Annotated in this window: 54 protein-coding genes and 1 pseudogene (1 of these 55 running past the window's edge); 24 read left to right on the top strand and 31 right to left on the bottom strand. The window is 34.3% G+C overall.

What is annotated here, in order from left to right; translation table 11 throughout:
* Positions 1-253: 253 nt before the first annotated feature.
* The 3 genes from ES676_RS11740 to ES676_RS11750 all read right to left on the bottom strand — a co-directional run bounded on the left by ES676_RS11740 (position 254) and on the right by ES676_RS11750 (position 3,905).
* Positions 254-1,291 (bottom strand): endonuclease/exonuclease/phosphatase family protein, encoded by a 1,038-nt coding sequence (locus ES676_RS11740; protein ID WP_246130354.1) that lies wholly within the window; start codon positions 1,289-1,291, stop codon positions 254-256.
* A gap of 354 nt (positions 1,292-1,645) precedes the next feature.
* Complete coding sequence (locus ES676_RS11745) at positions 1,646-2,956, bottom strand: GIY-YIG nuclease family protein (protein ID WP_148370528.1); 1,311 nt, start codon at positions 2,954-2,956, stop codon at positions 1,646-1,648.
* Between the two features lie 220 nt (positions 2,957-3,176).
* Positions 3,177-3,905: a phosphatase PAP2 family protein gene (locus ES676_RS11750; RefSeq protein WP_148370529.1), complete on the bottom strand. Its 729-nt coding sequence runs from the start codon at positions 3,903-3,905 to the stop codon at positions 3,177-3,179.
* A gap of 574 nt (positions 3,906-4,479) precedes the next feature.
* Here ES676_RS11750 and ES676_RS11755 point away from each other — a divergent pair.
* From ES676_RS11755 to ES676_RS11785, 7 genes are all read left to right on the top strand, one after another.
* A complete protein-coding gene (locus ES676_RS11755) occupies positions 4,480-4,878 on the top strand; it encodes a VOC family protein (RefSeq protein ID WP_148370530.1) in 399 nt (132 codons plus the stop codon).
* 55 nt (positions 4,879-4,933) lie between these two features.
* Positions 4,934-5,560, top strand: coding sequence for a hypothetical protein (locus tag ES676_RS11760; RefSeq protein ID WP_148370531.1), 627 nt, complete (start codon positions 4,934-4,936; stop codon positions 5,558-5,560).
* Positions 5,561-5,564: 4 nt separating this feature from the next.
* Positions 5,565-6,074, top strand: a complete 510-nt coding sequence (locus ES676_RS11765) for a YlmC/YmxH family sporulation protein (RefSeq protein WP_148370532.1) — start codon at positions 5,565-5,567, stop codon at positions 6,072-6,074.
* Between the two features lie 460 nt (positions 6,075-6,534).
* Positions 6,535-7,563 carry a hypothetical protein gene (locus tag ES676_RS11770; protein ID WP_148370533.1) on the top strand — a complete coding sequence of 343 codons (1,029 nt, stop codon included), beginning with the start codon at positions 6,535-6,537 and terminating at the stop codon, positions 7,561-7,563.
* A gap of 45 nt (positions 7,564-7,608) precedes the next feature.
* Positions 7,609-7,761, top strand: coding sequence for a YqaE/Pmp3 family membrane protein (locus ES676_RS11775; RefSeq protein ID WP_148370534.1), 153 nt, complete (start codon positions 7,609-7,611; stop codon positions 7,759-7,761).
* A gap of 673 nt (positions 7,762-8,434) precedes the next feature.
* A complete protein-coding gene (locus ES676_RS11780; protein ID WP_170234454.1) occupies positions 8,435-8,965 on the top strand; it encodes a lipid-binding SYLF domain-containing protein in 531 nt (176 codons plus the stop codon).
* 455 nt (positions 8,966-9,420) lie between these two features.
* Positions 9,421-9,645 carry a hypothetical protein gene (locus ES676_RS11785; protein ID WP_148370535.1) on the top strand — a complete coding sequence of 75 codons (225 nt, stop codon included), beginning with the start codon at positions 9,421-9,423 and terminating at the stop codon, positions 9,643-9,645.
* Between the two features lie 261 nt (positions 9,646-9,906).
* Here the strand turns inward: ES676_RS11785 and ES676_RS11790 are convergent, their stop codons facing one another.
* Positions 9,907-12,453 (bottom strand): adenosylcobalamin-dependent ribonucleoside-diphosphate reductase, encoded by a 2,547-nt coding sequence (locus tag ES676_RS11790; RefSeq protein ID WP_148370536.1) that lies wholly within the window; start codon positions 12,451-12,453, stop codon positions 9,907-9,909.
* 498 nt (positions 12,454-12,951) lie between these two features.
* Between ES676_RS11790 and ES676_RS11795 the strand changes: the two genes are divergently transcribed.
* From ES676_RS11795 to ES676_RS11820, 5 genes are all read left to right on the top strand, one after another.
* Positions 12,952-14,409 carry an FAD-dependent oxidoreductase gene (locus tag ES676_RS11795; protein ID WP_148370537.1) on the top strand — a complete coding sequence of 486 codons (1,458 nt, stop codon included), beginning with the start codon at positions 12,952-12,954 and terminating at the stop codon, positions 14,407-14,409.
* 96 nt (positions 14,410-14,505) lie between these two features.
* The gene (locus ES676_RS11800) at positions 14,506-15,324 is read left to right on the top strand and encodes a hypothetical protein (RefSeq protein ID WP_148370538.1); all 819 of its coding nucleotides are present in this window, start codon (positions 14,506-14,508) and stop codon (positions 15,322-15,324) included.
* Between the two features lie 928 nt (positions 15,325-16,252).
* The gene (locus ES676_RS11810; protein ID WP_394348791.1) at positions 16,253-17,383 is read left to right on the top strand and encodes a hypothetical protein; all 1,131 of its coding nucleotides are present in this window, start codon (positions 16,253-16,255) and stop codon (positions 17,381-17,383) included.
* Positions 17,384-17,452: 69 nt separating this feature from the next.
* Positions 17,453-19,078: a BCCT family transporter gene (locus ES676_RS11815; protein ID WP_148370539.1), complete on the top strand. Its 1,626-nt coding sequence runs from the start codon at positions 17,453-17,455 to the stop codon at positions 19,076-19,078.
* Between the two features lie 8 nt (positions 19,079-19,086).
* Entirely contained in the window at positions 19,087-19,944 is an 858-nt protein-coding gene (locus ES676_RS11820) for a universal stress protein (protein WP_148370540.1), read from the top strand.
* Between the two features lie 259 nt (positions 19,945-20,203).
* Here ES676_RS11820 and ES676_RS11825 read toward each other — a convergent pair whose 3' ends face one another.
* Complete coding sequence (locus ES676_RS11825; protein ID WP_148370541.1) at positions 20,204-20,416, bottom strand: hypothetical protein; 213 nt, start codon at positions 20,414-20,416, stop codon at positions 20,204-20,206.
* Between the two features lie 924 nt (positions 20,417-21,340).
* Here ES676_RS11825 and ES676_RS11830 point away from each other — a divergent pair.
* The 8 genes from ES676_RS11830 (at position 21,341) to ES676_RS11865 (ending at position 31,849) form a co-directional block, all read left to right on the top strand.
* On the top strand, positions 21,341-22,645 hold the full coding sequence (locus tag ES676_RS11830; RefSeq protein WP_148370542.1) for an aspartate aminotransferase family protein: 1,305 nt from the start codon (positions 21,341-21,343) through the stop codon (positions 22,643-22,645).
* Complete coding sequence (locus ES676_RS11835) at positions 22,642-23,583, top strand: carbon-nitrogen hydrolase family protein (protein WP_148370543.1); 942 nt, start codon at positions 22,642-22,644, stop codon at positions 23,581-23,583. Before ES676_RS11830 ends, ES676_RS11835 begins: the two co-directional genes overlap by 4 nt.
* Before the next feature lie 15 nt (positions 23,584-23,598).
* Positions 23,599-24,009, top strand: a complete 411-nt coding sequence (locus ES676_RS11840) for a VOC family protein (protein ID WP_148370544.1) — start codon at positions 23,599-23,601, stop codon at positions 24,007-24,009.
* Between the two features lie 135 nt (positions 24,010-24,144).
* Positions 24,145-26,892, top strand: coding sequence for an aminotransferase class I/II-fold pyridoxal phosphate-dependent enzyme (locus ES676_RS11845; RefSeq protein WP_148370545.1), 2,748 nt, complete (start codon positions 24,145-24,147; stop codon positions 26,890-26,892).
* A 29-nt stretch (positions 26,893-26,921) separates the two neighbouring features.
* On the top strand, positions 26,922-28,454 hold the full coding sequence (locus ES676_RS11850; protein ID WP_148370546.1) for a biotin carboxylase: 1,533 nt from the start codon (positions 26,922-26,924) through the stop codon (positions 28,452-28,454).
* Positions 28,455-28,543: 89 nt separating this feature from the next.
* Positions 28,544-29,734 carry a C45 family autoproteolytic acyltransferase/hydolase gene (locus ES676_RS11855; protein ID WP_148370547.1) on the top strand — a complete coding sequence of 397 codons (1,191 nt, stop codon included), beginning with the start codon at positions 28,544-28,546 and terminating at the stop codon, positions 29,732-29,734.
* Between the two features lie 25 nt (positions 29,735-29,759).
* Positions 29,760-31,118, top strand: coding sequence for an NAD-dependent succinate-semialdehyde dehydrogenase (locus ES676_RS11860; protein WP_148370548.1), 1,359 nt, complete (start codon positions 29,760-29,762; stop codon positions 31,116-31,118).
* A 173-nt stretch (positions 31,119-31,291) separates the two neighbouring features.
* Positions 31,292-31,849, top strand: a complete 558-nt coding sequence (locus ES676_RS11865) for a GNAT family N-acetyltransferase (RefSeq protein WP_246130355.1) — start codon at positions 31,292-31,294, stop codon at positions 31,847-31,849.
* Positions 31,850-32,126: 277 nt separating this feature from the next.
* Here the strand turns inward: ES676_RS11865 and ES676_RS11870 are convergent, their stop codons facing one another.
* On the bottom strand, positions 32,127-33,335 hold the full coding sequence (locus tag ES676_RS11870; protein ID WP_148370550.1) for a M24 family metallopeptidase: 1,209 nt from the start codon (positions 33,333-33,335) through the stop codon (positions 32,127-32,129).
* A gap of 885 nt (positions 33,336-34,220) precedes the next feature.
* A complete protein-coding gene (locus ES676_RS11875; protein WP_148370551.1) occupies positions 34,221-35,684 on the bottom strand; it encodes a hypothetical protein in 1,464 nt (487 codons plus the stop codon).
* Between the two features lie 943 nt (positions 35,685-36,627).
* Between ES676_RS11875 and ES676_RS11880 the strand changes: the two genes are divergently transcribed.
* Both ES676_RS11880 and ES676_RS11885 read left to right on the top strand, forming a co-directional pair.
* Positions 36,628-37,050: a hypothetical protein gene (locus tag ES676_RS11880; protein WP_148370552.1), complete on the top strand. Its 423-nt coding sequence runs from the start codon at positions 36,628-36,630 to the stop codon at positions 37,048-37,050.
* Positions 37,051-38,065: 1,015 nt separating this feature from the next.
* Positions 38,066-38,323 carry a hypothetical protein gene (locus ES676_RS11885; protein WP_148370553.1) on the top strand — a complete coding sequence of 86 codons (258 nt, stop codon included), beginning with the start codon at positions 38,066-38,068 and terminating at the stop codon, positions 38,321-38,323.
* A 575-nt stretch (positions 38,324-38,898) separates the two neighbouring features.
* Here ES676_RS11885 and ES676_RS14745 read toward each other — a convergent pair.
* From ES676_RS14745 to ES676_RS12010, 24 genes and pseudogenes are all read right to left on the bottom strand, one after another.
* Positions 38,899-39,126: a hypothetical protein gene (locus ES676_RS14745; RefSeq protein ID WP_170234455.1), complete on the bottom strand. Its 228-nt coding sequence runs from the start codon at positions 39,124-39,126 to the stop codon at positions 38,899-38,901.
* Positions 39,127-39,357: 231 nt separating this feature from the next.
* A complete protein-coding gene (locus tag ES676_RS11895; RefSeq protein ID WP_148370554.1) occupies positions 39,358-41,460 on the bottom strand; it encodes a copper-translocating P-type ATPase in 2,103 nt (700 codons plus the stop codon).
* A gap of 18 nt (positions 41,461-41,478) precedes the next feature.
* A pseudogene (locus ES676_RS11900) lies at positions 41,479-41,773 on the bottom strand (phosphoribosylpyrophosphate synthetase).
* A 79-nt stretch (positions 41,774-41,852) separates the two neighbouring features.
* A complete protein-coding gene (locus tag ES676_RS11905; protein ID WP_317130826.1) occupies positions 41,853-42,566 on the bottom strand; it encodes a hypothetical protein in 714 nt (237 codons plus the stop codon).
* Positions 42,566-43,105, bottom strand: coding sequence for an AAA family ATPase (locus ES676_RS11910; RefSeq protein ID WP_148370555.1), 540 nt, complete (start codon positions 43,103-43,105; stop codon positions 42,566-42,568). Before ES676_RS11910 ends, ES676_RS11905 begins: the two co-directional genes overlap by 1 nt.
* 18 nt (positions 43,106-43,123) lie before the next feature.
* Entirely contained in the window at positions 43,124-44,497 is a 1,374-nt protein-coding gene (locus tag ES676_RS11915) for an MBL fold metallo-hydrolase RNA specificity domain-containing protein (protein ID WP_148370556.1), read from the bottom strand.
* A 55-nt stretch (positions 44,498-44,552) separates the two neighbouring features.
* The gene (locus ES676_RS11920) at positions 44,553-44,807 is read right to left on the bottom strand and encodes a hypothetical protein (RefSeq protein WP_148370557.1); all 255 of its coding nucleotides are present in this window, start codon (positions 44,805-44,807) and stop codon (positions 44,553-44,555) included.
* Positions 44,808-44,849: 42 nt separating this feature from the next.
* Positions 44,850-45,692, bottom strand: a complete 843-nt coding sequence (locus tag ES676_RS11925) for an ATP cone domain-containing protein (RefSeq protein WP_148370558.1) — start codon at positions 45,690-45,692, stop codon at positions 44,850-44,852.
* Complete coding sequence (locus ES676_RS11930; RefSeq protein ID WP_148370559.1) at positions 45,689-46,525, bottom strand: universal stress protein; 837 nt, start codon at positions 46,523-46,525, stop codon at positions 45,689-45,691. The genes ES676_RS11925 and ES676_RS11930 overlap by 4 nt, the downstream gene beginning before the upstream one ends.
* Positions 46,526-46,542: 17 nt before the next feature.
* On the bottom strand, positions 46,543-47,604 hold the full coding sequence (locus tag ES676_RS11935; protein WP_148370560.1) for a class I fructose-bisphosphate aldolase: 1,062 nt from the start codon (positions 47,602-47,604) through the stop codon (positions 46,543-46,545).
* A gap of 14 nt (positions 47,605-47,618) precedes the next feature.
* Positions 47,619-48,629 (bottom strand): type II glyceraldehyde-3-phosphate dehydrogenase, encoded by a 1,011-nt coding sequence (locus ES676_RS11940; protein WP_148370561.1) that lies wholly within the window; start codon positions 48,627-48,629, stop codon positions 47,619-47,621.
* A 120-nt stretch (positions 48,630-48,749) separates the two neighbouring features.
* Complete coding sequence (locus ES676_RS11945; RefSeq protein WP_148370562.1) at positions 48,750-49,004, bottom strand: heavy-metal-associated domain-containing protein; 255 nt, start codon at positions 49,002-49,004, stop codon at positions 48,750-48,752.
* Between the two features lie 131 nt (positions 49,005-49,135).
* Complete coding sequence (locus tag ES676_RS11950) at positions 49,136-50,482, bottom strand: APC family permease (RefSeq protein ID WP_148370563.1); 1,347 nt, start codon at positions 50,480-50,482, stop codon at positions 49,136-49,138.
* Positions 50,483-50,489: 7 nt separating this feature from the next.
* A complete protein-coding gene (locus ES676_RS11955) occupies positions 50,490-51,824 on the bottom strand; it encodes an NAD(P)/FAD-dependent oxidoreductase (RefSeq protein ID WP_148370564.1) in 1,335 nt (444 codons plus the stop codon).
* 173 nt (positions 51,825-51,997) lie between these two features.
* Positions 51,998-52,279, bottom strand: coding sequence for a DUF5676 family membrane protein (locus tag ES676_RS11960; protein WP_148370565.1), 282 nt, complete (start codon positions 52,277-52,279; stop codon positions 51,998-52,000).
* Positions 52,280-52,304: 25 nt separating this feature from the next.
* Positions 52,305-52,523 (bottom strand): SHOCT domain-containing protein, encoded by a 219-nt coding sequence (locus tag ES676_RS11965; RefSeq protein ID WP_148370566.1) that lies wholly within the window; start codon positions 52,521-52,523, stop codon positions 52,305-52,307.
* A gap of 201 nt (positions 52,524-52,724) precedes the next feature.
* Entirely contained in the window at positions 52,725-52,991 is a 267-nt protein-coding gene (locus ES676_RS11975; protein WP_148370567.1) for a hypothetical protein, read from the bottom strand.
* A gap of 4 nt (positions 52,992-52,995) precedes the next feature.
* Positions 52,996-53,187, bottom strand: a complete 192-nt coding sequence (locus ES676_RS11980) for an SHOCT domain-containing protein (protein WP_148370568.1) — start codon at positions 53,185-53,187, stop codon at positions 52,996-52,998.
* 71 nt (positions 53,188-53,258) lie between these two features.
* Positions 53,259-53,759 carry a hypothetical protein gene (locus ES676_RS11985; protein WP_246130356.1) on the bottom strand — a complete coding sequence of 167 codons (501 nt, stop codon included), beginning with the start codon at positions 53,757-53,759 and terminating at the stop codon, positions 53,259-53,261.
* A gap of 97 nt (positions 53,760-53,856) precedes the next feature.
* Entirely contained in the window at positions 53,857-54,027 is a 171-nt protein-coding gene (locus tag ES676_RS11990; protein ID WP_148370569.1) for a membrane or secreted protein, read from the bottom strand.
* A 100-nt stretch (positions 54,028-54,127) separates the two neighbouring features.
* Positions 54,128-54,556, bottom strand: coding sequence for a DUF4175 domain-containing protein (locus tag ES676_RS11995; protein ID WP_148370570.1), 429 nt, complete (start codon positions 54,554-54,556; stop codon positions 54,128-54,130).
* Between the two features lie 160 nt (positions 54,557-54,716).
* Positions 54,717-55,313, bottom strand: a complete 597-nt coding sequence (locus tag ES676_RS12000; protein WP_148370571.1) for a WG repeat-containing protein — start codon at positions 55,311-55,313, stop codon at positions 54,717-54,719.
* Positions 55,314-55,382: 69 nt separating this feature from the next.
* Positions 55,383-55,964: a helix-turn-helix domain-containing protein gene (locus ES676_RS12005; protein WP_148370572.1), complete on the bottom strand. Its 582-nt coding sequence runs from the start codon at positions 55,962-55,964 to the stop codon at positions 55,383-55,385.
* A gap of 173 nt (positions 55,965-56,137) precedes the next feature.
* Entirely contained in the window at positions 56,138-56,560 is a 423-nt protein-coding gene (locus ES676_RS12010; RefSeq protein ID WP_148370573.1) for an HYC_CC_PP family protein, read from the bottom strand.
* 296 nt (positions 56,561-56,856) lie between these two features.
* On the opposite strand from ES676_RS12010, the gene ES676_RS12015 reads away from it, so the two are divergent.
* The gene (locus ES676_RS12015; RefSeq protein WP_148370574.1) at positions 56,857-57,273 is read left to right on the top strand and encodes an HYC_CC_PP family protein; all 417 of its coding nucleotides are present in this window, start codon (positions 56,857-56,859) and stop codon (positions 57,271-57,273) included.
* Between the two features lie 141 nt (positions 57,274-57,414).
* Positions 57,415-57,671: the 5' end (the start) of an efflux RND transporter permease subunit gene (locus tag ES676_RS12020; protein ID WP_148370575.1), read on the top strand. Its footprint extends 3,481 nt past the window's final position; only the first 257 of its 3,738 coding nucleotides appear in the window; the start codon lies at positions 57,415-57,417; its stop codon lies beyond the right edge, outside the window.

Below are 57,671 nucleotides of genomic sequence, written 5' to 3' on the forward strand. Positions count from 1 at the left end.
TATGTCCAAACAGCTTAGCATATATTAAAAGCGCTTACTACAACGTGAGAGCTTTTTACATTAACTAATAAGACGCTTGTTTTAATGGGGTTAAATCGGTTTAGCAAGCCTATTTTTTTTTTATGAGCTTTAAAAATTTCGCACGTTATAAACGTAAATAAATGATGTGGCAATACTATAAATAAAGGTAATAGTGTTTTATATTGTTACGTTTATTTCTTCCGTATCATTCCATTATACCTCTATCGATGCTTTAAGATGATTTTTTACCTTTATCTATTTTTTTACTGGCCCATTGTTCTTCTTCTTGGCTGACTTCTAACTTCTCTTGATTTACTTTTTTCTCTGGTGAATAATTTAGTTTTATAGACATCGGAAAATGATCTGACCCAATATCCTTTTCTCTAGATATTGCTATTAATGTAAAATCATCACTATGAAAAACATGATCTAACGGCCAACGCAGAAAAAAGTGCTTAGTGCTGTACGTGTTATAAAAACCACGACCTCTTCGCGGGTCTAAAAGTCCGCTAACTTTCTGAAATACTTTGGTGGTTCGTGACCAAGCTACATCATTTAGGTCCCCAAAAACTAATGTTGAGCTTTGATTTTTTTCAATTTCTTTACCAATTAATAAGAGTTCTGCATCGCGATTCGTGGACGTTTTACTTTCTGTAGGGCTAGGAGGTCTAGGGTGTAAGCAGTGCACTTTAACTTTGAGACCATTTCTTAATTCAACATATCCGTGAATTGATGGAATACTTTCTTTAATTAAATACTTCACCTCCATTTGTTCTAAGGGGAGTTTCGAATAGAGATGCATACCGTATAAATTATCAAGGGGCACTTTTACCGAATGCGGATATTCGTCTTCGAAACTGTCTAATGCTTTCTCCCATTTATCATCAGATTCTAAGGTTAAAAAAAGATCAGGATTTTTATGTTTAATTAAATTTATGAGTTTGTTGTAATCACGATTGGTCATTAAAACATTACTCACCAGAATGCTAATACTCGCATCATCGGATTTTCCCTTATATTTCAAGGTTTGCTTTTTTGCAAGAATGGTATATGGAAAAATTAACCAACATTGGTATATTAAGCAACTAAGTAAAACTGTTACAATAATAAAATGCCAAGGCTCCTGAAAAGAATATAAGGATAAAGCTAAAATGAGATTAACCAAAATTAAAAATGAAATTTGAATTCTTGGAAAATCGAAATCACGAATCCACCAATAGTCGAATGTAGTTAGTGAGGCTAAAGTAGGAATGCAAATTAATACATTCAAAATAAGAATTATAATTTCTAAACTGTTCACTATTATTAAATTTAGTTTTGGGGTTCTTGATATTTTGGTTTAGTACAGAGTTAAAACTGTTTAACTTTATTTATAAATTAGTTTCAATAAACCAAATATTGAAGTAAGCTATAGTCGTACTTAGGTTTAATAGGCACAAGATATCAAAAAAATATCACGTATCCTTCAATAAAATTTTGGTTTTTTAAATAGGAATAGATAATTATTAACTGCTGATGTTAGTACTAATTCGCTTAAATTAAGAGGTGTAGAATAATAAAAATCAGGTTACTTAAAACGTGTCTTTTTACAAAAAAAAAACACTGTTTATCTGTTCGTTTTATTTTAACAATTTAAAATATTTTCCAACGTTACTGTTTTTGATAAATGTTCTAAAATGCGAGAGGTGTCGTAATTATTTTTTTGAGGAATGAGATGGCCGAGAATATCGTTTTCATTCGTAACAGTCTCATTTTTACCAATAAAACCATAGCCCTCGTAAATGTCATTCAATAAATACACAAAAGCATCTTCATTGATATGCCGTCCTTTTAGTTTGTAAATTCCCCCCGATTTTCTAGTACTAAACTCAAAGAGGGCAACTTCAAATCTCTCGTTATACTTCGCGATGGCTTCTGTATTTGCGCACACGCAGTTTTGGTGTCTTAACGTAACATTACTACACGGTCCTTTAATGCGCTCTAAGCCGCAATGTTTTTTACACAGGCCAAATTCTGTAGCCAATTGAAGTAGTACCTTTTTAACCGATCGCTTATTAAAATATATTTCGGGCCTATTATCGGCAATGTCTTTTCGTGTAATTTGAAGCTTATTGATCCCTTTTGCGGTCTTGCTTTTGTTGATTATGAATGGGGCCGCATCGTTAACTTGCTGTGTGTTATAGAGTGGTTTAAGTGTTTTTATTTGAGCAGATTCTAAAAGTTGGGCGATAATGTCACTGCCAGTATATTCTACAGTTACCGCTGTGATTTTTGAGTAATCTATAGTTTTTGAATTTGTAAAACCATTAAAATGACTTTGAAGACGTTTCCGTACGTTTTTGGCTTTACCAACATAAATGATGGTTCCAGAGGCATCAAAAAAATAATAAACTCCTGCGGCCGTGCTATACTCCGAGAAATCTAAATTTAACGACACATTTTTAACGACTTGTTGCGATAAATTTCTTGGTGTAGTGCTGAAGAAACTTTTATGCATTAATTGTAAAAAAGCTTCGGCATAGGTTTCACTATTGCCACTAAGGTTTGGAGAAGGAGGTAAGCATAGCTCCAATTCCTTCGAATTTTTATTATTTTTAGGGAGTGTGTGCCAGACGTACTTTGGCTGGGTATTAAAATTATAGCCAACCATCTTAAACTGTGATTGTAATAACATAAACTGATTAAAATCAGCAAAAACCAGTTGTTTGTGTTGTAAGAGTTCAATTAACTCATCAGCAATATCACAAAACAGAGGTGCGGAGCTGTGCACTTTCCAATCTAAATTGTTGTGTTCATAAACGCGTTTGCTAATCGTGATTTCTGGTCTAAAATTAAACGTGTAAAAAGAATCTAAATCACCATCTTGTATTGCCAAGCAATAGGGAACAGGTTTGTTTTTTCCAGATTTTATGGTCTGAATATATAAAAATGTCATTATAGCAAAAGTAAGAATAATTAATGCTACATAAAAGGCTCTGAATTTTATAAACTATTGTTGTTTACGTCAACTAAGCAAAATAAATTATGGCAGGCAATTAATAAAAAGAGCAACATTATAAGACCCACAATTAAACAACTGGCAAGTTAAAAGAGATTCCTTTTATGGATTATTTAGTAAATAGTAGTCATAAATGACACAATAAACACCTTATATATTAGGTGCTAGGATCTTTATTAAACACCTTAATTAAATTAAAAATAAGCGCACAAAGTACGACCCAAATGAAGCCGGCAATATATCCTCCAATAATATCGGAAGGAAAATGTACGCCTAGGTATATGCGACTTAAACCTATACTTATAATTAGAGTTGTTAATACTGTTATAATAACAAACTTTAAAAAGCCGTTAATTTTAAATTGATAAGTAAGGAAAATAATAAATCCATAAAAAGCCATCGCTGTCATTGCATGACCACTAGGGTAGCTCAAAGTTTTTACCATTACTAAATGTTCTAAATCCGGTCGAGATCTATTTACCATTTCTTTAATTATAACATTAGAGCTCAGCGCAAGTATCATTACTATACTTAACTGGAACACATAATGCCAATTTTTAAACGTTATAAAAAGCAGAAAAGTAGCTAATGAGAAAACAACTAAATAACCATAAATACCCCCTATATGGGTAACAAATATAAAATACTCTGTAAGTCCACTGGATCTCCATAATAAAATGGACTGAGTGATAGCGCTGTCGTATTGCCCTAATATTTCGGATTTTAAATTTTCGGTTAATTCAATAAAAACAGTCACTGCACCAATAACAATTATTAACGCTATTCCTGAGGTAATAATATAGGGCAAATGCTCATTATAGTTATTGAACCATTTTTTTAAGAGGGCTTTTAACTTATTAATTATTAATTTTATTTCCTTTCGCATACAGTTATTTAATAATGATTACCTAATTACGACCTGATTAAGAGTGCGGTAAAATTAAAAAGAATATATATATTCTTTCCATAAAGAATACATTATTTTTTTATAGATCAAATCTAAAGCTTTCCCTATTTTGAAATTAGCGCTGATGAGATATTAGCGAATAAATTTAATGTTAGTTATTTCTGAATCAAATTTCATACATACTCTTACAATTAGAATGTCCTACGTGAAACGATTCAATCCATAAAATGGTTTATAATTTAAAAGGTGTTTAAGTCACGGCAAACTTCAATTTAACGGCTGTTTTACTATGCGTGCGTTTAAGTAGGTTAGACGTTTATAATTATTAGGGATCTCTACTAATAGTATTTAAATGAATGCTCTTTTTGTAAAAAATCTATTTTATATAGCGCGATAAGTAACGCATAATTAGGGTGTAAAGAGTAATATTTTGAACTGTATTAATTCTTAGTAAACCCAATAGCGTTATAAATAACTCTAAATCAGTTAAAAATCAATTTAAGTTTGTAATAATTTAGTGGTGTTAAATTTCAACTTAAATTAAAAAGAAATTATGAAAGTACAGGCCTATTTATCATTCAAAGGAAATTGTCAAGAAGCGTTAAATTATTATAGTGATTTATTTGAAGCTGAAGTTATTAATCGTCAAACTTACGAAGATAAAAAGATAGATGTTCCATCCTCTTATAGAAATAACTTACAACACGCAGAGCTTAAAGGAAAAAACATATACTTCATGGCTTATGATGTGTCGCCCGATACGCCGCTTAATAGTGGGAATCAAATTCATATGAGTGTCGAATTTACTAGTGTCGACGAAGGTAGAGATCTTTTTGATAAGCTATCTAGTGGCGGACAAATACATCATAATTATAGAGAAAGAGAATGGGGCTATTTTGGAAGATGCACAGACAAATTTGGGATTGGTTGGATGGTTAATCACAATATATAATTTTCGTTACTAATTATTTTTAAAAAATGTATAAATCACTTTAAAACCACATATTATGGCAGAAATTAAAATTAAAAAAAGAAAACCAGTATGGCCTTGGATTTTATTAGTCTTGGGTTCATTAGTCCTCATTTATTACGTAATTATGATGAATAATGATGACGAAAATGATAACACCTATAATGAGACCGAAATTGTGGCAGACGATAGTTCAATGGAAAACGCCTCTAATGAAAATGTAATGTTACTCTCTGAAACAGCAAAAACAAAAATTAGAAATTTTCAGACTTATATATCAAATGATACAGATATGGGGCTTGATCATAACTATTCGCATAATGCACTGTTAAAACTTATCGATGCCACAGAAGCTACAGCAAATAGTTTAGAAGTAGATGTTGATGCTGATATAGAAACAGCGCGATTTAATGCTGAAGCTATTACCAACGACCCTGAGGATCTCTCGCATTCAAACAAAATTAAAAGCACTTCAAATATTATTGTTCAAGCCTTAAAGAAAATACAGGTGCAACACTATCCTGAATTGGACAACGCTATTACCGAATTGCAACAAGCAGCTATGGCAATTGCGCCCAGCACCCAAACGCTCGAACAGAAAACGGCTGTTAAGAATTTTTTCAACCAATCAGAGCAATTATTAACCAATATGATAAATAGATAAAAATATGAGCACAGATAAAGAAAAAAAACTATTCTATCTTGAAGAATTATCTAACTACAAGATCGCCGATAGCCATAAAGATGTACGTGGCTGGGAGGTGAAGGGCAAAGAGGGTCTCGTAATAGGTAAGGTAGATAATTTACTAGTAAATAAAACGAAAGAGCGCGTCGTTTATCTTGATGTCGAAGTCGATGCTTCCATTATAGAAGCCAATCATAAAACATATAATGCAAAAGCTCAAGATGGCGTACACGAATTTATTAATGCGGATGGAGAAAATCATTTAATTATTCCAATAGGATTAGCACATCTAAATTTGGAGAGTAAAATTGTTTTTGCCAAAAGTGTTAATCATAAAACATTTGCAGAAACTAAACGCATAAAGAAAGGCACGCTCGTAGACAGAAATTATGAAGTTGATGTTTTGTCTAATTATGATCGCAATAACACCGACACAAATTTCCCATTAGACGACACACTCTATGATAGACCAGAGTTTTATATTAATTCTTAATTAAAGCAAAAACCCGAATTTAATAATTCGGGTTTTTAATTTAAAAAAAATCTCTAAGATTTTTTATTTTTCAATGTATTGAAATATACATAGGTGTAAAATCCAATTTGTAGAACAGTCGTTATTTTAAAAAAATTGCTGATCGTTTTTATGGTTTGTCGTTTCATAATATTTGTTTTATTCAATATATGATATTTTTCAAATATAAATTGTTAAAAAATTCTTATAAAATCAGTATATTATTAGTTATTCATATTTATATATATGTAAAGTTGTAATATTATGAGAATTATTTCTTTAATATGGCTTTTATCCCTCAATTATTTCTTTATACTAGACTTTGTGGCAAATCAATTAATTTTTATTCTTAATGCGTTAATTGTTAAATAACAAATTATTTATTTTTGAAGCACTTAATTATGGATTATTTAAAGATTATAATCCTATAAAACCATCTATTATGAATATGATTTCTACACCGTTAAATAGTACTAAAAATAGATTTTCTAGAATATCTTGGGGCGGAGTTTTCGCTGGCGCCTTAGCAGCAATCGTCATCTCGTTTGTTCTTCATCTTTTGGGATTAGGGATAGGTATGACTTCTATTGACCCAATGACCGACTCAGAGCCTTTTAATGGAATTGGTACTGGCGCAATTATTTGGTGGATACTCTCTAATTTGTCTGCTTTGTTTGTAGGTGGTTTAATAGCTGCAAGATCTGCTGGTTTACCAAGTAATGCTGATGGGGGAATTCACGGGTTTTTGGCCTGGGGTGTTTACCTGGTAATCTCTGTTTTTTTAGTGATTTCATTTGTTAGTAATACTTTCTCTGGTATGGGGTCTCTAATATCTTCGGCGTTTAATAGTGACAATGCCAAGGAGGTTATGGTAAATTTAGACACTGCAAGAAAATCATCTAATGAGGACACCTATAAAACTTTCGACCGTGTTAAACAGGAAATGTTTCAATTAATTGATACTGCCGAAAAGTATAACATAGTACCTAATGATAGTAAAGAAAACGTTAAGGACGATTTGCAAACGCTTAACAATAAATCTTCTCAAGCATTAAAAAAATTAAATTTAAAAGATGCTATTACAGAATTTGTAAATGATATAGAAGTCAACCTTGATAACAATGGGGATTTGGATATTTCGGTACAAGGAAATAAAGACTACCTAAATGAAGCGGATTTAAAAGATTATTTAACAAACAACACCGATTTAACTGAAAAAGAAATTAACGGGGTTATTTCTAAATGGAAAACTAAATTAGATACAGCGGTTAAAAATCTAGAAGAAACTTATGCCACAGCTAAAAAGGAAGCGTTAGAAGCTAGCGAGAAAGTATCTGATGCGGCTGGAGAAACAAGTATTTATCTATTTGTATTACTTTTATTGGGAGCTTTCGCTGCGTTTTTTGGAGGAGCAACTGGGGCACCACCACTAAATGTTAACGAAGAACGCACTAGAGAAATAATTAAATAATTTCTATAATAATAAAGAACTTATAAATCTAAAAATTTTTAAAATATGTCATTACTTACTATAATACTCAGTATTTTACTTCCTCCAGTAGCCGTTTTTATGAAAAAAGGTTTTGGTGGGGCCTTCCTTCTAAATATTTTGTTAACTCTAATAGGATGGTTGCCTGGAGTAATTCATGCTCTTATAGTTAACGATTAGTTAACGATCTTGTATAATTGAGATTCTCATTCTTATAGACTATTATTCTAACTTTTAAGTAATAGAAGAGAAAGTGTTATACTCTTGCTTACAAACAATCGTATTTAATATAATGTATTAACAATATTAGGGGATTAGACATACTAATAATCCTCTAATATTTTATTTTCAATCTCTCCAACGTTGAATCTGGAATTAAGTTTTGCTACGCTAATTCCTCTTTTATTTAAGATGTGCTTTTTATTTTTTAAATAAGCGCTTTATAGTTGTTGCGAGATTAAAGCGATTCTCACATCGTAATTGAAACACTTAATTTAGCGTTACTTATTTTAAATTACGTCTCCGAAAGATTAATTCAGTTAATATTATTTCAGTACAAAAGTTGCGCGAAACCCTTCTTTAAAAAAATTTATAAAATTAAGGAATAATAGGCTATAGGTGCCTCCGAAAATTCAAATTTAGAATTTTTGTCAGGACGATTATTTCCATTAAAATTAATCACCATATTTTATTAAGTTGTCTCTTTTCTTTTAAAGCTAATGAATTAAAACTTGTTTGATTTGCATTAATGAGAGTTGATTTCATTACTTATTTTTACTATTATGAAGGATTCTAGTTTTTGATTTTTATATAATCTTTCTTAATATGAATGTTTAACTAATAAATAATAATTATGAAAATTAACAACTTAAAAATGGCTGCGGTACTAATGTTTGTAACGCTAATGTCTTTTGCACAGAACAAAGATGATAAGCGAATTATAGAAGACGCGGAAAAGGTAATGATGACTATAAGAAATACTGATAAAGCCGTAGAAAAATTTTTTGAGGATTCCTCTGGATACGTAGTCTTTCCAAACGTTGGTGAAGGTGCTTTGATAATTGGAGCGGCATCAGGTAACGGTGTTCTGTACGAAAATGGAATGGCTGTGGGTATGGCGAAGCTGAAAAAATTAGATATAGGATTACAAGCAGGGGGTGAGGCCTTCACACAAATAATCTTTTTTGAGAATGAGAAGAACCTTGAAGATTTTAAAAACGGTAATTTTGAATTTTCAGCAGAAGCGAAAGCCGTTATTGTAGATAAGGGTGCTTTCAAAAAAGTAAATTATAGTGATGGTGTGCTAGTAATTGCTAAACCTAAGGCAGGTGTTATTGCTGGAGTCTCAGTAGGTGGACAAAAATTTCAGTATGCACCGTTTTAGAAAATGTAATTAAGAATAATCAGGAAAGCCGATCTAACGATCGGCTTTTTTTATCAATTTTTTTAAACTGATTAGCTGTTTTATTATTTATCTATTTCAAAAATAACTTAAATAGATACTTAATCTTAAAACACTACAGTTGTTTTGTTGGGAGCACAAAAGTACAAATGGCCAAAAAATAATAGGCGGCTAGAACTCTGGGCAAAATTAATTTAAGAGGCATACTTTTAATAAGTGTTGGATTGCTAGAATAATTTGGTACCCGTTCTCCGTGCAGCTCCTTAAAACGCGCTTCTTAAAAGAGAAGTGGCAGCTCGTTTGTACTTTTAACGTTGCATTATGTATAAAGCTTCAGTTAATAGGAAAACGCGTTAGCACGATATAAAAACGAATAATGGTGTATTTTCACCTAAACTTATTACAACTCTCGTATATTGCATTTATAAACAATTATTATGAAATTAAACTTATTGTCATGTGATGCTCAGAGGCCAGATAAAAGAGCTATAGCTAAGTGTATTATAGAGATTTCATCTAGTATTGGTGAATCCTTGGCTCAAGAACTTACTGATATACTCTTAGAAGGAGATGCCGTAGATATTGAGATACAAGATAGGAATTCTGGTTCTGCTTTAAGGGCTTTGCGAAAATTAAGCATTGACTACGAAATTATAGAATGAACAAATAAGATTCCCGATTTCTCGGAAAATGGTTACGATAAAAATTTTTATAAAACTCATCGAAAATCACCGATAGAAACGAGACTTTAAAGCCAAAATTTAGACCTACAGCATAAACAGAATGGCTAAAACACTACTAAAACGAAAAAATCCCTGTTAGCGTTAAGATGCTAACAGGGATTTTTTTATTCTAATTGAAAGTAACGAAAGAATTTTTAAACGTTGTTTTCTAGTTCTAAATTTATCAAAGTTTACGTCGTACTATCCGCATTTAGAAGACCCACAATCTTTACAGGTTAAACATCCTTCTTGATAAATTAGATTTGTGGAGTTGCAGTTGGTGCATTTCTGTCCTTTTGCTTCAGTTCCATCGGCCACATAACGTTTTAAAGCGCGTGCAACTCCGTTTTTCCACGTATTGATAGATTCATTATCTAATTGCAAGCTATTTATAAGTTCTACAGCTTTATCTATACGCATTCCGTGTCTTAAAGTACCAGAAATTAATTTGGCATAATTCCAGAATTCAGGATTAAATTTATGAGATAATCCTTCTATAGTTGTATTGTAGCCTCTCTTATTTTTATATTGAAAATCATAGCGAGAGCTTCCGTCTTCATTTTTGTTTTTTATGATTAATCCCTTATTAACCCATCTCGGTATTAAAATTCCGTCTTCATCATCAACAAAACCAGTAAAAATCTCGTAGGGTTGGTCATCTAACAATCCAATAAAAGCGATCCATTTTTCTTTACTATTTTGAAAACGCACTACATCCGATTCTAAAACTTGGGGACGTTTAGCAGAAACAACAGTTCCTGTTTCATCTTCCTTTTTTTCTTCATTCGAAATCAATACACCAGAACGTGAACCATCTCTGTAAACGGTAACCCCTTTACAACCTGCTTCCCAAGCTTCCATATACAAGTTTCCAACAAGTTCTTCTGTAGCATCGTTTGGTAAATTGATAGTAACACTTATGGAGTGATCTACCCATTTCTGCACAGCACCCTGCATTTTAACCTTACTAAGCCAATCAATATCATTTGATGTTGATTTATAATAAGGTGATTTTTTAACCAAATTATCTAAATCTTTCTGACTGTAATCTTTGTCAATTTCATAACCGTTAACTTCCATCCACTGTTTGAATCTGTGGTGGAAAACGACATATTCTTCCCAAGAATCGCCAATTTCATCTACAAAATCAACTCTAACTTCCTTATCGTTGGGATTTACTTTTCTCCTTCTTTTGTAGACCGGTAAAAAAACAGGCTCAATTCCAGAAGTAGTTTGCGTCATTAAACTGGTTGTGCCGGTAGGAGCAATGGTCAATAAAGCAATATTTCTTCTTCCATGTTCTAGCATGTCGAAATAAAGTTTTTCATCGGCTTCTTTCAATCGGAGTATAAATGGATTATTTTTTTCTCTTTCTGAATCATAAAAAGCAAAGGCTCCTCTTTCTTTGGCCATTTCAACTGATGCTCTATAGGCTTCTATAGCAAGTGTTTTATGTACTTCTACAGACAGTTTTGTGCCTTCTTTACCGGCATAAGCAATATTCATAGCTGCAAGCATATCGCCTTCAGCTGTAATACCAATACCCGTTCTGCGGCCTTCATCTGCTTTAGTTTTAATTTTTAACCATAAGTTTCTCTCCACACTCTTAATTTCATCCTCTTCTGGATCGGCATCTATTTTTGCAAGGATATCATCTATTTTTTCCAATTCTAAATCAATGATATCATCCATAATACGCTGTGCCACGGGAATATGTTTTTTAAACAATTCGAAATTGAAACTGGCATTCTTGGTAAAAGGCTCATCGACATAAGAGAATAAGTTAATAGCCAATAATCTACAGGAATCATAAGGGCAAAGCGGGATTTCGCCGCAAGGATTTGTTGAAACAGTATTGTATCCTAAATCAGCATAGCTATCTGGAACCGATTCTCTTATAATAGTATCCCAAAATAAAATTCCTGGTTCTGCCGATTTCCATGCATTATGAACAATTTTATTCCACAATGTATTGGCTTCAATTTTCTTGCTGTATTTTGGGTTTTCGCTATGAATGGGGAATTTGTGCGTGTAACTTGTTTTATTTTTCACGGCTTTCATAAAAGCATCGTCCATTCTCACAGATATGTTTGCTCCAGTAACTTTTCCTTGCTCTAGTTTAGCATCGATAAAATCTTCTGCATCAGGATGATTTACGGAAACGGAAAGCATCAAGGCTCCTCTTCTTCCATCTTGGGCAACTTCTCTGGTAGAATTAGAATAGCGCTCCATAAATGGCGCCAAACCAGTTGAGGTTAAAGCTGAATTCTTAACAGGAGACCCTTTAGGTCGTATGTGTGATAAATCGTGACCAACACCCCCACGGCGTTTCATAAGCTGCACTTGCTCCTGATCTATTTTCATAATACTGCCATAAGAATCATTCAATCCTTTATTTCCAATTACAAAACAATTTGACAGAGAGGCAATTTGATATTTGTTTCCAATCCCAGCCATAGGGCTACCTTGTGGAACGATATATTTGAAATTTTCTAATAAACTTAAAATCTCATCTTCCGACAAAGGATTTGGATATTTAAGTTCAATTCTCGCAATTTCCCCAGCAATTCTGTGATGCATATCTTGCGGCGTTCGTTCATAAAGATTATCGAACGAATCTTTTAAGGCATATTTGTTAATCCACACGCGGGCAGCTAGTTCATCTCCCTTAAAATAGGCTTTCGACGCTTGAAAAGCTTCATCTTGGGAGTAAGTTTTTGCGGGTGGTAAGGTAGTAGGTGTTTTCATTTTTTAAACCTTGTTGGTAAATTGTAAGTTATTTTATGGTATAAATGTAAATAAAATTATGCAATATTAAACACCTCGCTTAATAAAAAGTTTACAAGCATTTTAATTTAAAATACTGATTATAAGCGTTTTAAATATTTTATAGTTGTTAAATGTTTCTGAAAATAAAAATTCGCGCGTGTTTCGACGACTTAAATTCGAAATTTAGGTCGTACTGTCTCGTTAGGTAACCACGACTGATTTTTATACTATTTACTTTTAGTACACAGCTGATTTTTTTATCAAAGCAAACATATGAGCTATCGCGTTTGTAATTGCTTTTTATTTGTTAAATTACGAGCTTTACATATGTAACAAGATATAAATAACAATTCCTTACGTAATAGAGTATAATTACAAAGAAAATTACACAAACTATTTACAAGTAACCCTAGAAATAACGGTATCGTTAAGTGCTGTTTTTAGAGTGGAATTGAGATTAGGTTTAATAAATAAGTAATGAAAAAGGAGGAAAATGAAGCGGCAAGCTGGACTATCTGTTTGGAATGTCGGGGGCGTGGTAAAAAAAGCAGAAGACTGCGCAAAAAAGTACGACTCCGTTACCAGATGGCGCTTGATCAATTTAAAAAAACGAAGCGCGAAGGAACGGCTCCAGTGCGACCTAACAAACACCAGTATTTGTGCTTGAACTGTAAGGGATCTGGATTGATTCATTCTGCCAGCCCTCCTATAGCAGATAAAGATAACTATCCACACGTTGCTATTATTGGTGGGGGTATTGGAGGCGTGGCTCTGGCCGTGGCTTGTTTGCACCGTGGCATTCCTTTTACCCTTTATGAGCGAGATGGTAGCTTCCACGAACGGTCTCAGGGCTATGGACTTACGTTGCAACAAGCGCGTAAAGCGATTAAAGGATTGGGTGTTTGCTCCTTAAAAAAAGGGGTGGTTTCAACACGACATATAGTTCATACTACAGACGGAAAAGTAATTGGTGAATGGGGAATGAGAAAGTGGATGCAGCAAGAGGCGAAAACGTCTTCCAAACGTACTAATGTGCATATCGCGCGGCAGTCTTTGCGTTTAGCGCTTATAGAACAACTCGGTGGACATACGGCGGTGCAGTGGGGGCACCAATTGGTAGATTTTAAAGACTGTAAAGGTGAAGGTGTGGAATTAAACTTTAAAGTAGGCGGAGAGATGAAGGCGGCTAAGGCCGGGCTAGTAGTTGGAGCTGATGGTATTCGCAGTACGGTACGAAGTTTACTAATTGGTGACGATATCACCCCATTACGTTACTTAGGTTGTATTGTTATCTTAGGAATTTGTCCTTTGGCCGCTCTCGAAGGACTTGATAGTGATTTACTGGACTCGGCCACGGTGTTTCAAACCGCTAATGGTAATGAGCGAATCTATATGATGCCTTATGCGTTAGACGCGGTGATGTGGCAACTTAGCTTTCCGATGCCAGAAAAAGAAGCTAAGGCGTTGAGCGCTCAAGGTGCTCGAGCACTCAAGGAAGAGGCGTGTCGTAGAACACAGTGGCACGATCCTATTCCTCAGGTTTTAGCAGCGACATTAGATACTCAGGTTTCTGGTTACCCTGTGTATGACCGCAAATTACTAGAGACAGAATGGTTAGAAAAAGGAGGGCAAGTGACTCTTATTGGAGATGCGGCCCACCCTATGAGTCCATTTAAAGGACAGGGAGCAAATCAAGCTCTGCTCGATGCGTTGGCATTGGCACGTGGAATTTCAAGTGAGTGTGGCGCTTTTTCTCGATGGAAAGCAGTTGGAATAAGGGATTGTGTATTAACTGAGTTTGAAAAAGAAATGTTTGCGCGCAGTGCTTCAAAGGTGAAAGATTCAGCAGAAGCGGCACAGTTTCTACATTCCGAAATTGTACTTTATGAAGGAGATGAGCCGAGAGGACGATGTTTAAAGAGTAAAAAAGCCTAAAAATTAATGCGCAATGGATAGGCGTAATTTTGTGCTTTTAATCCTCGTAGGTAATGTCACCAGAGTGTTAGATATAAAAAATATGAAACAATAAAAATGATGGAATTCCTTTTTTTAATTAAATTAATTGTTGCTATTGCATTTGTTCTTGGTTTATCCTTTCTTGCTGAAAATGTAAGTCCAAAGGTTGCAGGAATTTTATCAGGCTATCCTACGGGTTCTGCTATAACTTTATTTTTCTTTGGATTAGAGGTCAGTCCTGAATTTGCTGCAGAAAGCGCAGTTTATAATATGATGGGGTTAACTGCTGCTTTATCCTTTGTGTCTATTTATTACATAGCATCAAAGCACTTTAAAAAATTCAATATTCTCTTTTCTTCTTTATGTGCCATATTAGGGTATTTTACAGTTGTTTGGTTATTGCATCTTATTGAAATTAATAAATATATAGCTATATTAATACCCATTACATTTTCATTTCTGTGCCTCTATTTTTTCAAAGATATTCAGAATATTAATATACAAACTAAAGCAAAACTTAATTATAAGATTCTTTTTGTGAGAGCCTTTTTTGCAGCTTTAATTATTTTATTAATTACAAGTGTCCCAAAATTTGTTGGGTCGACCTGGGCAGGACTTTTTTCTGCCTTTCCAACCACCTTATTTCCATTAATGTTAATTATTCACTTTACATATTCGAAAGAACACGTGCATACCGTTATTAAAAATGTTCCCATAGGTATGTTTTCCTTGATAATTTATTCATTAGTTATATCGATTGTATATCCCTTGTTTGGCATATATTTAGGTACAATTATTTCATTTGGAGCGGCCTCACTGTATTTAATAGTGTATAAAAAAACAAAAAGCATAATAAATAACCGCCAATCGCGTCGACGGCTAGCGGGCAAGTGACCGCCATTACGTCTCTCATCACGGTGCGTAAGAGGTGTTCCGAGACACGTTCCATGCAAGCTATAGTAGTTCATCAATTATTGTATCTACTTCTTTTTTAGTAAGTTTTTAGCATCGAAACTCCTTCTAGATTTTCACGCGAAGACCCCCTTGGCAAACACGGTATTCTATAGCAGGCAATAGTTCTACTCTTTTTCTATTTAAAGATATGTGTTACACACTAAAGAAAGCCGTTGGGCCATCTTAAAACGAACACGACATTGAAAAAAAGACAGACTATTTAACGTCAAAATAACTTCAAATTAAGATTGAGAAAAACTAAATTCAATAATTTAATGCATTTAAGTATTCAATCGAGAAAACAAGTAGTAGTAGTAGTAGTAGTAGTAGTAGTAGTAGTAGTAGTAGTAGTAGTAGTAGTAGTAGTTAAAAAAATGGTGTACTCGAAATAAAGTGAACTGATAAAATAGTATAAAATCAATTAAACCGATGAAAAGCTAGCGGACAAGACCGTATTTTAAATAGTATCGCGTTTTACTGTACAGAATGGTTACTAGCTGTGTACTTGTAAGTTATAATAACCTAGTCATAGTCTTAAAAAGTGACCCCAAACTTGGGCTGTGAGCTATAGTATTCTGTTTTTACCGGTAAAAATTTATAAGATTTCTCTCTGGTCCGTTTTCTTTCACTAAATTTGCACCCGAAAACAAAACAACAGCTATTAGTAAAAAATAATGTAATCTACACTGTACCCATTTATAATCAAAAAAGCCTTTTCCTAAAAAAAATAGAAATCAGACTCTAAAGCTCACTTATTTTAAGTTCTGAAGACATATCATTTTTTAATCTTCCATTTTTCCCTTAAATCATAATTCATTACCGTTTTATTAAATCTTTAAAATAACTATACGTTATAAAAAATACTTATATGCAATTCTTGAAATTTTTATACCTTACAATATTCTGCTTAATGTTGGCATTTCCGGCAATGGCTCAGGAAAAACTAGAACTTAAAATAGGTGGAGCATTGCGTTTCAACTATAATTTATCGTCATGGAAGGATGGTCAGAAAAAACGCGGGGGAGATTTTGGATATGATATGTTTAGAATAAACGCCAAAGCGGCTTATAAAGGACTCTTTCTTAATGCCGAATACAGATTGTATTCTGAAGGTTTTGGAGGCGGATTCCTAAAGCAGGGTTGGGTAGGTTACAACTTCAACGAACTCGATCAGATTCATATCGGTTTAACACAGGTTCCTTTTGGTATTCAACAATACAACTCTCACAACTGGTTTTTTAATATGTCGTATTATGTAGGCTTGGAAGATGATCATGATATGGGCGTGAAATATATACATACAGGGGAGAAATTTGAATACCAAATGGCTTTTTTTAAAAATGCTGAAGAATTGAGGTTTGGTAATAATACAGAAAATTCTCCAAACCGATATTCATATGATATCACGGGTCGAAACAAAGAAGTCAATCAGTTTAACGGAAAATTTATTTACAAATTCGGGACAGAATCTTCAAGTAGATTGGGGGTTTCTTTAGAATACGGTGGCCTATATAATATAGATACCGAGGATATTGGAAATCACAAGGCTTTTGCCGCACATTATGAAATAACTAAAGGAAAATGGAATGGAAAAGCACAATTTATTACGGCTTCCCATAACCCTGAGAATGCCGAAGGCGAACCCACAGATGTCGTTATAATGGCAGCGTATGGCGCTCCTTATGAGGTAGCTGCCGATTTTAATATGTATTCTTTAGCGATTTCCAGAAATGTTCCAGTAACGTGGGGGCCTGTTACAAATTTGCAATTTTATAATGATTTTGCATTTATGCAGAAAAAAGCACCCGGATTTACGGATTCTTATATGAATGTAACCGGAGTTTTAGTCTCTGCTGGGAGTGTGTACACGTATATTGATTATGCGGCGGGATATAATCACTCTTGGTTAGGCGGTAATTTTGTAGACGATTTTTCTAAAGGAAATCCGGAGGCCAAATGGGAAGCAAGATTCAATATTAATATTGGTTACTATTTTTAGAATTTGTAAATAATACAGAGGGCTGCAAACGCTCTAAGAAATTAAATTATATCAAAAACAATACGCTTTATGGCTAAGAAGATTATAAGAAGTGATGAGAGAAAATCCGTTTTTGGATTGGAAGTAAATGGTCCCGTATTTTTTACGTCGGCTATTACCATTATCATAATAATAACATTAACCCTGATGTTTAAAGACGGGGCAGAACAGTATTTTACTGAAATACAAGATTTTATAGCAAATAAGGCAGGGTGGTTTTTTATATTAAGTATAAATGTTTTCTTAATATTTATGCTTTATCTGGCCTTTAGTAAATTTGGGCAGTTAAGAATTGGGGGACAAAGTGCAAAACCCGAATTTAAAACTATTTCCTGGTTCGCGATGCTATTTAGTGCTGGAATGGGAATTGGATTATTATTTTGGAGTATTTCAGAACCCATTTATCATTTTTTAAGTCCACCGATGGCAGAAGGCGGAACAGCCGAAGCAGCCAAGGAAGCTATGAAATTCACCTTTTTACATTGGGGTTTTCACGCTTGGGCAGTATATGCATTGGTAGGTTTATCTTTGGCGTATTTTACGTACTCCCGAGGGCTTCCACTTACTATCAGATCTGTTTTTTATCCTTTCTTAGGAGATAAAATTTACGGAAAAATTGGAGACGCCATAGACATTTTCGCTGTACTCGCTACCTTATTTGGTCTTGCGACTTCTTTAGGAATGGGCGTTCAACAAATTGCAGCCGGTTTAAATCACCTTTTCGGAATAGATAGCGGTGTACAAACCCAAATTATTCTAATTGCCGGAATAACCTTAGTTGCAACCATTTCAGTTGTTTTGGGAGTTGATAAGGGAGTGAGAGTTTTGAGTGAATGGAATATGAGAATAGCCGTGCTATTTCTTTTGGTAGTGTTGGTTTTAGGACCAACAATCTTTATTTTTAAATCTTTCGTGCAAAATACAGGGAATTATTTTTCCGATTTTCTTGAAATATCCACTTGGACAGAAAGTTATACCGGTACCGATTGGCAAAATGCTTGGACTATTTTTTACTGGGGATGGTGGATTGCTTGGTCTCCTTTTGTAGGAATGTTTATTGCGCGTATTTCAAAAGGGCGTACGGTGCGTGAGTTTATTTTGGGTGTTTTAATAGTGCCTTCTATAGTTACTTTTTTCTGGATCTCAGCTTTTGGAAGCACAGCGATACATCAGGCACTTCTTGGAAACGATACTATTGTAAATGCCGTGAATGAAAACGTTGCGACCGCCTTGTTTGTATTTATGGAAGATTATCCTTTCGCATTTATTCTTAATATTATAGCTATAATTTTAATTGCAGGATTTTTTGTAACGTCTTCAGATTCTGGATCTTTGGTGGTAGACAGTTTAACCTCTGGAGGTAAAATTGATGCGCCTGTGGGACAGAGAATATTTTGGGCCATTGCCGAAGGAGGTATTGCTGCGGTTCTTTTAATAGGCGGGGGGTTACAAGCTCTTCAGTCGGCCACCGTTGTAACCGGCTTGCCCTTTACAGTGATTTTAATAATTATGTGCTTTTCACTTTACAAAGGTTTAAGCGAAGATCTCCGGAAACTGAAAAAACGGGAGTCTCAAAAAGAACTTGAAAATTACGAGGAAATAGTTTCTGGTATCGTTAAAAAAAGAAATGCAAATCAGCAAAATAATACTAAATAATTCGAATAATGACTGAAATAAAAAACGTACTGGTTGCCTTAGACCTTTCAGATATTGATAGCACTTTAATAGAGTATGCATCCTTTATTGCCGAAACCCTTAAGGTTGAAAAAGTGTACTTTGTACATAATATTAAAAAATATGAGATCTCAGAATTATTCGAAGAACAATTAAAAGATCTTAACCTCGACGAAATAATAGGGGATGAGTTAAATGAAAAGGTAGAAGAGAAATTTACATCTTCAGCAGAATGGGAAGTACTTATCTCTGAAGATCCTTATTCTGAATCTCTCATCAATTATATTGTCGATAAATATGTAATTCAGCTCGCTCTAATCGGAAATAAAAATAAATCTAAAGGTACTGGAGTGGTGAGCGGAAAATTACTACGTCTGCTTAAATGTGATATTCTGTCTATTCCTAAAGATACAAAACCAGTAATTAGTAATATTTGGGCGGGAACAGATTTTTCTAGTGCCTCAAATAAGGTTTTTCAAGTGGCCGAAAACTTACAGAGAACCACAGCGGCAAAAGTAAAAGCAGTGCACGTATACAATGTACCGGTACAATTTTCGCCTTATATTCCAAAAGAACACCTCGACTTAAAGATAGAAAATCATCTAAAGGAGAAATATGAAAAATTTATTAAAAAGATTGGATTCCAAGGGGAGTTAACATCTGAGATTATTCAGGGAAGAGATAACGGAGTTGCAGAAAAGTTGCGTATCAAAGCATTAACGTCAGAGGTAGATCTCATTATTGTTGGAGACAAAGGCAGAAACACTTTCTCTTCCTTACTTGTAGGAAGTGTTACCGAGGAACTGTTTAATCAAGACTTAGATGTGCCGTTATGGATTGTAAAGTAGCGCTTTAAAAAGGGCAGTAAGCGGCCATAAAATATTGAAATTAATACGGTTCGGACTTTAATTTTAGCACGTTTTTCATTTTAAAAATAGCCGATTTGGATAGGTGAATACGCTCTGCTTTTAAAAGAAACCTTTATCGCAGGTTTTAATTAATAGGAAAAACTATTGTAAAAGAAACCAGAATTTAAGTCCGCCTGTAGAAAAAAATAGCTCACGGTTTTAATCGTGAGTTATCTATTTTACGTTTCTAATAAAATAGTTACAACCATTTCCACACCAGATTGTTTATCTGTTTAACTACACTATCAATACCTTCGCTACTTCTATAGGGTTTTACAGGAACCCTGTCTTTAGACAAGTGTTTAAGGCCTATAGGCTTTTTAGACATTAAAAAAGCAGTTACTTTTTGTTTCATTACCGTTACAATACACCAAGGAAGTGCCAGAAAAAGAACACGCTTAACTCCTCTCATTAGTATTAAAGTGGTTAGAAGACCCACTTCATAAGGAACTTCTCGCGGATTTGTCCTTAGTGTTAGATGACAAAGAGCCCCTCGAAGACGCTGTGATAACTACAGTTCCATAATTTTACCAGTAGTAGATAATAAATATATAGAGCGCTATTCCTTTTGGTTAGACGATCATAATATTTCTATTATAGTTAGATATGAAGGACTTTTAGGTACTTTAACTTACAGAACCACAACGAAAAATACATATGCATCTAGTGCGTCTACAACCATTGAAATACCTAGAAGTTGTGACGTTTTGGCTGGAATATAGCGTATTTATCTAACAAGATTATAACACTGCGAAGGTTAATAAAAAAATAAATATTAAAAATCTGAAAATATTTTTATCAATCGCTCAGTAAAAACACGTCTCTTAATTTGCTTTTTAACAAGCTATTACCTATATTGAGAGCAGTAGTTTAAAAACTAAACGCCAAGTGTAACTAGGTAGCAGTTCTTAAATTATTAAATATGTATCTTTATATACATTGTAATATTATTGGCTATATCCTAAAAAGATTAGTCAAACCACTATATCCGTTTATTAGGGGTGAGTCTACCCTTAAATCATTGTAAAAACTTAAACAATGCATCGGAATAGTGCTGTTGGAAACAGTCGTTTAATTTCCAAACGATAAAATTCTGAAACAGTTACCTCCTACATTTTAAGAAAACAGAATAGTGATAAATTTTAACAAATATATCATTTTTAAAATCTAGATAGAAGTCTGTAATAGACTGATCGAATCTAGTGTATAAACTTTTAAATTACTTTTTATCTCTCAATTAAAACTGTAGAGATAAGGTATTATAGCTCTTATACTTTAAAATATATAAAACATCATATTTATATAAAAATAATTTCAGATAAACGTAATTTTTAAAATGAATAAATCTCAGGAACTCTTCGATAGAAGAAAAAAGGTCGTCGCAAACGGCGTAGGAGTTTTTAATACAGCGACTGTAAAAGAAGCGAAAGGAGCGATTATTATAGATGTTGATGGACGCGAACTTATTGATTTTGCTGGAGGTATCGGTGTTGTTAATGCTGGACATTGCCCTGAACCAGTAGTAGAAGCAATACGTGAGCAAGCTGGTAAATATCTCCATACGAGTTTTAATGTGGTCACTTATGAACCTTATATTGCCTTGTGTGAAGAACTTGCAGAGATTTTACCTCATGGAGAAAAAACAAAGGTCATGTTGGTGAGTACAGGTGCAGAAGCTGTAGAGAATGCCATAAAAATTGCACGTCAAGCTACTAAAAGACCAGCGATACTTTGCTTTACCGGCGCTTATCATGGCCGTACTATGATGGCTATGACTTTAACTAGTAAAATTAGCTATAAGTATGATTGTGGTCCATTCGCGCCTGAAGTATATCGCCTTCCTTTTCCAAATTTTTACAGGTACCACGGAAAACGAGATATGGACACATTTGTAGAGGATGAACTCAAACGACTTTATGAAAGTGCGCTTAACCTTGTGGATGTAAAGAGTGTTGCGGCTGTAATTTTAGAACCAATACAAGGTGAAGGTGGTTTTAATGCCATTCCTCAGAAATATTTAGAAGGATTAAGAGCTTTCTGCGATAGGCACGGTATTATGCTAATTATGGACGAAGTGCAAAGCGGATTCTGTCGTACTGGACACTGGGCGAGTTGGCAATATTACGGAGTTCAACCCGATATTAGCACCTACGCGAAATCTATGGGTTCTGGTTTACCTATTGCAGCAATAATTGGTAAGGCTGAGGTTATGGATGCTGCAGCAATTGGTTCCATTGGTGGTACTTACATTGGAAGCCCTATCTGTTGTGTGGCAGCATCTGCCACTATTAAATATATGAAAGATATAAACTTGAATGAAAAAGCAGTTAAAGTAGGTCTTGTCATAAAGACTAGATTGCAAAATTTAATGAGCCAACATTCAGAAATTGGAGATGTTAGAGGTATAGGTGCAATGATAGCTATTGAATTTGTTAAAAACAGAGATCCAAGACAGCCTAATTCCGAAATATGCCCACAAATTATTAAAGGGTGTGCAGATAATGGGTTGGTAGTTTTAAGTGCAGGTACTTATAAAAACGTTCTGCGCATTTTATCACCTTTAGTAATTACAGACAAACAATTAGAAAAAGGGTTATCCATTTTGGAAGCCGAAATTAAAAAAGCAATACATAATATATGAAACCATTCGCAATTGCAGGAATACAAATGAAGGTATCAGCTGTCGTTTCAAACGTTGAAATGATGAAGCTAAAAATTGATATTACTATGAACCTTTATCCTTGGATAGAGATGATTATGTTTAGTGAGTTGTGTGCCTTTGGGCCACTAACCCATACTGCACAAGTAATACCTAATAACTTTGAAGCCGAGATGCAGGCTATGGCAAAAAAATACGGCATTTGGTTACTACCAGGCTCTATATTTGAGAAAAGTGAAGGAAAAATTTATAATACCGCAACTGTTATTAACCCGAAAGGAAAAATAGTAACGCGTTACCGAAAAATGTTTCCGTTTTATCCTTATGAAACTGGCGTAACACCCGGACAAGATTATTGTGTTTTTGACGTGCCTAATGTTGCAAGATTTGGGGTTTCAATTTGTTATGATATGTGGTTTCCTGAAACCATTCGCACCCTAACCACTATGGGAGCAGAAGTTATAATGCACCCTACCATGTCTGGGACTATTGATCGCGAAATAGAATTATCTATTGTAAGAGCAATGGCTTCGGTGAATCAGTGTTATTTCTTTGATGTCAATGGATTGGATACTGGAGGTTGCGGACGGTCTATTGTCTGTGGGCCAGATGGTAGAATACTCCACCAATCCGAAGGTACAGAAGAAATTATACCTCTTGAGTTAAATATTGACAGAGTAAAAAGAAGTCGCGAATTGGGTATTTTACGTTTAGGACAACCTCTTAAAAGCTTTCGTGATCATATTAAAACTAGTCAATTTGGAATTTACCAACCTAATATACCGACACCTTATTTGGATTCATTAGGTCCTTTAATAAAACCCACTCGATTAGATACATTGACAGAATTAAAAATAAGAGAAACTACTTTAAGAAAGCAAAGCACTCCAACACATTATAAAGGAGATTCAATCATATAAAAAAAATAGAAATAAATGGGTGATGTAAGATCAGGAAAAAAAATTAAGAAAGCAGAAATAAGAAAAGATTATGTGAGTTGGTTTGAAATACCCGCAATCGATTTTCAACAGGCAGTAGAGTTTTATCAATATATTTTTGACATAACTATGCAACAGAATATAACAGAATCTAATGAGATGGCTTTTTTTTCAACAACTACCGGTATTGGTGGCGCGGTTGTTTCTGGCTCTGGTTACGTGCCAAGTGATTCCGGTTCACTAATTTATCTTAATGGTGGTGATAACTTGAGTTTGGTTCTTGATAAAGTAGAGCAAGCTGGAGGTCGTATCATTATGCCAAAAACTTTAATATCTGAAGAATCTGGATACTTCGCTGTTTTTATTGATTCTCAAGGGAATAAATTAGCACTACATTCTAAAAATTAACGATTATCTTAATCACAAAATGCAGAAGTTTTTAATTAGTTTCCTACCTTTTTTTACTACCCTTCGTACATTACTAGGCGCAATAATTATTTCTACTCATCTTTTTTTTAATAAAAATAACTTATAAAATCTTCAATGACTGATATTCATAAAAAAGCAAATAGCAAACCAAAGAGTTCTCCATATTATAACATTGGTCAGTTGCGAGTAGACTATTGGAATAAATTAAAAATTGAAAGCTCAGAGTTAGCGCGTTGCAACAACGGTTCAGTAAATGAAAGAAAACATAGGGAGGTAGTAAAAAATTTAATTAAGGATTTAAAAGGAGTTGAATGTTATTTTGCTTCACCAGGAAAAGGGAGAATGCAAAAATTAGAACATATACTTTCTAATCATGAGCACGAGTCTTTATCAAATTTAATAGCTGAAACCACTAAAGATTTAGTGGGAGATAGTTATAGAAGCAACCCTGATTATATAGATTTTGATGAACATAGCATAGCGTCTGTTGAGGAACATGAGCAGCATAACAGTGTTCGGAAAAACCATTTTGAGGTGTTATTTATAGACGCGATTTCAGAAAAGGAAGAGAGTACTTTAAAACATAGCTTGATGTCATTACGTATCTCAAATGACAAATTTACCTATGGGGTTGTGGTGCAGAGATCTTTTCAAGATGCCTTGATTGCTTTGCACTTCAATCACAATATACAGGCAGTGGTTGTGAGATACGCGCCACCTTATTATTCTAAAGAAATCTCACCTCTTATAAAACCATATATTCAGTCTGTTACAAAACTTGACTATTCTTCAAAATCAGAAACGGAACTTGGTCCATTAATTGGTGATTTGATTGGCAAGTTTAGACCAGAATTGGATACCTACTACGTTACTGATACATCACTAGGGCATTTAAAAGACAGCACCATCAAATGTTTTAGACGAATTTTCTATCAAACAGAAGATATCCAAGAACTTCACTTAACTATTTTAAGAGGCATTGCCGAGCGTTTTGAAACGCCATTCTTTTCTGCTTTGGTAGAATATAGTCAAAAGCCAACTGGTGTTTTTCATGCAATGCCAATCTCAAGAGGGAATTCGGTTTTTAAATCGAGATGGATCAACGACTTTGGAGATTTCTATGGTAGAAATATGTTTTTAGCAGAAACATCAGCCACAACAGGAGGTCTTGATTCCTTATTGCAACCAACGGGGTCTATTAAAAAAGCTCAGGAAATGGCAAGAGATGCTTATGGTTCACAATACACTTATTTTGTTACTAATGGTACTTCAACGGCTAATAAGATAGTTATGCAGGCTCTTGTAGAACCCGGAAACGTAGTTCTTATCGATAGAGATTGTCATAAATCGCACCATTATGGATTGGTATTAGTAGGAGCTTATCCCGTTTATCTAGATTCTTATCCAATAGAAAAATATTCTATGTATGGTGCTGTGCCTTTAGAACAAATAAAGGGCCGCTTAATGGAGTTAAAAAAGGCTGGAAGATTAGACAAAGTGAGAATGTTATTGCTTACCAATTGCACGTTTGACGGGATGGTATATAATGTAGAACGCGTTATGGAAGAAGTTTTAGCGATAAAGCCAGACATAATATTTTTGTGGGATGAAGCTTGGTTTGCCTTTGCTGGATTTGCTTATAATTACAAACAACGTACTGGGATGTATACAGCTAAAAAGTTATATGAAAAATATAATAGTAGTGGCTATAGAAAAAAGTATACTGACCATATTAAAGGGTTAAAGGCTGATGATATTTCCTTAATGCCAGATCCTGATAAGGTTCGTATTCGTGTATATGCAACACAAAGCACACATAAAACATTAAGTAGTTTTAGACAAGGTTCTATGATTCATATTTGGGATCAGGACTTCCGTAGAAAAAGTGAAAACACCTTTTCGGAAGCCTATATGACACATACTTCCACATCCCCTAATTATCAAATGTTAGCGTCATTGGATATCGGTAGGCGTCAGGTTCAGTTGGAAGGTTTTGAGCTAGTTGAAAAAAGTATTGAAATGGCTATGATTTTGCGCGCCAAAGTTAACGATAATCCACAGCTAAGTAAATACTTTGATATCTTAACCGTAAAAGATTTTATTCCAGATAAATACCGTCAAACAGGCTTAAAAGAATATTACACAAAAAATGAAGGTTGGAATCTTATGGACGACGCTTGGCAAAAGGATGAGTTTGTTTTAGATCCAACAAAAATCACCTTACATATAGGTAAAACGGGCGTTGATGGTGATACTTTTAAGAACAAATATTTGATGGATAAATTTAATATCCAAATCAATAAAACGTCTAGAAACACTGTGTTATTTTTGACTAATATAGGTACAACAAGAGGAAGTATTACGTATTTAACGAATGCCTTGTTAAAAATTGCAGATGAATTAGATGAAGAATTTAAGTCGTTAAATGATAAGGAAATGGAAATTCACCAAAAACGAATCCATTCCTTAACCAAAGAAGTACCGCCTTTGCCAGATTTTAGCTTTTTTCATCATTCATTTCAAGCTGTTCCTGGAGTACCAGGAGGAGATTTGCGTGCGGCTTATTTTCTAGCTTATAAAGAAGAAAACTACGAGTATATTCCTTTAAGCGACTGTTTAGGTGCTATGCAAAAAGGCAAAGTTTTAGTGGCCTCCACTTTTGTAATTCCATACCCACCAGGATTCCCTGTTCTGGTGCCAGGTCAGGTGGTTAGCGAAGAGATTATTAATTTTATGTTGGCTTTAGACGTTAGTGAAATTCATGGCTATCGTGCCGATTTGGGTTTAAGAATCTTTAAAGAAACGGTATTGGACAGACATAAAACAACAACATCTATAGGGGGAATGAACATCAAAAAATAAAATTAATTAATAATTTTAAAACCGATTGTATGACTATTAAAAAATCAACAAAAACTAAAAAAGCAGTACCAACTAAAAAAGTAGCGACTGCAAAAAAAGAGAACACCATTGAAGTACTTGATGGAATTCCAGATATAAGACGTTTCTTTTATAAGAATGAGGTTCCAATATATTTTATCAGTGCCACTAATTTTAATATGTTGGGAGCAGATGAGTGGATTAAAGGATTTAAGTTTATTTGTCATATAGAATGCTTTGATGGACAGCATCCTAATGTTTTTTCTCCAAAAGAAGAAATTCCTCATGATGAGTTTACCTGTATTGAAGATATCAATAACTACTTGCTTCAACATCCAGAGGTCCAAGACTATTTAAAAACAAGAAGTAAAGGTAAAAAAGCAGGTAAGGCTATGTTCCTTATGTTTGATGAAAACACCGAAAAGCTAGCTAAAAAATTGGGGTTACAGATTATGTTCCCAAGTGCAAAAATGCGAACCTTTATGGATAATAAAGTCAATACCAATCGTATTGCAGAAAAAGCTGGAGTACCTTGTGTACCTTATGTGTTATCTCCTGTAACGGATTATAAGCACTTAAATAAAGTTTCTAAAGTGTTAGGAACAGACCTTGTAATACAAACACCATTTGGTGATTCTGGTCATACTACTTTCTTTATCTCAAATGAAGAAGAATTTAAAAAATATGAAAAAGAGATTGTAAAAGAGAAAGAGGTTAAAATTATGAAACGCATCAATTGTAAAGGTTCTGCTATTGAAGCGTGCGTTACGCGACATGGAACTATTGTTGCACCTTTAATGACCGAGTTAGTCGGTTTTAAAGAGTTAACGCCTTATAAAGGAGGTTGGTGTGGCAATGAAATTTATCCAAATGCATTCAGTCCGGAGTTAAGAAAAAAAGCGACAAAATATACGCAATTATTTGGAAATCAACTTAGAGAAGAAGGTTATAAAGGCTATTTTGAATTAGATTTTCTAATAGATCAAGACAATGGTGAAATTTATTTAGGAGAACTAAACCCGAGGGTTACTGGAGCTAGTTCAATCACTAATCACGCTGTTTTTGCCCTTGCTGATGCGCCTCTTTTTATTTTCCATATTATGGAATGGATGGATGTTGACTATAAATTGGATGTTAAGGCGATTAACGATCGTTGGGAAAAGCAAGCAAATATTGATAGCTGGAGTCAAATAATAATAAAACATACCAAAGCAACTGTTGAGTATATCTCTGAGGCCCCAAAATCAGGTATTTACAAAATGTTTGATAATGGCCATATTCAATTTGATCGTTTAGATACACACAGAAGAGCTGTAGAGACTGAAAATGAGGCCTTCTTTTTACATATTTCTAAAAAAGGTGATTATTTATATGAAGGTGCAGATATGGGGATTTTGGTGTCTAGAGGTCGGATGATGACTGATGATTTTAAGTTAAACAATCGTGCAAAACAATGGATTAAAGCCATTCAAAGTAAATATGCATCTCAAATTGTGGAAGATAAGAGTGAACAGGTTATGCTTAAGGGGAGTTTAACAAAATAATTCGTTTCTAATACTATGACTAGTGGTTAACTCTAAATATTAGTTAAATCGTTTATACATTTTTATAAGGTTAAAATAAAAAATATACTATGCAATTAAATTTTACTACGGTCTCAGAACCGTCTATAGCAGGAGCAAAATGGAAAGGTTTATTCGATGCCTATTGGTCAGGGTATCGAACTTGGTTTTTGTCAAAAGAAACTGTGAACACACCAGATTTAGAGACATCGCAAAACGCTCTAAAAAAATATATGCCCAAAATGTGGTCAACCTATAAGCATCTGTGCGTATTAACAAACGCCGATCCGGTTATGGCTCGTTTTCTCACAGGGTTTCAACCACCAGCATATATTAGTGCTTGTGCGCAGGCAGTTATTAAAGCAGATGAAATTCAACTAGTTCGCAACTATGATTACCATCCAGATTTGCTCGAAGGGACAATATTGCTGAGTAAATGGAATGACAATAAAGTTATGGGTATGTCAGATTGTTTAATTGGATTAGTAGATGGTATGAATGATGCAGGCCTTTGTGTTTCTCTCACATTTGGTGGTAGGAAAGAAGTTGGTTATGGATTTGGAATTCCTTTTATTCTAAGGTATGTTTTAGAATTTTGTAAAAATACCGCTGAAGCTGTAAAAGTGCTAAAAAGTATTCCGTCTCATATGTCATATAACGTGACTGTAGTAGACAAATCGGGAGCTTCAAAAACAGTAATGTTAGCTCCAGATAAAGCACCATTAGTTACTAACGATGCCTTTGCAACGAATCATCAAGGAATAGTAGACTGGGAAGAGAATGCTCAGTTTAATCAAACTGTTAAGCGTTATAATTTCATAAAAAATTATTTAAAATCGAAAAACATAAGTGCTAATGAATTAGCGAAGGCCTTCTTACATTATCCGTTATATAATACAAAGTTTACTGAAGGATTTGGAACCTTATTTACGTCAGTGTATCAGCCAGAAAACTTAATTATGAAAGTACTGTGGCCAAATGTCGCAATTGAAAGAAGCTTCGATAATTTTGCAGAAGAAAACATTTTCATAGAATACAATACTACTGGGCAGCCAGTTGTTCCTATTAACACATGGGAAACAGCTCCGGTAGAAACTAATGGATACAGATGGCAAGATGCAGTTGTAGATTCACTGGTTAGCGGAATGGCAGGGAAGAAAACAAAACAAAAACAACAAGAGTTTCGTGATCGATTAATGCCTGGCGGTGAAATAGCTTGGGAAGTATTAGTAGATTATTGGAACGAGCCTGTCGAATATTAATTTGTGATATTTAATTTTATAAACTATGGAATTTAAAAGTAATAATCCTTATAACGGGCAAGAGGTTGCTAAATTTAAAGGTCTTACGCAAAACGAATTAGTAGATAAACTAAACAAAAGCCAAAAAGCATTTGAGTCTTGGAGAAAAGTTCCTATTTCAGAGCGCAGCTTGCTATTTAAAAAAGCGGGCCAAGTTTTGCGAGATAACGTAGCAGAATATGCTAAAATTATTACTTTGGAAATGGGGAAACCAATTTTAGAATCTAGAGGAGAAGTAAATAAATGCGCTACTGTATGTGACTATTACGCTAAAAATGCTGAAAAATTTTTAGCAAATGAATTTATTGAAACCGATGCCCAAAGAAGTTATGTGCGCCACGACCCAATTGGAGCCGTATTTGCCATAATGCCTTGGAATTTTCCTTTTTGGCAAGTGTTTCGTTTTGCCGCTCCAACCCTTATTGCCGGAAATGTAGGCCTTTTAAAACATGCTCCAAATGTTTTTGGCTGTGCCGAACAGATTGCGGATGTTTTTAAAAAGGCCGGCTTTCCTGATGACGTTTTTCAGAATTTAATAGTACATCATGATAAGACCGAAATTATTATTGCACACGATGCTGTAAAAGCCGTTACACTTACAGGAAGTGAAAGGGCAGGAGCAGCAGTCGCTCAAATTTCAGGGAAATATATAAAGAAAATATTGTTGGAATTGGGGGGTAACAACGCTTTCATTGTTTGGGATGATGCCGATATTGATAAAGCAGTGGCAACAGCACTTACCGCTCGCATGCTAAACTGTGGACAGAGTTGTATTGCCGCCAAGCGTTTTATTTTGTTGGAGGGTATTTATGATGAATTTGTTTTAAAATTTATTGCAGCAGTAAAAAACCTCAAATCCGGCGACCCGATGGAGGAAGATACCAAGATTGGTCCGTTAGCGCGAAAGGATTTGGCAGATCAATTACAATACCAGGTTAGAAATTCAGTTGCAATGGGAGCAGATCTTTTACTTGGCGGAAATCAAAGCGGCGCCTACCACGAACCAACAATTTTAGGCAATGTAAAACCTGATATGCCTGCTTTTGACGAAGAAACTTTTGGCCCTTTGGCAGCGATGATAAAAGTAAAAACAATTGAAGAGGCCTTTGCCCTCTCAGAGCAATCCCGCTATGGACTGGGTGTAACGGTTTGCACTACCAATATTGAAAAGGCACTTGAATATGCCCACGAAGTGAGTGATGGGGCTTACTTTATAAACGAATTGGTAAAAAGCGATCCACGATTACCCTTTGGCGGTACTAAGAAATCAGGTTACGGACGTGAATTAGCAAAAGATGGCATCTTAGAGTTTGTAAATCGAAAAACAGTTTATGTAAAAAACTAAAAAGCGTAAAATAAGCGCTATCACTAATTCTCTCATCTCTTTAGATTTTAACCGGAGCTCCGGTGGTTTTTTAGCGCTGTTTTAGGTGTTATTTTACAATTGTATCTATTGAGCCTGTTGTGTTTTGCTACATTAGTACCTAAACCAAAACAGCGTATTTTATTTAAACATGTTTGATAAATGTCGAAAAAATGAAATTTAAACCGTATCCAGAAATAAAATCAGAACGCCTTTTTCTTAGACAAATAAAGGAATCGGACGCTAAAGCTATCTTGTTTTTACGGTCTGATAAAACCGTCAATACATTTATTGAAAGGCCTGAAAACAGAAAAACTAAAAATATATCCGATGCCCTAGAATTCATCAAAGAAGTGGATAATAATATCGAATCTAATCAGTCAATTGCTTGGGGAATAACTTTTATTAGTGATCCTAAACTTATTGGAACAATTTGTTTGTGGAATTTTTCTCAAGACAATACAACGGCGGAAGTTGGGTACGATTTGAATCCTAAATTTCAAAATAAAGGGATTATGAGTGAAGCTCTAAAAAAGATTATAGAGTATGGTTTTAAAGACTTAAATCTTGACAAAATTGAGGCCTTTACACATATTGAAAATGAGAATTCTAAAAAACTATTAGTAAAGAATGGATTTCACTTTAATGAGAATAGAAAGGATCTAAATAATAAATCGAATATTATCTTTGAAATTGAAAATGTCAGACATTAACCAGCGGTAGAAAAAACTAAATAAGACACTTAATTAAGAGTTTGTGCTTTTTTTGTTTCACCTGATTGTTATGCTGTAAGTTTCCAATACCAGAATCGTCAATTTCCATTTGCAAAAATATAATTTGCAAGCTGAAAAACCACGTCTACTTTCAATCCAAGAACCGTCAACCTTATAAATAAAAACCTGCCAAGCAAAAAAGCGTGGCAGGTTTTTTTAACTGCTATTTCGTAAAACGATACTGTTATGTTTGGGAGTCCGCTTTTAAATAAAACCCTTACACACCAAAAGGATTATCTATGCTGTGCGCTGGTTCTGTAAACCATTGTGGGCCTTCTTCTGTCATATAAATATGATCTTCTAAACGTATACCGAACTCCTCTGGTACAACAATCATAGGTTCTATGCTAAACGCCATTCCTGGTTGTAGCTTGATGTCATTTCCTTTTAAAATAAAAGGATGCTCATGGATTTCAAGTCCAATACCGTGACCGGTTCTATGTGGTAGTCCCGGTAAATCATAATCAGGGCCTAATCCGTCCTTTTCTAATTGTACTCTAACTTGGTCATCAATATGGCCACAAGAGAGACCGAGTTGAGCGGCATTAAAAGCGGCTAATTGTGCAGCTTTTTCGTTGGCCCAAATTTTCTTTTCCTTATCTGTGGCGTCGCCATAACTATAAGTTCTAGTGATATCTGAAATATAGCCATTGTATTGGCAGCCCGTATCCATTAAAACGATTTCATTTTCTTTTAAAGGTTTTGGCGATTTTACACCGTGAGGAAAGCTAGAATCTTTGCCAAAGAGAACAATACAAAAGTAAGAGCCACTAGCGATACCTAGTTTTTGGTGCGCTTTATGAATAAAACGTTCTACTTCGCTGGTGGTAATACCTGGTTTTAAAATTCTCGCCGCTGCTTGATGTACTTGCATAGTTAAGTCCATCGGGTACTGAATGTGAGCGATCTCAGCGTCACTTTTAAGTATTCTGAGGTCTCTAATCAACTCTTCGGCACTGCTGATAATAAATTTTTTGTGTTCCTGAAAACGTGAAACCACCGTAAAAGAGGTGGAATCATCAACGGCTAGACGGGTGCCTTCTTCTACAACGTCTGCTATTTTTTGAACAGGCGATTCGTACTCCAACCACGAGATGAATTCACCATCAATTCCTATAAAATCATTGAACGTACCTATTTCAAATTCTGGAACGACATATTTAAGAGTTCCATCGGCAAAAAGAACGGCGCCCACTAAGCGTTCTGACGGATGCCATACCGTATTTGTGAAGTAGTATAAATTGGTGCCGGCATTAATATATAACGCATCCAACCCTTTTGCTTTTAAAGTTGCACAGGCTTTATTAAGTCTGTTTTGGAACTCTTTCTCAGCTATAGGAGCAGGCTTTGTTATTGGCTCGCTTAATTTTGAAAGTTCTTCTTCTGGTGTACTACCACCAATACCGTAGGATCTGTTACTATTCATTTTAAATGTAATTTTATAAATTAATGCTGAAGTTTTCAGCGCTTATTAAATGTTATACGACTAAAAGAATTAGGGCGTTGGGTTGGAAGGATAATCTAAACTGACTCCAACATTTTTAAATCTAATCCGATTATAATGGCAAGTTCTTGAAAATTGAATAAAACTCTATAGCATTTAACTTTTTATTTTTTAGTGTGGGTAATGAATACTATTCGAAAGATTTAAAAGACCGTTACATAAAGGTCTTACGCCATTGGGTAGTTTTAGGTATTTGGTAGTGGTAATAATTGTGAGAGGAACGAACTATAATGAAGGCCATAATTAACACTTTATCATTATTAATTAGTGTTAGTTCTAAAGCGCGATATGCAAATACTAACTAAATTAAGAGAAAATCTTAAAAGGTATAAGGTAAAGATTACAATCCTCTTTTTCATTAAGAAAAGGTTTAAGCGATAGCGAACCTTACTTAAATATGAAAAGCATAACTATAAAAATGCTCGGTTAGCACTACCACAACAAGAGAATGTTTGTTTCGAATTGTTTTTCTTTACAACCGCAAAACGATATGGTGCGGAGTCAGAACCCGATAACAATTAAAACAGTTCTATACGGTAATAAATACTAATTAAAATGGATTTTGGAGGCTATTGTGGTATTCTCTTAGTAACCAATGAGGTCATTTAATAGGGTGATTAGTTTCTAAATTTAATAAATAGAGTGGAGTAATAAGCGATGTAGAGACTTTAATTTGTTAATGAGTCTTTGGGGTAGCGTATTCATTGCTTTATTTCAAAAGACTAGAAAACAAAAAAACTTTCGGTTTGGTAACTAAAGATTTTCAAGAGTTATAAATTAAAATAATTGATGAACGATGATATAGCATTATCTCACAGTTAAATTTAGGGATACTGTGAGCATATTTCCGGATCCTGAATAACGCTCAGCCCAAACCTCTATATAATCGTCTGTATCTAATTCAATAGTTCCTATGATAGGAAGCGCTATAATCTCTTGATCAGTTGTAGCTCTTCCATAAACCTTAGTTTGAGTAATTACTGAAGCTGAACCGTTATCTTCTCCTTTGGCTACGTATAGTATATAAATTGTTGGTGAATCTGATAAATTCCTAGCTTGAAAAGAAATAGAAGCATTAGCTCCAAAAAACCTTTTTTTACTTCCTCTATAAACAATTTTGTTATCTCCATCTTTTTCAAAACGGAATAGGCTGTTGGAAGTGGTTGCACCTATGACCTTTTCTCTACTACTTGTTCCTGTACCAGTAAATAAAGTTGACACTCCACTACCAACCGATGCCGTGAAGTTAATATCACCTGTGGCAACATCATCATTCTCTCTTGGTATTCCTGGTGCCCCTGCAGTCCAAGCATTACTAAAATTATAGCCTGCGTAAGACCCAGTAGTGTAACCTTTAACATATCCAGAAGTCGCTGAAGTTGTCCCAGAAAAAGCTGTGCCTTGTAAAATTCCAGTCGCAACAACAGGATTGCTGCTAACGTCCAAGGCCACATCCGCCCCATTCACCGTGCTAAAACCACTTACTTTCTCTATTAAACCAAAGGTTCCCGTAAAGGTTTCAAATGTTCCATTATTAGAACTGAACCATCCTTGATTGTTCAATAGCAAATTACCAATATTAGAATACGTGATGCCATTGGTATTACCTACGAACTGGACAATATTGCTAAAGTATAATCCGAAGCCTGAAATACTTCCAACAGAGTTCATTCCAAATATAATAGTATTTTGAACTAAAAGTGTCTCGGTAGCTGAGCCCGTGATTTCAAATGCTTTTGCGCCTACTAAAGTTACATTTCTAATACTACCACCTGTACTTCCTTTAAAAACAGTTCCACCTGTATATGAGAGTACATCTTCATTGGCATCCATACCAGAAACATAGGCATTATTTAAATCGATGGGGTTTAATAAGGTTATTGTACCATTAATTTCATAATAGGTGTTTTCATCTAACAAATAGCTGGAGCCTCCGTCGATTAATTCTTGTGCTAAATCGGCGGCAGATTTTATAAGCTTATAATTATTCCTTTTAACACTAGCGTCGTTAGCAAGAGCTATCCAAGAGGTTGTAGTGGTATTATAGTAGAAGAAAGTGTCCTCATCGGTATCAAAGACCAATAAACTTTCTGCCGGGCTGGTTATTCCGGTACGTTCTACAGTGGTTACTCTTGGTGCTAAGAATCCTTGAGAATTAGATGTAATATCTAAGGCCGCAGAAGGATCAGGAGTTATTGTACCAATTCCTACTTGTCCGTAGGAAAAAGTGGTAAGTAATATAAATATAAGGAGAAGTTTTTTAGATTTCATAATGATAAGGGATTCATTAGTTATTCAAAATATCATCGTAAATTTATGTATTTTAACGTTAAAAACAAACATTTAATCCTATTAATATAAGATTAGAACCTTTTTTAACATTTTAAAATTCGTAAATATTGAAATAGTAAGTAACATCTTACATAGTAAATTATAAAACTACGAGTATCTTTTATGAGTAAGAATAAAATTGGATTGTCTTTTATTACGAAGGCTTTTCCATAATGAAATAGTAGATTTAGGCAACTACTTTAATTAACGGCATAAGTCTAAACCTTATATAAAATCTGACTAAAAAAGCTTTGAAATGGGTTTCTTATTTGCGTTCAAGAGATTACTTAGAAAGACGTAGATAAAAAAGAATTGTGGGTCAACTAAAATTCATACTCCAGTTTGGCATTGATACAGACCGAGGTCTAAATCAGACTTAAAAAAAACAGAATATTAATTACAAAAAAGAAATACACATTACACCATTAAGAAAAGAACTCCTTTTTCACATTTTCGAAATAGGTGTCACTAACGGGTATTTCAATCTTAGATAAGTTTACATCGCAACCATTAAGACCTATTACCTTTTATTTATGGACTAAAAAAGAACGATGTTCACCCATAAATAAAGCTGTGGATAATTCGTTAATAAGCTTAGTAAGTTATTGGTTGGCCATTAACATTTACCGTCTGCTGCATGGTAAATACATATTCGCAGTCGCTTTCAATATAAACTATATTAGTGTAGAGCAGATTGTGTAAGTCGTAACCTAATTTTATAATAAGATGATTTGGTCTTTAAGTAACACTTTGTTGCAAAGAGAGTTTTTCAAAACAAAAGTTGATATTTTACATAACTACGGCGGACACAAAAGATTATAGTTATTAAAATTAAACTTTATTTCATTATATTTAGAATATAAATAAAATAAAAGAGGTATTTATGAAAATAAAAACTAAACCACCAGCTTCCTTTTGGGCTATAGGTATTTTTGCTCTTATATGGAACATTATTGAATTATACTTAACGACTTATCAAATGGACTTCCTACAAGAAAATACCACAGCTGAAGAATTTGCAGTTTTGCAATCGGTACCACTATGGTACGGAATTACGTTTGTAGTTGCCATATTCTCTGAAACATTAGGTGTTTTTATGCTTTTATTAAAGAAAAAATGGGCTATCAAATTTTTCGCAGTTTCATTGATTACCCTAGTCTTAACAGAGCTGTATTGGTTATTTATTATCGATATTAACAATTCTTCATTTGTTTTATCAATTTTAGTGCCTATTGTAGTTATTGGAGTAGCCATATTCCTTTATTTATATAGTAAAAGAGCGGCTAAAAAAGGTTGGATCATTTAAAGCTCTTTAACCACGGAGTATTTTTACTGGATTTTAGTGTTTCATAAAAGTCTTGAGACTTACTATTTAATTTTAAAAGTTTTAAAGCTTAAATTATTTGAAATCTATCGCTTTCATTAAATGAGTAATTTGTTTTATTTTTTTTAAGAACTTCATTTTGCTATTTTAGTTATTGATTTTGTTTAAACTCTAATACTAGTAATATGATATCGTTTTAACTAAAATAACTAAAACTCTTTATATAGTTGAAGCTATTTGAATAAGATTTCAAGTTTTAGGATTATTCTTAAAACTGGTATATCATTTTTTAGAGTTGAGAACTCCTTTTTGTGTGCCAAATCGTATTCACTAATTAAGTCCTATTTTAAAGGATAAATGTAATGAAACAATGCGGTTTTGAAAACAGAAATTACACTGTTTCCCCTGATTAATGTATATAAATTTGTTAATTATTTTTTCTTATTATTATTATTATTATATACAATAATTTATTTTTATATAGCGTTGCTATTGATTAATCCTATTTCATACTCTTTGTGTGATTTTAGTATTTGTTATTAATAGTTTAAAAATAGAGTAAAGACTTATACAGGCTATAAAGTAATATAACTAAGTTATGTAATCATAAAACCAGCTAACTGTTAAAATAGAGACTGTCTATATATTTAAAAAACAGACAAATAGGAGTATTAGATACTTCAAGAAAATTAATCAAAAAAAGTAAAAAAAGAAACGCTTTCTTTTAAAACAAATAAAAAGAAAATTTCTAGCCATCTTTGTATTTACAGCATTATTAACTGTTACTTCTTGTTCAACAGATAATTCAGAATTATCACCATCTGATCAAGGTAACATCATTAAGGATTTACCCATTAATAATCTAAATAAAGAAAACTTAAGTGATAACATCATTGAACATTTTTCGATTATTAGAAATAACTCCAATGAATTATATATTATTGATGATGTTGTTTCATCTGATAATAATATAAATGAGCAACTGCAAGGCTTAGTAATGACTTTTGATGCAGAAAATAAAACAGGTTATTTCACTAAAGATAAAGAAGTTGGAAGAGCTCCTTTCTATTTAATTTTAACAGATGAAGCATCTCAAGTTTATGGTATACACTTATCAAAATTACCAGGATGGTTATGTACTTCTAAATGTGTTTTAGATGGTTTTGCTATGTCTTTATTGGATGGACCTGCTCCAATTATGGATAGTGCAGCCGCATTATATACGTATGTATGTGTAAAAAATTGTAAGAATTAAGATATGAATAGTTTAACAATAATACCTTTAGTTGTTTTAGCTCTTTTGATTTACTTCATTAAGTATAAGAGAGATAATAAGATTATTAGATCGTTCTATTTTCAAACATTTTTAATTATACTAATTAGTACAATTCTTATTTTAAATATAATAAGTTTTAAAAACGATACTTCAATTGTTAAAATAATTGCACTTAGTATGATTTTAATTTTTAGTATACCTAGATATTTAAAAAAACTTCAAACTAAAATTAAAAATTAGTAACGTAGTAAACTATAAAAAAAATAGTAGTTAAGTGCATAATGTAAATTTTGTGCTTTTCTACTATTTTTTTTTGTAACTGAAAATAATAACCTTTTATTATGATGCTTGTCAAACATAAAAGTGTTAGTTTGTATTATGAAAAATATACTGCCATTAATAATTATTATTTCTTTTTCTTTCTTTTTTCATCTTTTAAAATTAAGAGTTTATACCTTAACTTTGTGTGGATGCTAAGTTAGGATATCCAGTATTCCCTGTGCTACTAAATTCCAGTCTCTTTGCACCACTTGTTTCGTGTTCTTACCTACCTATCAGCGTCTTTTTACGTGTAGATACAATGTATTTCCTGTAAGAATAGTTATTTCTTTATGAAATCCAGAGGCTATTAATATACGGTTAGCGTCTTCTTTAGGAGTTACATTTCGTTCTTCTAAATAGAGCAGCATTACTTCAGCATTGTCAGAGATGTTGCTAGGCCTGTTAATAATCGCATTATTACTAAACTGATAAGACCAATAATTATAATAGGTTGTGACCATATCTATCTGAAAGCTTTCCCCAAACCACTACAAATAGTAACTGGAAAAACGGATAGATGCTTGTGAGTAATCCAATATGAACTTAATAAGGTCGGGATCGAGATTGTCTTTTAATGCTAATCTTTCGGTGTAGTAGGGCAGGGTCGGTAATAAAATACAGTAACCCAACATTATTACAAATAAACTCAACAAGATTATAAATATCTTGTTGAGTTTTTCTTTCCTTTTCATTTATTTTTTACCTATTTTCCGCTTTAATAATTGCGCATTAATGGCCACTATGATGGTGCTCAAACTCATAAATACAGCTCCTACCGCTGGTCCTAATACAAAGCCCGAAGAATATAGTACGCCAGCAGCTAATGGAATGGCAACTACGTTATATCCAGTTGCCCATATTAGATTCTGAATCATTTTATTGTAAGTAGCTTTTCCAAATAAAATTAAATTAGCAATATCCTGTGGATTGCTATTTACCAAAATAATATCGGCAGTTTCAGCGGCTACATCTGTACCTGACCCAACGGCAATACCGACGTTTGCTTGTGCCAAGGCAGGCGCATCGTTAACACCATCGCCCGTCATTGCCACAAATTCTCCTTCGTTTTGTAATTTTTCTACAATTTCCACTTTTTGATGCGGTAATACTTCAGAATAATAACCGTCCAAACCAAGTTTGTCGCTAACCGCTTTTGCTGTTATTTCGTTATCGCCAGTTGCCATTAAAACCTTGATGTTATTCTTTTTAAATATTTTAATAGCTTCGGCAGATTCTGGTCTTATTTCATCGGCTAGAGCAATATATCCTGCTAGTTGGCCATCAATTAATACAAATACAACAGTTTCAGCAGCATCACTAAAAGCATCCTTTGGAATTTCTATTTTTTCATCCCTTAAATAACCAGGACTAACCACTTTTACTTGCTTCCCTTCTACATTTGCCTCTACACCTTTACCTGTAATGGCGTTGAAATTTTCCAGTTTCGGAATGGTCATATTATCTTCTTTTACCTTTTTAATAATTCCAACGGCAATTGGGTGTTCTGAACTTTGTTCCAGTGCACTTGAAAGCCTCAAAATTTCTTCTGATGAATAGGCTTCATTTACAGATTCAATTCTGGTAACGCCAAAATCCCCTTTGGTCAATGTTCCTGTTTTGTCAAAAAGTAATACTGAAATTTTACGTGATTCTTCAAAGGCAGTTCTATTTCTAATTAACAAGCCGTTTTGTGCAGATACTGCGGTAGAAATGGCAACCACAAGTGGAATGGCAAGACCAAGTGCGTGTGGACAAGCAATAACCATAACGGTAACCATTCGTTCCAATGCATATACAAATGGAAAACCTAACATCAACCAAACTGCCAATGTCCCAAAACCGATCCCCAAAGCAATATACGTCAACCATTTTGCAGCCCTGTCCGAAAGGTTTTGCATTTTTGACTTGGTCTTTTGCGCTTCCTCTACCATTGTGATTACTTTGTTGAGATAGCTGTCTTTTCCTGTATGCTCAACTTTTACCTTTATGCTGCCGTTACCGTTTACCGAACCGCCAATTACTTTATCTTTTTCTTCTTTTTTTACTGGTTTCGATTCTCCAGTTAGCATAGATTCGTTTAGATAGCTGGTGCCTTCTACTATGATGCCGTCAGCAGGAACTTTCTCTCCGGGCTTTACCAATATCACATCGTCTTTTAATAAATCTTCGAGAGGAATATCTTCAATAGAATCACCTTTTACCCTATGAGCTTCAGCAGGCATCATACTTACGAGAAGCTGGAGGGCTTTTGAGGCCCCTAAAACACTCTTCATTTCTATCCAATGCCCAATAAGCATAATAGCGATTAAAGTTGCCAACTCCCAGAAAAAATCAACACCTCTTAAACCAAAAACAGTTGCAGAACTGTAGAAATATGCAACACTTATTGCCATAGATATAAGCGTCATCATCCCTGGTGCACTATTCTTTACTTCTGAAACAAAACCTTTAAGAAAAGGCCACCCACCATAGAAATACACAATGGTAGAAAGTGCAAAAAGTATATATGGATTACCCGGAAGTAAAAATTCATACCCGAAAAACCCCTGAATCATTGGCGAGAATAGTAATATGGGAATTGTAAGTACAAGGGTTACCCAAAAGCGTTTCTTGAAGTCGGCAATCATCATTTTATGATGGTCGTGACCCATTTGTCCGTGACCAGGATTATGTCCTGAATGGTCTTCTTTTCCGTGGTTCATTTTAGAATGGTCTTTTTTTTTGTCTTTCTTCTTTGAATGATCCATTTTGGAATGGTCCATTTCCTCGTGTTTGTCGTGTTCGTGATTTTCCATTATAGTATTGTTTAGGTGTTAACGTAATTTTTTCCGCATTGCTTCTGAAATGTTTTCAGCATAGACACCATAGGCATCTACCAAAAGACCTTTAATTCCGTCTTTGGAAGGATATAGTATAAAGAATGCTATTATCGTCCGTACTGCTCATTCCTTCAAAGCGATAGGTTTTATCTACTTTGAAATCTTCAGGATGAATCTCAATTTTCAGCGAAGCACATTTCAAACATTCAGGCGTTAAGTTGAAGTCATAGGGATATTCGTTTACCTGTAAATCGTTAATAGCTTCTGAAAGGGTATCGTAATTTTTCATCTGATATTTTTTTTGACCATCCCTTCAATCTTTTCTGATAGTTTGTTATGGATGTTTTAATTAATTGCCCATTATGGGCTTATTTATAGTTTATTCTAAAATAACTACCATCGGCTTCGGTAAACTTCTGAAAGGTCAATAAATCGTTTCCATTGAATTTCTCGTTAACGGTATAGTTGAGTTGCTTAATGCGAATTCCCCACGCATAGGCCTTAATATTGATTTTTGATTTAATATTACTTCTATTACCGTCCAATTTTCTATCGTAAATATTTATGGTGCTTTTTGAACCAAAAAAATTTAATAGGCCTGAGTCAAAACTCATTTCAAGTTCAATATCTCTTAAGTTTTCCAAATCGTATAGCTCTTTAAAATTTTTAGAAATGGTATTGATTTCGGTTTCCTTGGACTTTGGGTTGAAAAACGGAAAAGCTATTATCATTAGATTCCCATCTTCTGGTTTGCAGCGGTAGGTTGTGGTGTACTTTTCGGTAGATTTTTTGTTTTTGTCAAACAATTCTGTGATTACTTCAATTGCATAATATCCATTTTTAGTGATAATTTTTCCTGCTTCAAAGGTTTGTTTATTTAAAAAAGCTCCTTTTTCATCAAAGTTTTCGCGAACGACAAGCCTGCCTGAAACCTGCTCTATGAGCATTTCAGTTTGGGCTTTAAGATTTGTACTACTTAATATCAAAAACAACAGAAGAAGTGGCACAACTACTTGATAATGAAATTTTTCAGGTACTGAATTAGTTTTAAAATTATTGATAAAGATCATTATTATCTTCATTATATGTTATTTAAAATAAATTCTACACGTTCCACAGGTGGCAATACTGGAACAAAAACGATTGGTATTTCTAAAGATGTGTAAACCTCAATTATTAATTGATGTATTTTTTTTTGATCTTCTTCATCTTCAATTCTCGCGTAGTCCTTTATAAAAGGCAGTCGATCTAAAATAAAAATCTTTTTGTATGATGTATTTTTGACCGCATTCAGTAATTTTTCGTCATAATCAAGTGACAGGAATTGATAGTAAGCCATTGCATCCGGAATGGCTCTGTCCAAAAAAAACAGATCTTTAGGATCTATTTCAGCTTCTTGCTCTATTTGCATATCAAGCACACCTAATTGAAATTTTCTTTTATTTTTTCGCAAATCTTCTACAGTTTCTCCTTCTGTGCGTATAGTATCTATATAATGTCTAGCATGTTCGATAGTGGTTTTATAACCTTTTTTTGCAATCATATTAATTACGGTAGTTTTTCCTGTACTTGGACCACCTGTTATGACGTGCCAGGTGGTTTTTGCTTTTTTATTTTGCATAATTTTTCATATAAGAAATTAAACATCTTTTATACTATATAACTGTGGAATCTCTGAATCCCAACCATAGGTTTCTTTGATGCCTCTTTGAACGGCTTCTGCACCTTCTTTTTCACCGTGTACAATGAAAATCCGTTTTGGTTTGTTTTTTATCTTACTCATCCAATCCATAAGTTCTGCGTGGTCAGCGTGTGCCGAGAGACCTTCAACTTCAGCTACCTGCATTTTGAAAGGCACCCATTTTCCGTAGACTTTTAGTTCCTTTTCGCCTTCCAATAATTTTCTTCCACGGGTTCCTTCAGCTTGATAACCCACAAAAAGCAACGTGTTATTAGGGTTTTGCGCCTGTGTTTCAAGATAGTTGAGCATTCTACCTCCAGTAAGCATTCCACTTCCTGCAATCACAATTTTTGGTTTATTATCCATTCGCAATTCTAAAGTTTCACGATAACTTTTTACTACTGTGAAATGTGAACACATTTCATCACATTCATTGTCTTCCAGCCTGTGCCAATCTCTCGTGCGGTGGAATAGCTCTAATACACTAGCCCCCATTGGACTATCCATTATCATTTGTACTTTGGGTATTTTGTTCTCCTTAAGTAATTTCCAAAAAATAAGCATCATCAGTTGCGCGCGTTCTACAGAAAAGCTAGGAACAAATAGGCTGCCGCCTCTATCAAAAGTGTCTTTGACTAATTTTTCAATCTGCGGTATCGCTTCCACTTCATCAGGATGAAATCTTCCGCCGTAAGTGGATTCTATGAATAGTACATCAGCCTTTTTAGGTTTTAGAGGTGGATACAATAGTAAATCGTTCGTTCTTCCAATATCTCCTGAAAAAACAAAGCGTTTTCCGTGGACATCCAACTCGATGTAGGTAGCACCAAGAATGTGTCCGTTATATTGAAATCGAGCCCTGATGCCATCAAATAATGGAATCCATTGTGCTTGCGGAACGCCCTTAAAATGTGGAATGGTTTTTTCTACATCTTTTAAATCGTAGAGTGGATCTGCTGGGCTATGCTTGGAATACCCTTCCTTATTGGCACGGTCGGCTTCCTGCTCCTGTATTTTGCCACTATCATTAAGTATGATCTTTGCGATGTCAAGCGTTGGATTGGTGCCATATATAGATCCCTTAAATCCTTGTTTAACCAACCTTGGCAGATATCCAGTATGGTCTAAATGGCCGTGTGTTAGCAAAACCATATCAATTTCTGAAACTTCCACAGGTAGATATTCCCAGTTTTTAAGGCGTAATTCTTTTAACCCTTGAAAAAGTCCGCAGTCTATGAGTATTTTTCTATCGCCTGTGTCCACTAAATATTTTGAGCCGGTTACTGTACCTGCTGCGCCCAAAAAGTGGATATTTATTTTATTATTTTTCATTTTTAGTTATTTTTATGTGGTTATAAATTATTTGTATCAATGGGGAACCCGCCAGTTAGTTAACGCCACAACAAGAAGGGGTGTTGCCCTGTTCTTTATCAGTTGTGTACAATGCCACAACTTCCTTATATAAGCCGTGAAAATCTTCTTTAATAAGTTGTGCTATTTTCTTGGCAACTTTTGGGTCGGTACTTACCATCTCCAATACTGTTTTAAAAGCCTCTTTTAGCAATTTATTATCATCTTCCAAGGCTTGATAAAATGGTTCGAAATCTATGCTATTCTGTTGTTTCAATTTTTTAGTTTTCATAAGTTTTGTATTTAAGATTGTTAAATTTTATATCTTTAATCGTTATGCGCTTTTACATAGCGCTTCAGAATCTTCTAAAATCTTTTTGTGTCTTTTTTTATCAATTCCTATCTGTTCTAATAACGTAGGGTTTTCGTGAAGCTCTTTGCAGAGTACAATGTCTTTATCCAATAGTTTTGTTTTTTCGGCTTTTGTGAGCGTTGTTAAAGCGGTTAGTGGGTGGAAGCCAGATTTATCTATTCTATCTTTTAAACCGTTTCCCATAGGATAATCCCAACTTGTTAATAACAATCCTACACATGTACCATATTGAATTGCGTCAGTTGTAAATCGCGTATTAGTGTACACACCTCCTTTATGAAGTTTAGTTTCGTGGCCTTTTTTATGTTCCCACTTCGCTTTAACATCCAGAAATCTAGATTGGATATAAAGCGGAATTTTTACATTGCAAGTCCTTCTTTGGTCGCTATGATATTTACATTCAATCATATAATGTTTGTTTTCTTTTTGAGCTATTACGTCTATTTCGTGCTGCACACAATTACCCTGAACAATCACACCAACTTTTGTTGCATATCCTTCGTGCGCAAATAATTTTCCCACTAGTTTTTCAAAAGGAAAGCCAGAGGGGCCCAATTCCATCAGGGCTTTTTTGAGTTTATATTTTGAAGCACTTACCCTTGATTTGCTCTTTAGCATTTTGAATGCCATTTGATAGATTTTTTTGGTGGTAATTCCGTCATATAATTGGTTTTCAACTTGCGTCACTATTTGCTGAATCAATCCTTCATTAGCTTGTGAGCGTCTTAAGGAATTGATAAGCTTATCCACATCAAAGGGGACTACATCGCCAGAATACTTCACTATGTTGATTGAATTTTTCATTTTTCAATATGTATTGTCATTACTGGAAGTTCAGAATGATTGGTTACACCCTCGGCAATACTTTTTGAAAATAAACTCAAAAAGCCAGTCTTTCCGTGGGTGCTCATTGCAATTAAATCTGCTGACTGATGTTTTAAAAAGGTATTGATTCCTTCCTCTACTGATGACTCATTTTGAACGTTCATTGAATACTTCTTCAAGTCAGGAAACTTTTCAAGGAATTCCTTAACAGGATTTAAGCCTTGCTCAATACTATTGAAATCCGTTTCTGTATTTATACGTAATAAATGGATTTTAGCATCACATTTTTGAGCAATGGAAAGGACTGCTTGAAACGGATGACTAACATCCTCGTCAAAAGCAGAGACAAATAGAATATCCTTAAAGGGGAAAATTACTTCCTCCTCCTTAACCACGATAATTGGTGCATTGGCTTTACGTACAATTTTCTCAACATTACTGCCTGTTATTTCTCTTACACGACCTTTAGTACCGCTACTTCCGGTAATAATAAAATCGTGGTGGAAATGGCCTGAATGTTCCAGAATATCTTTTTGTCCTGAATCGAACTGAAGAAAGGTTCGACATTCTAACCCTTGGTGTTCTGCCATTCTTTCTAGTTCAAGTAATTTGGATTTGGCAATGCCAATTTGTTTTACAGTTTCTGGATAGCGCTTTTCTTTGAGTTTGTCGAGTTTTACCCAATCGACAGGTGTTGTCATTAAATGCAGAAAGTGGATTTCGGCATTATATAATTTTGCCATTTTAATCCCAAGGTGTGCTGCCTTGTCGCAATTTTTTGAGAAATTAGTGGGTACTAGAATATTCTTCATGTTGATTTTTTTTATGATTATGCTATTGTTATTTTCTTTTCCAGATATACACTTTGCACTTGGTTGAGTAATTCCAAACCTCCTTTAAAAGGTTTCTGAAAGGCTTTTCTACCTAAAATCAAACCAGAACCGCCAGCTCTTTTATTGATAACAGCGGTTGTCACAGCTTCAGTCATATCTGATTCGCCTTTGGAACCTCCACCTGAATTTATTAATCCTATTTTTCCCATATAACAATTTGCCACCTGTAACCTGCATAGGTCAATAGGATGTTCTGTGGTAAGTATTTTGTACATTTCATCATCATATTTACCAAACCCTATTTCTTTAAATCCGAAATTATTGGTTGGTAATTTTTGTTTGATGATATCAGCCTGAATGGTAACGCCCAAATGATTTGCCTGCCCTGTTAAATCGGCAGCTGCGTGATAATCTTCTTTTTCGGTTTTAAATGATTCGTTGCGTAAATAGCACCACAAGATGGTTGCCATCCCCAAATTGTGCGCTTCTTCAAAAGCTTCGGCTATTTCTTTAAGCTGTCGGTTGCTTTCAGCTGAACCAAAATAAATAGTGGCACCTACGGCAACGGCTCCCATATCCCAAGCCGATTTTACCTTGCCAAAAAGGGTTTGGTCATATTTATTGGGATAGGTAAGAAGCTCGTTATGGTTAATCTTGACAATGAACGGGATTCTATGGGCATATTTTCGGGCATTGAGCCCCAAAATGCCAAAGGTGGACGCTACACCGTTGCATCCAGCTTCAATAGCGAGTTTTATTATGTTTTCCGGGTCAAAATAATCCGGGTTTTTATAGAATGAAAATGCGGCACTATGCTCAATACCTTGATCCACAGGGAGTATGTTCAAATATCCTGTGCCACCCAGATTTCCGTGATTGTATAATTGGGCAAGACTTCGAAGCACCTGTGGATTTCTATTGCTTTTGGCAAATACCTTTTCAAAACTATTTTTGCTCGGGGTTTGCAGTTCGTCCTTTGTAATTTTTTCACAAACGTGGTCTAAATAGAAGGAAGCCTTGTTCCCTAAATTTTCAACTATATTTTTATAAACATCCATAACATAATGATTTATTAGATTCCTAAACTTTTATTGGTTTTTGAAATAGACTTTGCTCCATTTGTTTCAATTCCAGTAAGTGCTCGAATGGCATCGATAGTTTCAGGGATAACAATAGCTTGATTATCCACCACATAGGCATAGAACAATTCATCACCCACAACTTTCAGCATATCTTCCCAGAGGGCAACTTCATACATATCGCCCCAAGGCCTTCCCATATCCAAAAACATTTCCTTGATGGTATTGTTGGAAACCAAACCTTGGTCATATTGAATTAGTTTAATACGGCTGGACGTTCTAAAAGCATTAAGCACTTCTTCTTTTGTGGCCTTCTTTTTCAATTTCACATTCCAGTAGTGCATATGGCTTAAAGTTTCGGGCACTTTTACTGCGGAAGTGATGACATCCAAATCTGGATCAACACTTTTAGCATCAGGACCTTGATGGCTCGGAATATCTCTTTCGGGAACCATTGTGTTCATAATACCACCTAAATGACTTTCCCAAGGATCTGTCGCTCTTCTTAAAAGTGTGCCTCTGGCATAATCCAATAAATCGGCTCTTTTTAGGGCCGTCAATGTTCTTAAAATAGAAGTGGTGTTGCAAGAAACGACCCTTGTAGCATTTAGATTTATAGCTGATTTATAATTGTTTTCGGCACTAAAGGAATGTCCCGTGGTTTCGTGTTTTTCGCCACCCTGAACAATAAATTTGATGCTTTTTTCTTTATAGATTTCTACATTCTGAGCCGCAATTTTTTTAGGCGTACAGTCCACCACGAGATCTGATTTCTCTAAAAGTTCTTGCCTATTGCCTTTTACTGAAATCCCTTCGGACTTCATTTTATCAGCTGCTTCTTCGGTAGCTGCGTAGATGTCAAACTCCTTTCTTACGGCATTTTGTATGCGCCAATCGCTAATGATATCGCACACTCCCGCAAGTTTCATATCGTCTTGTAAATTGATGGCATCGGCCACCCTTTTTCCAATGACTCCGTATCCTATAACTGCTATGTTTTTCATTATTTTTTATTTAATTAATTTTAGGTTATTGTTTCAATGAGTCTTTTATGATGGGTTTTGATTATAATTTATCGATAACGGCCTCTATCAATAAGAGGCCGAAGTTTCAAGAACTGACGGTTATCCACAGCACCCACCACCCGATTTTTTTGGCGCATTGGTCTCTTGTTCTCCTGCAACACCATAATTGCCGGCTTTTGATAATACTGCCTGTAATTGTGCCATATTTATAGCACTATCTGCTTGTATAACTGCTTTTGGTGGAGACAGGCTTACAGATACTGCTTTTATACCTACTATTTGACTCAATGCTTTTTCGACGGTCTTTACACAACCGCCACAGCTCATTCCTTTAATTGCTACTTGTTGTTCCATAATCTTGATTTTTTAATTGTTATTATTTTTTATATAAACTGTTTTTACTACTTCTATCACTTATCTACTTTTTATTTTTGTTGTCCTTACTTATCTGTTCCATAATATTGAGTATTAAATAATTTATATTTTTATTTGACAGGTTTGTTGTCGTCCATTCCCATTGGCATATTGCCTTCAGTATCCGTATGCGAAATCATAAAAAGACGTTCCGCAACAATTATTAGAACAATCCCAATGGCCGCTACAATAAGTACCAAAGGATCGTTCAAATATTTTATATAAAGAAAGGCAGAGAGTACCGCAATGTCCATTATAATAGCCGTCAAAGGAATGATAGGTTGAAAATTCACTTCGTTTTTAAGATGGCGGAAAAGTCCCCAATGGATAGCAATATCCATAATGAGATAGAATATAGCTCCAATGGAAGCAATTCTTGTTAAATCGAACAGAACAGTTAATAAAATAGCAAGTGAAACCGTGAAGATGAGGGCGGGATTTTTAAACTTTGCTATTTTTTTTAAGGATGGAACCTGCTTCATATCACTCAACATCCCCAACAAGCGTGAGGCTGAAAACACACTTGCGATAACTCCAGAAAAAGTGGCTACGATAGCTATAGCTATGGTAATCCAAGAACCCCATTCCCCAAAAATGGGTTGGGCAGCGGCAGCCAAGGCATAGTCTTTTGCTTCGATTATTTCTGGGATGCTTAAACCTCCTGCAACAGCAAGTGCCAACGCTACATAAATAATCGTACAGATTAGAATAGAAATAATAATGGATCGCCCAAGGTTCTTATGTGGATTTTTAATGTCTCCACCCTGATTTGTAATAGTAGTGAACCCTTTATAAGCAAGAATCGCCAACGCCAAGGCAGCAACAAACCCTAATCCTTGTGGCAAGGCTTCGGTATTTTTTGGAATATAGTTTCCAGTGATATCTGCAAATCCAGAAACTATTAGACCAGCAATGGCGAGTATTGCTATACCTGTAACTTTAATAATTGCCGTAAAGGTGGCTGTTGTGCCAATTACTTTATTACCTAGAATATTCACGATATAGGCCATTACCAAAAGCAGAATACCAAGAACGGATGCGTAACCTGCAAAACTATCTGGTAATAAGCGAAGCGTATAGGCGCCAAAAGTACCGGCAACCAAACTTTCTGAAACTACCATTGAGACATACATCAATAAAGAAAAGACACCCGTTGTAGTTCCTGGGCCATAGGATTTATTTAAAAATTTAACGACACCTCCAGAGGAAGGAAAAGCATTTGAGAACTTTACATAGGAATAAGAACTGAAACCCACAACAACAGCACCTGCAATAAAAGCAATTGGGAATAAATCGCCCACTAGCTCTGCTATTTGTCCCATAAGGACAAAAATCCCGGCGCCAATCATTACGCCAGTGCCAAGAGAAATGGAACCTATTAAGGAAAGCTTATTATTTTTGTCTTTGGTGTTTTTCATATCGAAATTATTTATTCGTGTGATTGATTGATGATTTTGGTTTAAAATCTCTAATAATCAAGCGGTTGCTCTTTTCATAAGTGAAATAGCTTACCGCCCAATTAAAACCAACCATCAATCTATTTCTAAATCCGCTTATGGATAGCAAGTGTATAATAGACCAAAGTAACCAAGCGAAATAGCCTGCAAACTTGAATTTGCCTAAATCAGCTACTGCTTTACGTTTACCTACTGTTGCCAGTGAACCTTTATCTCTATATTCGAAAGGTTTTATGGGCTCATCATTAATAAGTTTCAATATTGTGTCGCCAAGATATTTCCCTTGTTGAATAGCTGTTTGCGCCACTTGTGGATGTCCTTTTGGTGTCTCTTCTGTAATTATGGCCGCTATATCGCCTATGGCAAATATGTTTTCGTAGCCTTCTACTTTTAAATTGTCATCGGTCTTGATACGGTTTCCTTTGACTATGTTTTTTTCATCTATACCTTTAGGGAATAGCCCCTTAACACCTGCTGTCCAGATTAGGTTTTTGGCTAAAATGGTCTTTCCGCTTTTTGTGGTAACCTGTGAGCCGTCATAATCACTAACCGATTCATTGAATAGTACTTTTACATTTAAGTCCTTCAAATACTTCAAGGTTTTAGTAGAAGCTTTATCTGACATAGTTGATAGCAACATATTATTTGCTTCAACGAGATAAATTTTCATTATTGAAGAAGGGTACTCTGGATAATCCTTCGGTAGAATGTATTTACAGAATTCTGCCAAAGCTCCAGCCATTTCTACGCCAGCAGGACCACCGCCAACAATAACAAAATTGGTTAGGGAATCCCTTTCTTCTTCATCGCAAGTTATTGCAGCCTCTTCCAGATTTTGCAGCATCATATGACGTATGTTTAGGGAGTCGCGAATATCCTTCATCCCTAAACTGTTTTCGGCTACGCTATCCATACCAAAAAAATTAGTGGTCGTGCCCGTTGCCAGCACGAGGTAATCGTAATGAATTTTTCCTTTAGAAGTTATTAGGGTATTTGAAGAAGGCTGAATTTCCTCGACTTCGGCCAAACGAAACAACACATTTTTATATCCATTAATTTGTTTTCTGAATGGAAATACAATACTGTCAGGTTCCAAAGCACTCGTTGCCACTTGATAAAATAAAGGCTGAAATTGATGGAAGTTATTCTTATCGAACAGGACTACCTGAAGTTCTTTGTGTTTTAGTTTTTTTACCAAGGCCAAACCTGCAAAGCCTCCACCAATGATAACAATACGTGGAAATTTAGTGTCTGGAAGACAGATAGTTTCACTGTTAGTATTTATTGTTTGATTAATTTTCATTTTTTAAAGTATTTATAAGGATTTTGGTTTTACATATTAATTATCTTTATTTAGTATACTGTAATCAAGTTCGCTATTAGAATTTATTTTCTATAACTTTTTTTGATAAATCGAGTTATTACCAATAGTGTAAGAATAATCAATGATCATATAAACCATCCGCTGCATAACTCCTAAAGGATATTCCTATTTTTAACTTTTATTTGAGCGTTGTAAAAAGCTGCAACGCAAGCACCAATTAACCAACCCAAAATGAAAGTTTGAACGATTCCAAAAAACACTTCCAATAAAGGAACGTCCATCCTGATAATATTGGTAGTATCCAAACCGTGTAAAAGGTTGTTGAAAAAAGTGATTGTTTCTTCTCGTCCTGCTGTTGCCATTACGATTATACAGCCTAAATAAATTAAGGCACCTGTAAGACCAAAAGCAAAGCCAAGTTTTTTATATTTAATCGATACATGATTTTTTAGTTTTGAGTTAGTTCTCTGAGGTCAAAATATTTTTAGACTCTTCAAATTCTTCTTTAGATATTTCGCCAATGGCAAAACGCTTTTTCAAAATATCCAAAGGGCTTTCTTTCTTTGATTTTTGATATGGAATCTCTGCTGGGATAAAGAATATCCAAGCGATTAAAATGATCCAAATAATCCACCATATTAGGTGCATACCTCCAAAATGTCCGTCGTAAAAATGCATAGTTTTAGTTTTTAGTTGTTATTAATTTATTTCTGTGATTTTATATTCATTGAGCTCATCGAGATGCTTTTGTAATTGGGCCATAAAAATCGCTGCTTTTTATATGTTGAGGTGTGCCTCTAAAGTCTTCTTGACCTTTACGACACAACCACCACAACTGATTCCGTTAATTTGAAATTTTTGTTTCATTTTTTTTGTTTTTTAATGATGATGACCTTTGTGTTCTTCTTTAGAACCTATGCTAGCTATCTCTTTGCTTTTTTTACTATCCGTTTCTTTATGCTGCGAATGATTATGACCACTGTTTCCGTGTGAACCGTGGAGCATAAACAGATGAATGGCAAATATGAAAATGATAAAAATGAAGAGAGATGAACCGTCTCCAAAACCCAATGATGGTGCTAAAAAGATGAACAGTAGTGGTAGCCCATAACCGATGACCATCCATATCCATTGATTATTTTTCATTGTTTTAATTTTTAGTATTCAACATTCGTTTTTGTTCTTCATATTCTTCTTTGGATATTTCGCCCTTGGCGAATCGGTTGTCCAGAATACCCATAGGATTTTCTCTCTTCACAGTATTTTGTCTATTTCTTCCATTGTAAAGAAATAGGCCTAATACAAGCACAACCGGTATCAATATCCACCACCACATCATCATAATTATATAGTTTTAATAGTTAACTAATTATTTCTATTTTAAATTATCCTAATCTTTAGGGGTAGAATTTATTATTCTTCATGTTTCATTTTTCCTGCCATTTTCTTTACCATTTCAGGATTTTTTCCCATCATTTTCTGCATCATTTCTTCCATCATTTCGTTGTTATGGATTTCATCCATTACCATTTTACGACCCTTTTCACTCTCCATCATTTTAGCGAGCATTTTGGATTGCATCTTTTGCATCATTTCTGGGTTTTTATCCATCATCATCTGCATATGGGATTGCATCTTTTCTTTCATTTCAGGGTTTTTTTCCATCATCATTTTCATATTCCCAGATTCCATCTGTTCCATATGGGCCTTCATCAACATTTTCTTGGCCTCTTTACTTTTTTGTGCCTCACTGATGAAATTGGTAAACTGATTAGGGTTTGAAATGATTTCTTGATAAATAGCATTTCTATTTTCTACTACCTGCATTGTCTCGGTAGCATTGAAGGATGATTTGCAACTGAACAGTGTTGCCACTATTCCAATTGTCATTAAAATTTTTACTGTTTTTTTCATTTTTTTCATTTTTAGATTATTAAATATTCGATTAAACTGATTTTTTATACTCGGAAATTGACGATTAGGAATTTTGAGGTTCATTACAATCTATAACCTATTGGGGAGTTCTCCCACAAAATCCACATGGCTCTCCATTTTTATTGAGCTTAGGATTTTGACTTGCACACGTTCCTGCAAACTTGCCATCTTTTCTAATCCAAATTTTTATGGCTATTCCTGCAATTCCCAATCCTAAAAGGATAACAGTGATTAATATTAGTTTCATAGTTTGTCTATTTTTTTCTTGTTGTTATACCACCAAATTGCCAGAAGGACAAATGGTATAATCTATGCATACATCATAATTTCTTGATTTTAATACTATGTTAATTGTACATGTCTCCCGTATTTTTTCCCTTATCGCCCATCATCTTCATACTGGATTGCATACAAGCTTCACTCATCATACCTTCATTTTGCATTATTAACATCATATGATTCATCATTTTTCCGTCTTTCATCATTGAATGTATCATATTCATTGTCATAGTGCTGTCTTTCATCATATTGAAGCCCTCACCCTTCATCATCATATTCATCATGCCTTTATTTCCTTGCATCATTTGCATAGCCTGATTATTTCCTTGCATATTCTCCATAAATTCGTTCATATAATCATCATCCTGGGTAATGGTATTAAAAACCTCTGTGCGGGTTTCAGGACTTTCCATTAATGATTGAGGATTTATTTTTTGTTTGCAACTGTTAAAGCTTAGAAGCCCAATTGCGGATAAAATAATTAGTAGTGTTTTCATAATTTTCTATTTTTATTTAGTTAAACATTTATTTTAATTTTAATAAATCCATTCCTAGCAATCCATTAATCATAACTGAAGGAATTGGTTGTCAGCTATTAAGTGTTAGGTTTTTAAAAGGTTTCCATTTTTGTGATTTTCTTTTCAGTACATTTCATTATCAATCAATTTTTTTAACACTACATTTATTGTCGCTTCCTTTTAACGCAACCAAATTGCGAGAGATAAACCTTGATGAAATGGCAGGTGGATTTTTATATTTAGGTGAGACGTGAATGGCCAACTGGGTTAAATGGTCAAGGGTTTTTCCTACTTTATCTATAACCACTTCAAAATAATGATAGCTAACCACGTCCTTGTTAAAAATGTCATTGGAGCCAATGGTTTCTTTTTCAACTTTTAACAGCAATGCTTTGCCATATTCAAAGTTGACAGCGTTCAAGAATTGTGGTTTTATGACTGCTTTTCCAGTTTTATCAATATAGACGTAATTGAGTGCACCATCTTTTTGATGGGCAATTAGGTCTCTTTCGTTACTAAATATGGGATAGGATGCCTTTTCTGTTTGGTTTGACACTAAATGCTTTCGAAAATCAACGATTATTTTTCCATCTTGATCAATAAAACGCCATTCATTACCCTTTTTAATGGCAGCTACGTCATTGTTAAAAAGCGGGATATACTCTAGATTTTCTAAAGTTTTTGAAATTCCTAAAAAGGGAATTAATATTATTATTATTATTATCAAATATTTCATTTTGGAATGATTTAATTGTTAAAATTAATGATTGCCTGAAGCTTCCATCTGCATAACTTTCGTTGTTATTTATATAATTTCATCATAGAAATTCTGTTTCCAATTTTCTGTATTTTTATAATCGTTCATACTCATTCCCACGACTTCTTTAAACTGTCTAGATAAATGATTGATACTGCTGTAGTCTAGCAAATAGCCTATATCTGAAAAGGAATATTGCTTTAATTGAATGAGTTCTCTGACTTTCTCTATCTTTAATTTGATAAAGTACTTTTCAATGGTCGTTTTTTCATTGGTAGAAAATAATTTGCTCAATATTTTGTAATCACGATGAAGGCTTGATGCCAGTAACTCAGATATTTTTATTTTAATATGCAATGGCAGCTCCTGCAATTGTTCGATTAAAATAATCTTGATTCTTTCTGTGAGCAATTCATCTTCGCTCTCGACGATTTCAAAATCATTGGCGTGAAGTACTGCTGTAACGGCTTCGATAATTTCATTGTTCGTTTTATTTGATGCTTCTACTAACAACCTTCCAAGTTCCAATGAAAGTACTGTTACATCAAGTTCCTGTAATTCTTGCTTAATTACTTTTAAGCAGCGATTACAGACCATATTCTTAATCCAAAATTCTTTTGGTTCTTTCATAATAAGTGATATGTTGCCATTGGGAATTACGCTCAATAGTTTGTAAGGTTATAGTACGACAGGGTAGAATAGAGCCTACTCAATTTTTAAAAAGGGTACGACAAATGTGAGCCAGAAATGATAGTTTGGCTATAGTTATGGGGCAGATTAATTTTAATCTGCGATGTAGAAATTCAAATTAAAAAGGTCTCGTTGAGAATAATAATATCTGTAAATAGGAGGGGCGGTCTATAGGCTTGAAAAGAAATTGCGTTTTTCTCTTGTCCCTTAAAAAGACTGATATAGTTGTAAAATAAAGTATTGATGAAAACGAGCGTCTCGTTTTCTACTTTGATATTGGATTTTTTGAAAGTATCATCCCCTTCTTTGACAATGGTTTGGTTGCTACAACAATCTTTCTCCTTAAAGGTAGTGCATTGATTGTTAGGTATGTCTTTTTTTTGATCTTTGTCTTGGCAGACTTTTGCTTTGCCTATAATGGACATATCTACCAATTTATTGCAACAATAATGCATATCTACCGTAAAGGAAGAGGTAGAAAACAGTATCAAAACTGCTAAAAAGAAAGATAATATTTTAGTTAATATATATATCACATTTTAAAGGTAAGCTTTTTGTTGCTTAATATTTTAATTTTCGAAGCATTATTTAAACACTTGTATATTAGGTATTTGTATTTATTAAATAAATTTAATAAGAGCTAAGATATTATTTTAAATATAAAAAAAGGATGATATCTGTCATACAATATTAAATATAAAAAACGTTTCTTTGCACTTATGGAAATAATAAATAATTAAGGAAGGGATTTAATAGTGTGATTTTTACTAAATTTTTTAAAAAAAGTTAAATTTATGAATTTAGTATCTATTTTTTTTATATTTGTAATCTAATGAATTTATTTTTACATAAAATATCAGCATTTTGCTTAGCACTTATAGTGTTACTATCAACGTTGTCATTTACCGTTGATAGTCATTATTGTGGTGATATTTTAGTGGATTCTTCCTTATTTGGACACGTTGAGACCTGCGGTATGGAGAAACAACAATCCAAGAATGATTGTAAAAGTGAAGTTCAGGATGATTCTTGCTGTTCAGATAAGCAAGTAGTTGTTGAAGGTCAGGATGACTTAAAAATATCTTTTGACACCTTAAATCTTGAGCAACAAGTCTTTGTTGCAAGTTTTTTCCATTCTTATATTAATCTCTTTGACACTCTAGATACGAACATCGTTTCTTTTAGAGATTATGCAGTTCCCTTTCTCATACGGGATATACAAAAGCTACACGAGACGTATTTAATTTGATTTTAAACAGTTTCCGATAAATTTCGGGAAGATTTGCCCTATGGCTACAACCATTTTCATTTTGGGCTCATTTTGTTGTGTTTAATTTTCTGAGCTGATCAGAATGTTGCACCAAGTATAACTGTTTAAAAATCAATACCAATGCTAAATAAAAGCATCAAATTTTTAATAGAAAATAAATTAGTAGCAGTTTTACTACTAGTTTTATTCGTAGCCTGGGGAGTCGTAAATGCTCCTTTTGAATGGAACACTGGCTCGTTTCCCCGAAACCCTGTGGCTGTAGATGCCATTCCTGATATTGGAGAAAACCAACAAATTGTATTTACCAAATGGGATGGTCGTTCCCCGCAAGATATCGAGGATCAAATCACCTATCCTTTAACCACTTCACTTCTAGG

It is taken from the genome of Bizionia saleffrena (assembly GCF_008086175.1).
GTDB classification, from domain to species: Bacteria; Bacteroidota; Bacteroidia; order Flavobacteriales; family Flavobacteriaceae; genus Bizionia; species Bizionia saleffrena.

Coding starts and splice junctions, on each gene's coding strand:
- ES676_RS11745 (WP_148370528.1), bottom strand. CDS start 2,956: ATGACATTTTTATATATTCAGACCATAAAATCTGGAAAAAACAAACCT.
- ES676_RS11750 (WP_148370529.1), bottom strand. CDS start 3,905: ATGCGAAAGGAAATAAAATTAATAATTAATAAGTTAAAAGCCCTCTTA.
- ES676_RS11755 (WP_148370530.1), top strand. CDS start 4,480: ATGAAAGTACAGGCCTATTTATCATTCAAAGGAAATTGTCAAGAAGCG.
- ES676_RS11760 (WP_148370531.1), top strand. CDS start 4,934: ATGGCAGAAATTAAAATTAAAAAAAGAAAACCAGTATGGCCTTGGATT.
- ES676_RS11765 (WP_148370532.1), top strand. CDS start 5,565: ATGAGCACAGATAAAGAAAAAAAACTATTCTATCTTGAAGAATTATCT.
- ES676_RS11770 (WP_148370533.1), top strand. CDS start 6,535: ATGAATATGATTTCTACACCGTTAAATAGTACTAAAAATAGATTTTCT.
- ES676_RS11775 (WP_148370534.1), top strand. CDS start 7,609: ATGTCATTACTTACTATAATACTCAGTATTTTACTTCCTCCAGTAGCC.
- ES676_RS11780 (WP_170234454.1), top strand. CDS start 8,435: ATGAAAATTAACAACTTAAAAATGGCTGCGGTACTAATGTTTGTAACG.
- ES676_RS11785 (WP_148370535.1), top strand. CDS start 9,421: ATGAAATTAAACTTATTGTCATGTGATGCTCAGAGGCCAGATAAAAGA.
- ES676_RS11790 (WP_148370536.1), bottom strand. CDS start 12,453: ATGAAAACACCTACTACCTTACCACCCGCAAAAACTTACTCCCAAGAT.
- ES676_RS11795 (WP_148370537.1), top strand. CDS start 12,952: ATGAAAAAGGAGGAAAATGAAGCGGCAAGCTGGACTATCTGTTTGGAA.
- ES676_RS11800 (WP_148370538.1), top strand. CDS start 14,506: ATGATGGAATTCCTTTTTTTAATTAAATTAATTGTTGCTATTGCATTT.
- ES676_RS11810 (WP_394348791.1), top strand. CDS start 16,253: ATGCAATTCTTGAAATTTTTATACCTTACAATATTCTGCTTAATGTTG.
- ES676_RS11815 (WP_148370539.1), top strand. CDS start 17,453: ATGGCTAAGAAGATTATAAGAAGTGATGAGAGAAAATCCGTTTTTGGA.
- ES676_RS11820 (WP_148370540.1), top strand. CDS start 19,087: ATGACTGAAATAAAAAACGTACTGGTTGCCTTAGACCTTTCAGATATT.
- ES676_RS11825 (WP_148370541.1), bottom strand. CDS start 20,416: ATGAGAGGAGTTAAGCGTGTTCTTTTTCTGGCACTTCCTTGGTGTATT.
- ES676_RS11830 (WP_148370542.1), top strand. CDS start 21,341: ATGAATAAATCTCAGGAACTCTTCGATAGAAGAAAAAAGGTCGTCGCA.
- ES676_RS11835 (WP_148370543.1), top strand. CDS start 22,642: ATGAAACCATTCGCAATTGCAGGAATACAAATGAAGGTATCAGCTGTC.
- ES676_RS11840 (WP_148370544.1), top strand. CDS start 23,599: ATGGGTGATGTAAGATCAGGAAAAAAAATTAAGAAAGCAGAAATAAGA.
- ES676_RS11845 (WP_148370545.1), top strand. CDS start 24,145: ATGACTGATATTCATAAAAAAGCAAATAGCAAACCAAAGAGTTCTCCA.
- ES676_RS11850 (WP_148370546.1), top strand. CDS start 26,922: ATGACTATTAAAAAATCAACAAAAACTAAAAAAGCAGTACCAACTAAA.
- ES676_RS11855 (WP_148370547.1), top strand. CDS start 28,544: ATGCAATTAAATTTTACTACGGTCTCAGAACCGTCTATAGCAGGAGCA.
- ES676_RS11860 (WP_148370548.1), top strand. CDS start 29,760: ATGGAATTTAAAAGTAATAATCCTTATAACGGGCAAGAGGTTGCTAAA.
- ES676_RS11870 (WP_148370550.1), bottom strand. CDS start 33,335: ATGAATAGTAACAGATCCTACGGTATTGGTGGTAGTACACCAGAAGAA.
- ES676_RS11875 (WP_148370551.1), bottom strand. CDS start 35,684: ATGAAATCTAAAAAACTTCTCCTTATATTTATATTACTTACCACTTTT.
- ES676_RS11880 (WP_148370552.1), top strand. CDS start 36,628: ATGAAAATAAAAACTAAACCACCAGCTTCCTTTTGGGCTATAGGTATT.
- ES676_RS11885 (WP_148370553.1), top strand. CDS start 38,066: ATGACTTTTGATGCAGAAAATAAAACAGGTTATTTCACTAAAGATAAA.
- ES676_RS14745 (WP_170234455.1), bottom strand. CDS start 39,126: ATGGTCACAACCTATTATAATTATTGGTCTTATCAGTTTAGTAATAAT.
- ES676_RS11895 (WP_148370554.1), bottom strand. CDS start 41,460: ATGGAAAATCACGAACACGACAAACACGAGGAAATGGACCATTCCAAA.
- ES676_RS11905 (WP_317130826.1), bottom strand. CDS start 42,566: ATGAAGATAATAATGATCTTTATCAATAATTTTAAAACTAATTCAGTA.
- ES676_RS11910 (WP_148370555.1), bottom strand. CDS start 43,105: ATGCAAAATAAAAAAGCAAAAACCACCTGGCACGTCATAACAGGTGGT.
- ES676_RS11915 (WP_148370556.1), bottom strand. CDS start 44,497: ATGAAAAATAATAAAATAAATATCCACTTTTTGGGCGCAGCAGGTACA.
- ES676_RS11920 (WP_148370557.1), bottom strand. CDS start 44,807: ATGAAAACTAAAAAATTGAAACAACAGAATAGCATAGATTTCGAACCA.
- ES676_RS11925 (WP_148370558.1), bottom strand. CDS start 45,692: ATGAAAAATTCAATCAACATAGTGAAGTATTCTGGCGATGTAGTCCCC.
- ES676_RS11930 (WP_148370559.1), bottom strand. CDS start 46,525: ATGAAGAATATTCTAGTACCCACTAATTTCTCAAAAAATTGCGACAAG.
- ES676_RS11935 (WP_148370560.1), bottom strand. CDS start 47,604: ATGGATGTTTATAAAAATATAGTTGAAAATTTAGGGAACAAGGCTTCC.
- ES676_RS11940 (WP_148370561.1), bottom strand. CDS start 48,629: ATGAAAAACATAGCAGTTATAGGATACGGAGTCATTGGAAAAAGGGTG.
- ES676_RS11945 (WP_148370562.1), bottom strand. CDS start 49,004: ATGGAACAACAAGTAGCAATTAAAGGAATGAGCTGTGGCGGTTGTGTA.
- ES676_RS11950 (WP_148370563.1), bottom strand. CDS start 50,482: ATGAAAAACACCAAAGACAAAAATAATAAGCTTTCCTTAATAGGTTCC.
- ES676_RS11955 (WP_148370564.1), bottom strand. CDS start 51,824: ATGAAAATTAATCAAACAATAAATACTAACAGTGAAACTATCTGTCTT.
- ES676_RS11965 (WP_148370566.1), bottom strand. CDS start 52,523: ATGCATTTTTACGACGGACATTTTGGAGGTATGCACCTAATATGGTGG.
- ES676_RS11975 (WP_148370567.1), bottom strand. CDS start 52,991: ATGAAAAATAATCAATGGATATGGATGGTCATCGGTTATGGGCTACCA.
- ES676_RS11980 (WP_148370568.1), bottom strand. CDS start 53,187: ATGATGATGTGGTGGTGGATATTGATACCGGTTGTGCTTGTATTAGGC.
- ES676_RS11985 (WP_246130356.1), bottom strand. CDS start 53,759: ATGAAAAAAACAGTAAAAATTTTAATGACAATTGGAATAGTGGCAACA.
- ES676_RS11990 (WP_148370569.1), bottom strand. CDS start 54,027: ATGAAACTAATATTAATCACTGTTATCCTTTTAGGATTGGGAATTGCA.
- ES676_RS11995 (WP_148370570.1), bottom strand. CDS start 54,556: ATGAAAACACTACTAATTATTTTATCCGCAATTGGGCTTCTAAGCTTT.
- ES676_RS12000 (WP_148370571.1), bottom strand. CDS start 55,313: ATGAAATATTTGATAATAATAATAATAATATTAATTCCCTTTTTAGGA.
- ES676_RS12005 (WP_148370572.1), bottom strand. CDS start 55,964: ATGAAAGAACCAAAAGAATTTTGGATTAAGAATATGGTCTGTAATCGC.
- ES676_RS12015 (WP_148370574.1), top strand. CDS start 56,857: ATGAATTTATTTTTACATAAAATATCAGCATTTTGCTTAGCACTTATA.